Below are 57,510 nucleotides of genomic sequence, written 5' to 3'. Positions count from 1 at the left end.
CACCGAGTTGACGGTCGAATTCAAGGTCAGCGCCGTGCGGAAGATGTACACGCCGGGACCGTTCAGGGTCAAGGTACCCGTGATGCTGATGGCACCCGCATAGCAATACACGCCGGGGCCGAAGGTCTGGCCGCCCAGGTCGATGCCGCCGGCAAAGCTGACGTCGCAAGTGCGGCTATTGCCGTCCGTGATCGCCGCTTGCAAATCCGTCATGGCACCGGCCAGGATGGCGCCCGACTTGTAGTTGGTAAAACCTGCCGCCTGGGTCGGGTCGACCGTTTGCGAAGGCGCGCCGACGTCGCCCGTGATCAGGGTGGTGCCGCCCGAATTGTTCGTGATCGAGGTGCCGGCCAGCACGCCGAATGGCGCCGCGCGACCCAGGATGATCGGGTTCAGGACGGGCGGGATGGCGACGGCGGTGACGGTCAGCAGCGCGCTGCCCGACTGGCCGCCGGCCGTGGCCGTGATATTGCTGGTGCCGGCGGCGATGCCTGTGGCGACGCCCGTGTTCAATACCGTGGCATTGGCGACCGTAGCCGACGTCCAGACGGCGCTATTGGTGATGATGGCGTTCGAGCTGTCCGAATACGTTGCTGTGGCAACGAATTGCTGCGTGGCGCCGACAGCGATGCTGGCGGTGGCCGGCGTGACGGCGATGCTGGCCAGGGTGAGGGCAGGGACGGTGACGGTGGTGCTGGCCGTCTTGCCGTTGAAGCTGGCATTCATGACGCTGTTACCAAAGGCAACGCCGGTGACGAGGCCATTGCTGGCGACGCTGGCGAAAGCGGGCGTGGCGGCAACGAAGCTGCTGCCGGCCGTGACGTCGGCGGTGCTGCCATCCGAATACGTGGCAAGGACGGCCAGCTGGCGCGTTGCGGCGACGGGGATGATGGGGTTTTGCGGCGTGACGGCAATAGCCAGCAAGGTCGCTGGCGTGACGGTCAGCATGCTGCTGGCGCTCTTGCCGCCAAATGCGGCAGCGATAGCCGAGGTGCCGGCAGCGATGCCGGTGCTCAAGCCAGTGGCGGCATTGACCGTAGCGCTGGCCGGCGTGGCCGACGTCCAGGCCGCCTTGGCGCTGACGTCTTGCGCCGAGCCGTCGCTGTACGTGGCGATGGCCGTGAATTGCTGGCCCGCGCCGATGGCGACGGTGGCCGTGGCGGGCGTGACTGCCAGGCTGGACAGGGTGGCGCCCGGCAAGCCGAGGATGGGATCGCGCCCCTGGTCACCGCCGCCGCAGCCGGCGAGGGCGGTCATGGCCAACAAACCTGCCGAGACGAGCAGCGGGGTCAGATATCGCTTGAAGAGATTCATATAGTTCCTTTGTGCATGGCAGTCATTGCCGGGCATCCGCGGATGGGGTCATCCGGCAGAGCCATGCCGCCTTTCGCTACAGGGCGATGGCGTCACAGGCATGCACTATTTCATTTAGGAAACTTCAAGTATGTTCGGTGGCGCGCATAGCTTGCCCGCACGTGGAAATACGCGGGAATGCGAGCAATTCGGCCTGGAAAACAACAGGTTTGCCGCAGGAAGGACGAAAAAAAGCCGGCGCATGGCCGGCTTCATCAGGGCAGGGCGTGCGTTGTTTATTCTTCGCGCACCCATGTCTGCGAGCGGCCGAACATCGGCACGCCGACATAGCCGCGCACTTGCAGCTTGGTGCCGCCTTCGATCAGCTCGGCCTTGCTCTTGTAGACCTTGCCGCTGGCCGGGTCCGTGATTTCGCCGCCCGTCCATTCCTTGCCGTCATATTTCAGGCCGGACAGGATCACCAGGCCGATGATGGGCTGGTCCTTGTTGGCGCCCGTGCACTTGTCGCACTTGGGATTTTGCTCTTCATTCGGGCCGCGGAACAGCTTTTCGATCTTGCCTTGCAAGACGCCGTTGCTTTCCGTGATGACGACGAGGGATTTCGGCTTGCCGCTGGCGTCGTCGATGGTTTTCCACGTGCCGACGGGGGTGTAGTTGCCGTCGCGCGCGGCGGCGCTGCCGGCGATGGCCAGGGCGGCCATCATGATGCTTGCTGTGACGCTTGCTTTGAAAATTTTATGCATTGCTAGTCTCCAATGGTTTTTTTGATCGGGTCACGAACAGTGTATATACCAAGGCAAGACCAGCCATCCTGCGCGGCGTCACGGATGACGCCGCGCAATCTTTCCAAACTTGCCTTATGCGCTGGCTAGTTTAGCAAACTGTTCGCGCAGTTTTTCAATTGTCGCCGAAAAACTGAGCAAACGCTCGTTTTCTTGTGCAACGATGGCGGCAGGGGCGCGCGCGACGAAACTTTCATTGCCCAACTTGCTGTTGACCTTGGCAATTTCCGCTTCGATGCGGGCGATTTCCTTGCCCAGGCGCTCGCGTTCGGCGGCCACGTCGATTTCCACTTTCAGCATCAGCTTGGTGGTGCCGACGATGGCGACGGCCGCAGGCGAGTCCGGCAATGCATCGACGATCTGCACGTCGGCCAGCTTGCCCAGCGACTGGATGTACGGTGCGTACGACGCCAGCGCTTCTTTCTCGCTGGCATTGCCTGCCTCGACGATCAGCGGCACGCGCACGGATGGCGAGATCTGCATTTCGCCGCGCAGGTTGCGCGTCGCGTCCGTCAAGGCTTTCAGCTGCTGCATCCACGCTTCGGCCGATTCATCGATCTTGTCGGTGTTGGCGATCGGATACGGCTGCATCATGATCGAATCGCCCTCTGGCTTGAGCGTCTTGCCGGCCAGTGGTGCCACTGTCTGCCACAGGGCTTCCGTGACGAAGGGGATGATCGGATGGGCCAGGCGCAGCACCACTTCCAGCACGCGCAGCAGGGTGTGGCGGGTGGCGCGCTGCTGGCCTTCCGTACCTTGCTGTACTTGCACCTTGGCGACTTCCAGGTACCAGTCGCAATACTCGTCCCACACGAATTTGTAGATCGATGCGGCGATATTGTCGAAACGGAAGTCTTCGAAGCCCTTGGCCACGTCCAGTTCCGCTTTTTGCAGCAGGGAAATAATCCACTTGTCCGCTTGCGACAGATCAACATCATTTGCCGTGCAATCCTTGCCTTCCGTGTTCATCATGACGAAACGGGTGGCGTTCCACATCTTGTTGCAGAAGTTGCGGTAGCCTTCGCAGCGGCCCAGGTCGAAATTGATGTTGCGGCCCAGCGATGCATAGCTGGCCATGGTGAAGCGCACGGCGTCCGTGCCGTAGGCAGAAATGCCTTCCGGGAATTCCTTGCGCGTCGCCTTGGTGATCTTTTCCGCGTCGCGCGGGTTCATCAGGCCCGTGGTGCGCTTGACGATCAAGCCTTCCAGGTCGATGCCGTCGATCAAGTCGATCGGGTCCAGCGTGTTGCCCTTCGACTTGGACATCTTCTGCCCCGTCGAATCGCGCACGAGGCCGTGCACGTAGACGGTTTCAAACGGCACCTTGCCCGTGAAGTGCGCCGTCATCATGACCATGCGCGCGACCCAGAAGAAGATGATGTCGAAACCCGTCACCAGCACGGACGACGGCAGGAAGGCCTTCATGTCCGGGGTTTCTTCAGGCCAACCCATGGTCGAGAACGGCACCAGGGCCGACGAGAACCACGTGTCGAGCACGTCGTCGTCGCGTTTCAGCGGGCCCGTGCTGCCGGCGGCCAGCGCCTTGGCTTCCGCTTCGGCTTGCGTTTTCGCAACAAAGATATTGCCGGCGTCGTCGTACCACGCCGGGATTTGATGGCCCCACCACAGCTGGCGCGAGATGCACCAGTCCTGGATGTTGTTGAGCCACTGGTTGTAGGTGGTGCTCCAGTTTTCCGGCACGAACTTGATTTCGCCATTGGCGACCTTGTCCAGCGCCGTTTCCGCGATCGACTTGCCTGGGAAGAAAGTGCCTTCCGGGGCCGGCTTGCTCATGGCGACAAACCACTGGTCCGTCAGCATCGGCTCGATGACGACGCCCGTGCGGTCGCCGCGCGGCACCATCAGCTTGTGGGGCTTGACCTGTTCCAGCAAGCCTTGCGCATCGAGGTCGGCGACGATCTGCTTGCGCGCGGCGAAGCGGTCCATGCCGCGGTAGGCCTCGGGCGCATCGTCCGTGATCTTCGCATCCAGGGTCAGGATGACGATTTGCGCCAGCTTGTGGCGTTGGCCCACGGCGTAATCGTTCATGTCGTGCGCAGGCGTAATCTTCACGCAGCCCGTGCCGAATTCCTTGTCGACGTATTCGTCGGCGATGATGGGGATTTCGCGCTCCGTCAGCGGCAGTTTCAGCATCTTGCCCACCAGCGCCGTGTAGCGCTCGTCCGTCGGATCGACGGCCACGGCCACGTCGCCCAGCATGGTTTCAGGACGGGTCGTGGCCACCGTCAGGAAGCCGCTGCCATCGGCCAGCGGGTACTTGATGTACCACATGGAACCGTCTTCTTCCTCGGACACCACTTCCAGGTCGGACACAGCCGTGCCCAGCACGGGGTCCCAGTTGACGAGGCGCTTGCCGCGGTAGATCAGGCCTTGTTCGAACAGGCGCACGAAGACGTCGGTGACGACTTTCGAGCGCGGTTCATCCATCGTGAAGTATTCGCGCTGCCAGTCGGCCGACGCGCCCAGGCGGCGCATCTGGCCGGTGATGATGGAACCGGATTTTTCTTTCCATTCCCACACTTTTTCCACGAATTTCTCGCGGCCCAGGTCATGGCGCGAAATCTTTTGCGCGTCCAGTTGGCGTTGCACGACGATTTGCGTGGCGATGCCCGCGTGGTCGGTGCCGGGAATCCAGGCCGTGTTGTGGCCCAGCATGCGGTGGTAGCGGGTCAGGCCATCCATGATGGTCTGGTTGAACGCATGGCCCATGTGCAGGGTGCCGGTGACGTTCGGCGGCGGCAACTGGATGCTGAAGGAAGGTTTTCCGGCATCGAGGGTGGCGGTGAAGTAACCGCGCTGTTCCCACTCGGTGCGCCAGAATTGTTCAATGTCGGCGGGCTCGAAAGACTTGGCTAATTCCATGATTTGGCGTGTGATTGGCAAAAGGAACCATTATAAGGGGTGCATAAAGCATGCGCAGCAAATAGCGGCCCTGGATGCGCCGAAAAGCCGCGCACGATTGAGCAATATTGCTTCATTGTATTTTTTCTAAGCTATCATCTTTGCAACATTATTTGAAAGTCCAGAATATCATGAAGAAATTGTGGCAATTGGCCGTGCTCGGCGCCGGGTTGGCTGCCGGGGAAGCATGCGCCGGCGTACCTGAGGGAATGGCGGCTTTCCAGCGCGGGCGTTGCATCGATGCCGTGGCGCAATTGCGGGGACCGGCACTGGGCGGCAATATCAAGGCGCAAAAGGTTCTCGGCGATATCTACCTGGGCGAGGAGCGATGTGCGGACGTGGCGCGCAGCGATGCCGAAGCCGGGCGCTGGTATCTGCTGGCTGCGAAGGGCGGCGATCGCGTTGCGCAGGAGGCACTGGTTTCCCTGTATACGAGCTGGTCGGGCAGCCTGCGCAATCCGGCGCGCGCGCTGCCCTGGCTGCGCAGTCTGGCATCGCAGGGCGCCGGCGAACCGATGGCGCAGCTGGCGCAAATGTATGAACGGGGCGAAGGCGTGCCGGCCGACAAGGTGGTGTCGTATGCGCTCAGACTGCTGGCGCTGCAAGACAAGAAATGGAAGGGCGCGGCCGAGCTGGAGACGTATCTGCCGGCGCGCCGCCGCGCGATGTCGCCGGACCAGGTCGACGAGGCCGTGCGCCTGGCCGGCCGCTGGAAGCGCGGCGCGTCCCTGCCGGCGACGTCGCAGACGGGACGGCGCTCGCCGCAGGACTGGTACCGCCGCGCCGCCGAGGGCGGCGACATGGACGCCGCCTACCAGCTGGGCATGCTGTGCTGCAACGGGGCAGACGGCCTGGATGAAAAGGAGGCCGCCCGCTGGCTGCGCAAGGCGGCCGAAAGCGGCAACGCCAAGGCCCAGCTGCAGCTGGCCACGGTGTACGGCCTGGATCGGGGCGTGCCGCAGGACTATGTGCTCGCTTCCATGCTGAGCCAGCTGGCGGCGGCGGGCGGGGAAGCGGGGGCCGCCGCCGTCGTGGCCGGCTGGGCAAAGGCGATGAACGCGGCGCAAAACGCCGAGGCGGACCAGCTGGCGCGGGTGTGGAAGGTGGGCATGCCGCTGCCGCAGCTTACCGTGCACGGCATGGAACGGGTGATCCATTATGTGCGCGAGGCGCGCGACAAGCTGCCGCCGACGCCCGAGGTGCGAGCGCTGTTCGACGCCGCCAGCGAGGGCGATGAAGCCGCTTTCGGCAAGCTGCTGGCCGGCGTCGCCTCGCCGGGTGCCTACCGGAGCGGCGAGAATACCTTGCTGCACGTCTTGATCTTGCCCGCGTACAGCCTGGTCGAAGCGGAACAGGCGTGGCAGAAGGCGCAACCGCGTCTGGACGATGAGTTGCTGCAACAGATGCAGCGGCGGGCGCACCGCGAGGCGCAACGCGAGCGGCACGCCGCGCTGCTGCCGGCCAGACTGCGCATGATGACGCTGCTGTTGCAGCGCGGCGTGCCGGTCGATGAAGGCACCGGGGGCAGGAGCGTCGCGCCCCTGCACCTGGCGGCCATGTATGGCAACGCCGCGATGGTGCGGCTGTTGCTGGCCCATGGCGCCGACGTCCGGCACTATGGCGCCGGAAACGACACCTTGGCGCCGCTGGAATACGCGCTGCAGCAGGAAGCTGCGGACACTCTGCCGGAATTGCTCGACGCGGATGAGCGTACGGCGAACATGGTCGCCTTGCTGGACGCGGGTTCCGGCCTGCCGTATCTGGTGGGCGACCAGCGCATGGCAGAGCTGCGCCAGGCACAGAAGACGAAAGACGGCGCGGCGCGGCCGGCCGAACGGCCGCAGGCCGATGACGTGCTGTGGAGCCGCTTGCTGGGCCTGACGCGCGGCACCGAAGTGCTCGATAAAATGCTGGCCACCGGCACCACGCCCGAGATCGACGACAAGGGCAAGTCGCTGTACGCCTACGCCGCCGAAGCGGGCAACGCCGGCGCGCTGGACTGGCTCAAGCAGCGCGTGCCCCGGCATGATGCAAAAGGCAATGACCGCTGGCTCGATGCCGCGATGCGCGCCATGTACCAGCACCAGCCGGCGTCCGAGGACGTGCTGCGCCAGTTGGTGATGCCCGGCATGCCGTGGGCGCAAGTCGGCCCCGCAGCCGAAGGGTTGCACATGAGAAAACTGACGACGCTCGATACGCTGCACCTGGAAACGGAGACGCTGCTGTGGCATGCCGTGCGCAGCCAGCGGCCCGCCTGGGTCGCCCGCCTGGCCGCGATGGGCGCGCCCGTCGTCAGCGACGGCTATCGCCCCCCCTTGCTGGCGGCCGTCGAAAATGGCGATGCGGCAATGGTCAAGCTGCTGCTGGACTTGGGCGCCGATCCGCTGGGCGGGGAATTCCCCGTCTTGAGGACGGCGCTGAAACTGAAGCCGACGCCGGAAAGCAATTCGGTGCTGACCTTGTTGCTGGCCGCTGTCGCGGCGCGCCAGCCGCCAGCAGACCTCAAGTGGTCGCCGCTGGACGAGGCGCTGCGTTCCGTGCGCGATGCGGCCGGCGTCGAACGGGTACGCCTGATGCTGGCGGCAGGCTTGCCGGCCAGCCAGTTGAGCAATAACGCCGCCATGCTCGCCGTGGCCTCGCCGCAGCGCGCACTGGCGCCACTGTTGCTGGAGCACGGCATGTTGCGGCGCGCCGACGGCGTGCGGCGCGCGCCGGGCGATGCGGCGGTGCTGCGCCAGGCGCTGCGGGCGCGGCGCGGCGATCTGCTGCCGCGTCTGCTGGACCTGGGACTGGACCCGAACTGGCGCGGCGCCAATCAGAAGAGTGCGCTGGAGCAAGCCATCGTCAGCGGCGAGACCGAGGCCGTGCGCCTGTTCATCGCGCGCGGCGCGCGGATCGATGACAGCACGGGGCACGCATGGGGCGGCGCGCTGGACCTGGCTGCCGCCAGCCTCGACGCCGATATGCTGGCCCTCGTCACGCGCGGCTCGACGCTGCCGCTGGACAAGGTATGCCTGCCGGACACGTCGAACCTGGTCAATATCGTCATGAACGCATCCGACGCGTACTGGAACTTGCTGCTCAAGCAGGGTTTTGCCGCCGCGCCGCAGCAGTGCGAGCACGCCATGGCGCCGCGCCTGATCACCGCCTTTGCCGACGAACCGGGGGGCATACTTGCCGGCTGGCTGGGCCAGCGCTTTGCCGCGCGCCTGCCGCGCCTGGCTGGCGGCCTGCGGCAACTCGCGCCGCAGGACTGGAGCGCGCTGCGCACCGCGGGGCGCGACGACATGCTGGCCATCCTGGCGGCCGGTGGCTGGCGGGTACCGCCGGCCGCGGTTGCGGCCGCGCCCGTACACAAGGACAAGGCTGCCGACCTGGCGCTGCAACGGCGTTTGCCGGGGCGCTATGCGCTGGGGCGCAAGACCGAGGTCGCGTCGCAGATCGTCCTGCGCGCCGACGGGCGTTTCAGCTACGGGATGGTGTATGGCGTCGATGAGCAAGCGGCGCAGGGACGCTGGTCGGTGCTGGACGGCGAGTTGCTGCTGCAGGGCGATGGGGCATCGCCCGATGCGCCATTTGCGTTGTTGCCGCCGCGCCCGGGCGACGCCACCACCGGCCCGGCCCGCATCATCGTCGAGTATCGCGACGAGGCCGTAGCCGATATCGGCCTGGCGGCGCTGGGCGACGCGCCCGCGTTTGCCAAAGGCGTCAGCGGCAAGCAGCCGTGGCAGGTGCCGTTTGCCGGGCAGCTACGGCATCTGGTGCTGTCCCATCCGGAAGCGGGCATCGCCACGGTGGCGCTGCCGGCCCGGCAAGGCCTGTTACGTTTTGCGCTGTATCCGCCGCGCTCGGGCATGCGCGATTTCCACGCCGTCATCGGCATCGAGGAGGGCCAACTGGCCTGGAATCGCGATGGGCAAATGCTGTCGTACGACAAGGTGAAGTAAGCGCGGCCGTCGCCTGGGCAGGGCGACCGTCCCGGCATCGGGAGGGGGCCGTAAGCCCGTGTTTTGGCGGTCTGGCGAGTCGTTTTACTGCAACAGAACGGGGATCAAGGCGCTGCCGATGCTATAATGCCGGCCTCGGCGCCTCCTGCCTCATCCTCGCGGACGGCGCCTGCAGACGCGGTTGTATCAACGTTTCATATCCAACACGCGCCCGCGTCTCAAGGCCAGCGCATCCGCGATGCCAGCCACCTTCAGCGCGTCCCCTTCGGGCCGGGCGCCTGAGCCACGCGCACCGCCAGCGGTGCACCATTCACGGCGGAATACCGCGCGCCATCGTCTTTATCGGCCGCGCCGCCACAGCTTAGCCAGGAATGTTGTTATCTGGCCCGTCGTCTTTCGATACGGCATGTAACTACGGCGCGCCTTGACGCCTGTGGCCGCGCCATGGCCGCGCGCTTTCCCGGTTTTGCCTTTACAAGGAAACCAGCATGAAAAAACTCTCGATCAGTGTCGGCCTCGTTTCGACCATCGCCACCCTGGGCGCCTTGCCTGCCGCCCACGCCCAGTCGTCAGTCACCCTATATGGCTTGATGGATGCGGGCCTGGTGCAGGAAGGCGGCGTCAGCAAGCTCACCAGCGGCGTATCGGCCGGCTCGCGCCTGGGCGTGCGCGGCACGGAATCCCTGGGCAATGGCTTGCACGCCGTGTTCACGCTGGAAGCGGGCGTCCTGAGCGACTCGGGCCGCTCCGACCAGGCGGGGCAATTGTTCGGCCGCCAGGCGTTTGTCGGCATCGACAGCCCGCTGGGCATGCTGACCGTGGGCCGCCAGTACAACCTGCAAAGCCAGGCGCTGACCGACGTGGCCGATCCGTTCGAGGGCGGCCTGGCCGGCGCGGCGACCAACCTGGCCGGCTATTCGGCCACGCGCATCGACAATACCGTGCGCTACACCTCGCCGGAATGGCGCGGCGTGACGGGCACCGTCATGTATGGTGCCGGCGAGCACACGGGGATTGCGGCAGATCAACGTTCGCTGGGCCTGGCATTGGGTTATGTCAACGGTCCCCTGACCTTGCGCCTGGCGCGCCAGAGCCGTGCCGGCGAGCCGGGCAAGGCCGACGTGAATAACACCATTCTGGCCGGTAATTACAACTTTGGCGTGGCCACGGCGTTTGCCGGCTATGGCCGCAACACGGGCGATGGCAGCAGCATGTTCTTTGCGGAAAATCCGTACGGCGCGGCGCAGGCGCCGGCCCAGTCCACCGACAGCCGCGACGCCATCGTCGGCGTCTCCGTGCCGCTCGGCGCGACGACCCTGCTGGCCTCGTATGTGCGCAAGGATGACCGCGATGCGGCCAACCGCGACGCGCAACAGCTGGCCATCGGCGCCACGTATGCCTTGTCCAAGCGCAGCAAGGTGTATGTTGCCTACGCGCATATCCGCAACCGCAACGACGCCGCCTACATGGTGGGCAATGCAACGGAAGTGGGCAGCGGCAACCGCGCCTTCAACATCGGCCTGCGCCACGCGTTTTAAGCGGGCAGCATGTTGCCTTCGAGCAGCAATGTCTCGAAAGCGGCGGCGGCCAGGGGGCGGCTGAACAAATAGCCCTGCATCTGGTCGCAGCCGTGCTGGCGCAGGAAGTCCAGCTGCTGCGCCGTTTCCACGCCTTCGGCGATCACTTTCAGGCGCAGGCTGTGCGCCAGCGAAATGATGGCGCGCACGATGGCCGCGTCGTCCATGCTGTGCGTGATGTCGCTGACGAAGGTTTTGTCGATTTTCAATACGTCGATGGGAAAGTGGCGCAGGTAGGCCAGGCTGGAATAGCCGGTGCCGAAGTCATCGATGGACAGTTGCACGCCCAGTCCCTTCAGCTTGGCCATGATGACCGTGGCTTGTTCCACGTCATGCATGACCATGCTTTCCGTCAATTCCAGTTCCAGATGGGCCGCGGCGAGTCCCGTGTCCGCCAGCGCCTGCGCCACCGCGTGCAGCAGGTTCTTTTGCTTGAATTGCCTCGCCGACAGGTTGACGGCCAGGCGCAGCGGGCCATGGCCGGCCAGCTGCCAGGCGCGCGCCTGGGCGCATGCCGTGCGCAGCACCCAGTCGCCGATGGGCGTGATCAAGCCCATTTCCTCGGCCAGGCCGATGAAGCTGGCCGGCGGAATCCGCCCCAGCTGCGGGTGGGTCCAGCGCAGCAGCGCTTCCATGCCCACCACCGTGCCGCTGGCCAGGTCCAGCTGGGGCTGGTACTCGAGGTGAAATTGCCCCCGCTCCAGGGCGTGGCGCAACTCGCTCTCCAGTCCCAGCCGTTCCAGGGTGCCCGTATTCATGCTCGCGGCATAGAATTGCCAGTGGCCCCGTCCCTGTTCCTTCGCGCGGTACATGGCGATGTCGGCGTGCTTGATCAAGGTGTCGGCATCGTCGCCATCGTCGGGATACACGGCCACGCCCATGCAGCAGCTGAGGAAAAATTCATATTCGCCCAGTTGCAGCGGTTGCGTCACGGCGTCCTGGATGCGCTGCAGGATGGCCACGCCCGGTTCGCCATTGCCATGCTGGGGCAACAACAGCACGAATTCGTCGCCGCCCAGGCGCGCCACGGTGTCGACTTCGCGCGTCGCGTCGCGCAGGCGTTCGGCCACGCTTTTCAGCACCAGGTCGCCCGCATCGTGGCCCAGGGTATCGTTGACGAATTTAAAGCGGTCGAGGTCGATGAAAACCACCCACAGGGGCAGGCCGCTGCGCCGCGTCACGGCCATCGCCTGCTCCAGCCGTTCGCGCAGCAGGGCCCGGTTGGCCAGGCCCGTCAGGATATCGTGCCTGGCCTGGAATTCCAGTTCCTGTTCGAAACGCATGACGGTGCTGATGTCGTATTGCGCTACGACAAAGTGGCTGACGGGGCCATCGCCATCGTCGCGCACGGGAGCGACGAACAGCTCGCTCCAGTAGCAGCTGCCATCCTTGCGGAAATTGCGCACGATGGCCTTGCCTTCGCGCTGTTCGCGCAGGGCCGCCGTAATGGCGTGCATGTCTTGCCGCCCTTGCTCGGGACCTTGCAAGTCTTCCAGGCGCTGGCCGATGACTTCGCCGGCCGCATAGCCGGTGATGCGTTCGAAGGCGGGGTTGACGTATTCGATCAGGTAGCCGGGCGCGTCGGCGCTGCACAGGATGATGGCATTGGCCGATACTTCGATGATGCGTTCGCGCAGCCGCAGCGACTTTTCATTGTGCATGCGCGCGGCGATGTCTTCGGACAGGCGCAAATTGGCAAACTGCAGCGCCGCCGTGCGTTCGCCCGTGATGCGGGCAATCACGGAATTGCGCGACACCAGCTGATACACATACGCGGCCGCCAGCAGGCTCGACAGCAAACCGCCCAGCAGCACATACAGCGAGCCGCGGTGGTTGGCGTCCAGGCCCATGCCTTTGGCCGGCAGCAGGGCGGCGCCCAGGGTATGCGCGCTGGCGTGGTACTGCAGCAGCAGCCGGGTGCTTTCCGACTCGATCTGGCGCGCCGAGGCGTAGCACAGGGCCGTCAGACACAGTCCGAACGCCAGGGTGAGCAGGGCCGAAGTGGAAACGGAAATGGAGATGCGCTTGAAGAATGATTGCATGGTGACGTCCCGTGGCAGCGCCGGTGCCGATCCATGATCAGGCAGGCCGGGCAGTGACTGACTGTAGGGCGGGCGGCGAAATACCGTCCGTTCGCTACCGAACGGACGGCCATGCCGGCAAGAAATATAGTCGGGGCACCGTGCCAGCGCTGTGTTACGCTGCACCACATGGCGGCCCTCGTTCGGACGCCTTTCATCGATCCCCTAGCTGACGACTGGAAACCAGGAAACCTGCCCGTGTCGAGTCCGCATGCCCAGTTGCACAACCCGAATCAAAACCATTTGCTTGCCGCCATGCTCGACGCCGATTTCGCGCGCCTGGCCCCGTACCTGGAGCAAGTGTCGATGCTGCTCGGCGACGTGATCTACGATTCGGGCGACAAGCTGCAGCATGTGTATTTCCCCACCACGGCCATCGTTTCCATTCATTACCTGTTGGAAAATGGCGGTTCGTCGGAAATTGCCGGTGTCGGCAATGAAGGCGTCGTGGGCGTGTCGCTGTTTATGGGCGGCAACTCGACACCGAGCCGCGCCGTCGTGCAGACGGGCGGCGTCGGCTACCGGCTGAAGGCGCATTTGCTGATGGAAGAGTTCGACCGCGCGGGGCCCGTCATGCGTTTGCTGCTGCGCTATACGCAGGCGCTGATCACGCAAATGTCGCAGACGGCCGTGTGCAACCGCCACCATACGGTGGAGCAGCAGCTGTGCCGCTGGCTGCTGCTGACCATGGACCGCTTGCCGAACCGCGAGCTGACGATGACGCAGGAGTTGATCGCCAACATGCTGGGCGTGCGCCGCGAAGGCGTGACGGAAGCGGCCGGGCGCCTGCAGCAGCGCGGCTTCATCAGCTACCGGCGCGGCCATATTTCCGTGCTGGACCGCGCCGGCCTCGAAGGCCATGTGTGCGAATGCTATGGCGTGGTCAAAAAGGAATTTGCGCGCCTGCTGTCGGACGTGCGCCAGCGCCAGTCTTCCTGAAGACCGCACTGCCTCGTATTCTTATCGTTGTCATAGCCCGGGCTACCTCATGCAATCTGTCGAAAACATTCCCCCGCGCGCACCGTCGCGCTGGCCCATGGCGCTGGCGTTTTCCTTCAGCGCCGTCGCGCTGCTGGCCGTCGGCGTGCTGGCCTGGCGCGCGCCGTTCGAGACGGCTTGCGTCATCGACGCGCTGGTCTTCTTGCTGCTGATGCTGCTCGTGGCGCTGTACCGGCGCACGGTGGCGGCCAGCCTGCCGCGCCAGCTGCTCAAGGCGGGCGCCTTGCAGGATGCGATCTTCAACAGCGCCAATTTCTCGTGCATCGCCACCGATGCGCAGGGCGTGATCCAGATTTTCAATGTGGGCGCCGAACGCATGCTCGGTTATGCGGCGAGCGACGTGGTGGACAAGCTGACGCCGGCTGGCATTTCCGATGCGCAAGAAATTGTCGCGCGCGCGGCCGCCCTCAGCGCCGAACTCGACACCGTCATCACGCCGGGTGTGGAAGCGCTCGTCTTCAAGGCCACGCGCGGCATCGAAGATATCTATGAACTGACCTACATCCGAAACGATGGCAGCCGCTTCCCCGCCATCGTTTCCGTGACGGCCTTGCGCGATGCGCAGAGCAAGGTCATCGGCTACTTGCTGATCGGCACCGACAATACGGCACGCAAGCAGGTCGAGGCGGAACAGGCGCTGCTGGACCAGCGCCTGCGCGAACAGCAGGCGTACACGCGCTCGCTCGTCGAAACCAACAATGCCGAGCTGAAGAAGGCGCGCCTGGTGGCGGAAAAGGCCAACCGCGCCAAGTCCGAATTCCTGTCGAGCATGAGCCACGAATTGCGCACGCCCTTGAATGCCGTGCTGGGCTTTGCGCAGCTGATGGCGTCCGACGTGCCGCCGCCCACCGTGCCGCAGCAGCGCTCGATCGAACAAATCCTCAAGGGCGGCTGGTATCTCTTGCGCTTGATCAATGAAATCCTCGACCTGGCCATGATCGAATCGGGCAAGGTGACGTTGTCGCAGGAAGCGATGTCCCTGCTCGACGTGCTGCAGGATTGCCAGGCGATGATCGCGCCGCAGGCGGAAAAGCGCGGCATCAGCCTGCATTTCCCCCGCTGCGGCGAAGCCTACTTCGTGCATGCGGACCGCACGCGCGTGAAACAGGTGATGATCAACCTGTTGTCGAACGCCATCAAATACAACCAGGGCGGCGGTTCCGTCACCGTCGACTGCAGCCAGCGCGGCGCCAAGGTGCGCGTCAGCGTGCGCGACAGCGGCGCCGGCCTCGATGCGGGGCAGGTGGCGCAGCTGTTCCAGCCTTTCAACCGCCTGGGACAGGAAAACAGCACGGAAGAGGGCACGGGCATCGGCCTCGTCGTCACCAAGCAGCTGGTCGAGCTGATGGGCGGCGCCATCGGCGTCGACAGCACGGTGGGCGTGGGCACCACCTTCTGGTTCGAACTGGCCGCCAGCAGCGCGCCGGCACTGATGCTGGGCGACGGCGATGCGCTGCCGCAGGCGCAGGAAGCGCAGGAAAGCCAGCGCACCTTGCTGTACGTGGAAGACAATCCCGCCAACCTGGCGCTGGTCGAGCAATTGATCGCCCGCCGCAGCGATTTGAAGCTGCTCACGGCCATCGATGCGCACCTGGGCATCGACCTGGCGCGCACGTATCAGCCGGACGTGATCTTGATGGATATCAACCTGCCCGGCATCAGCGGCTATGGCGCCCTGTATATCCTGCACGACGATCCGCTCACGAAACATATTCCCGTGATGGCCCTGTCGGCCAACGCCGTGCCGCGCGACATCGAAAAGGGCCTGGAAGCGGGCTTCTTCCGCTACCTGACCAAGCCGATCAAGGTCGTCGAATTCATGGATGCGCTCGACGTGGCCCTGCATTATGCGGCCGCGCACGGCCTGGCCGACGACACTCATGCAGTACGCTAATTCAGCATTTATTTTTAGGAATACCGCCATGCTTCAAGCCACCGAGATCCTGAACGCCAGCATCCTCATCGTCGATGACCAGGAGGCCAACGTCATGCTGCTGGAACAGGTGCTGCGCAATGCCGGCTATACGCGCATCACCTCCACCATGGACCCGCAAGCCGTGCGCGCGCTGCACCAGCAGCACCGCTACGACCTGATCCTGCTCGACTTGCAGATGCCGGAAATGGATGGTTTTGAAGTCATGGAAGGCTTGCGCGACCTCGAGGCGGGCAGCTATCTGCCCGTGCTGGTGATCACGGCCCAGCCCGGCCACAAGCTGCGCGCGCTGCAGGCGGGCGCCAAGGATTTCGTCAGCAAGCCCTTCGACCTGGTGGAAGTCAAGACGCGCATCCACAACATGCTGGAAGTGCGCTTGCTGTACCAGAAGCTGGCCGAATACAACAAGTCGCTGGAACAGATGGTGGAAGTGCGCACGGCGGAGCTGCGCGAAAGCGAAGCGCGCTTCCAGCGTTTCACGGAACTGTCGTCCGACTGGTACTGGGAACAGGATGCGCAGGGCAACTTGACGCGCTTTTCCGGCCCCGTGGCTGAAATGCTGGGTATCGGCAGCGAGGAAGAGCCGCAGCGCTGGAACGCGGCCGAACGCGCCTTGCTCGACGCCAAGATTGCCGCAAGGGAACCGTTTCTCGACTTTATCTACAGCCGCGCCAACCTCGACGGCAGCACGCAATACCTGCAGGTCAGCGGCGAACCGATGTTCGACACGGGCAGCCGCTTCATCGGCTACCGCGGCATCGGCCTCGATGTCACGGAGCGCCATCGCAGTGCCTGATTTATACTGGGCGCCATCGATACAGACCAGGAAAAATCATGACCGACAAATCTCCCTCCTACTGGTTCCCCGCCAAGACCTATGGCTGGGGCTGGGGCTTGCCCATCACCTGGCAAGGCTGGCTGGTGTTCCTGGCCGCGCTGGCGCTGTTCGCCTGCGGCGCCTTCCTGTTCCCTCCGCAAACCATGCTGGTCGGCTACATCGTCTATGAAGTGGCCATCGTTGCCGTGCTCATTTTCATCTGCCAGCTGAAGGGCGAACCGACCAGCTGGCGCTGGGGCAAGAAGAAATAAGCGCGATGCAGTCTGTTGCAATGCAGCAGATGCGCAAAGACGACACCTGCAAGAAATCATCTGGCCACGCGGCGTGAACCGCGTATAATTGGCTCGCTGCCGCAAGGCGGCAAACGCTAGGGGTCCTGCCTTTCGCTGTGGAAACACGGTGCAAGCGCGGGTGAGAAATACCCTCCGAACCTGATCTGGATAATGCCAGCGAAGGGAAGCTTTAGGATGACTGCACCCCGCTTTTCCGCGTGCGCAATTCCGAACCTCCTTAGCTGGCTCCAGGCTTAAAAATAGTCTAGCCAAGGAGCCAAAATGAACGCCAACCCGAAATTCCTCTCCGCCACCGCCACGGTCGACGAAGCCGCCATCGCGCCGCTGCCCAATTCGCGCAAGATTTACGTGCAAGGCAGCCGCCCCGACATCCGCGTGCCCATGCGCGAGATCAGCCAGTCCGACACGGAAGCGTCGTTCGGCGGCGAAAAGAATCCGCCGATCTACGTCTACGACACGTCCGGCCCGTACACGGATCCGGACGTGAATATCGATATCCGCTCCGGCCTCGATACGCCGCGCCTGCCATGGATCATGGAGCGTGCCGACACGGAAGAATTGCCTGGCCCCACCTCCGACTACGGCATCGCCCGCCTGGCGGACCCGAAGCTCGCCGAGCTGCGTTTCAATTTGCACCGCAAGCCGCGCCGCGCCATCGCCGGCAAGAACGTGACGCAGATGCATTACGCGCGCCAAGGCATCATCACGCCGGAAATGGAATTCGTTGCCATCCGCGAAAACATGCGCCGCCAGGAGTATTTGCGCGAACTCAAGGCTTCCGGCCCCATGGGCGAGCGCCTGGCCGACCTGATGGGCCGCCAGCATCCGGGCCAGTCCTTCGGCGCCAGCATCCCGGTCGAAATCACGCCGGAATTCGTGCGCGAGGAAATCGCCCGCGGCCGCGCCATCATTCCCGCCAACATCAACCACCCGGAAGTGGAACCGATGATTATCGGCCGCAATTTCCTGGTGAAAATCAATGCGAATATCGGCAATTCCGCCGTGACGTCTTCCATCGGCGAGGAAGTGGAAAAGATGACCTGGGCCATCCGCTGGGGCGGCGACAATGTGATGGACCTGTCCACAGGTAAACATATCCACGAGACGCGCGAATGGATCGTGCGCAACAGTCCCGTGCCCATCGGCACCGTGCCCATCTACCAGGCGCTGGAAAAGGTCAACGGCAAGGCGGAAGATCTGACTTGGGAAATCTTCCGCGACACCCTGATCGAGCAGGCCGAGCAGGGCGTCGATTATTTCACCATCCACGCGGGCGTGCTGCTGCGCTATGTGCCGATGACAGCCAAGCGCCTGACGGGCATCGTTTCGCGCGGCGGCTCCATCATGGCGAAATGGTGTCTGGCGCACCACCAGGAATCGTTCCTCTACACGCATTTCGAAGAGATTTGCGAAATCATGAAGGCGTATGACGTGTCGTTCTCGCTGGGCGACGGCTTGCGCCCCGGTTCCATCTACGACGCCAACGACGAGGCGCAGCTGGGCGAATTGAAAACCCTGGGCGAGCTGACGCAAGTTGCCTGGAAGCACGACGTGCAAGTGATGATCGAAGGTCCGGGCCACGTGCCCATGCAATTGATCAAGGAAAACATGGATTTGCAGCTGGAACAGTGCGGCGAGGCGCCGTTCTACACCTTGGGGCCGCTGACGACGGATATCGCGCCCGGCTATGACCACATCACCTCGGGCATCGGCGCGGCCATGATCGGCTGGTATGGCACTGCCATGCTGTGCTACGTGACGCCGAAGGAACACCTGGGCCTGCCCAACAAGGCGGACGTCAAGGACGGCATCATCACGTACAAGATCGCCGCGCACGCGGCTGACCTGGCGAAAGGCCATCCGGGCGCGCAAATCCGCGACAACGCGCTGTCGAAAGCCCGCTTCGAATTCCGCTGGGACGACCAGTTCAACATCGGCCTGGACCCGGACAAGGCGCGCGAATTCCACGATGAAACCTTGCCCAAGGATTCGGCCAAGGTGGCGCATTTCTGCTCCATGTGCGGCCCGCATTTCTGCTCGATGAAGATCACGCAGGAAGTGCGCGAATACGCGGCCGGCATGGGCATCGCGGAAGACAAGGCGCTCCAGCAGGGGATGGAGGTGAAAGCCATCGAATTCATCAAGAACGGCGCCGAGCTGTACCGCAAGGTCTGAAGGAGGGCGTGATGACTGCATTGATCGACATCACGCTCAACGGCGCGCCGCACCAGGTGCCGCCGGGGCAAACCCTGGACCAATTGATCGCCGCGCTGTCGCTGGAAAACCAGGCGCTGGCGCTGGCCGTCAACCGCAGCGTCGTGCCGCGCAAGGCGTGGCAGGACCGGGTCCTGGAAATTCAAGACCAGGTGGAAATCGTACGCGCGATTGGCGGCGGTTAAGTTGAGAATAGACAAGGAAACGCACATGAATACCGCAACAAACAACGACCTGCTGACCATCGCAGGCAAACAGTATCGATCGCGCCTGCTGGTGGGCAGCGGCAAGTACAAGGATTTGCCGCAGACGCGCGAAGCGACGGACGCGGCCGAGGCGCAGATCATCACGGTGGCGATCCGCAGGGTGAATATCGGGCAAGATCCGAACGCGCCCAGCCTGCTCGATTTCGTGCCGCCCGACCAGTACACGATTTTGCCGAACACGGCCGGCTGCTACAACGCCAAGGATGCCGTGTACACCCTGCAACTGGCGCGTGAACTCCTGGGCGGGCGCAATCTGGTGAAACTGGAAGTACTGGGCGATGAAAAGACGCTGTTTCCGCACATGCCGGAAACCCTGGTCGCGGCCGAAGCGCTGGTCAAGGATGGCTTCGACGTGATGGTGTATTGCAGCGACGATCCGATCCAGGCGAAGATTCTGGAAGACATCGGCTGCGTGGCCGTCATGCCGCTGGCGTCACTGATCGGTTCGGGCATGGGCATCTTGAACCCGTGGAACTTGTCCTTGATCATCGACCAGGCGAAAGTGCCCGTACTCGTCGATGCGGGCGTGGGTACGGCGTCGGACGCGGCCATCGCCATGGAACTCGGTTGCGATGGCGTGCTGATGAATACGGCCATTGCCGGCGCGCGCGACCCCGTGCGCATGGCGCATGCGATGAAGCTGGCTGTGCGGGCCGGGCGCGAAGCGTTTTTGGCGGGGCGCATGCCGCGCAAGTTCGCCGCCTCGCCTTCGTCGCCGATGGCGGGCCGGCTGGCGTGATGGCGCTGCAACGTCGCACCGTGCTCGTGTTTGCCGGCGCCGACCCGTCGGGCGGCGCCGGCATCGCCGCCGATATTCTAGCGATTGCGGCGCAGGGCGCGCATGCCTTGCCCGTGATCACGGCGCTGACGGTGCAGGACAACGATCGCGTGTTTGCTGTCGAGCCTGTGGCGCCGGAATTGCTGCGCCGCCAGGCGCAGGCGTTGATCGCCAAGGTCGCCATCGATGCCGTGAAAATCGGCATTCCCGGCAGCGCGGCGAATGCGGCCGTCATTGCGCAACTGATCGCCCAATTGCGGCTGGCCCGGCCGAACTTGCCCGTCGTGCTCGATCCCGTGCTGGCCAGCGGCCATGGCGACGTGCTCAGCCGGGACGACGCCGTGCTGGCGCTGGCGCCCTTGCTGCCGGTGACGACCGTCATCGTACCGAACGGGCCGGAAGCGCTGGCCCTCGGTGGCGCAGAAAACCTGCGCGCGCAAGGCTGTGGACACGTGCTGGTGACGGGCGGCCACGGCGACGGCGAGGAGATCGTCAACCGCTGGCTGGACGGTGACGGGGGCGCGCGCGAGTGGCGCTGGCCGCGTCTGCCCGGCGAATTCCACGGCAGCGGCTGCACGTTGGCGTCCGCCATCGCGGCCCGCCTGGCGCTGGGCCAGGCATTGCCCGAAGCGCTTGATGGCGCGCAAAGCTATTGCCATGCGGCCTTGGCCGGCGCGTATGCGATTGCGCCAGGTCAACTCATGCCGCAACGATTCATTGAATAAGGAAAACATCATGCGTGGACTGTATCTGGTCACCCCGAACTGGGATGACACCGACCGCCTGCTCGATATCACGGAGCAGGCTTTGCATGGCGGCGTGGCGCTGCTGCAATACCGCCACAAGAGCGCCGACGCGGAGCAGCGGCGCGAACAGGCGGGCGCCTTGCTGGCCCTGGCCCGCAAGTATGGCGTGCCTTTCATCGTCAACGATTTTCTCGAGCTGTGCGAAGAGCTGGACGCGGACGGCGTGCACGTGGGCGGCACGGACGCGTCCATGGCGCAGGTGCGCGCGCGCCTGGGCAAGGACAAGATCGTCGGCGCCTCCTGCTATGGCGACATGGCCCTGGCGCGCACGGCAGCAGAGGGCGGCGCCAGCTACGTGGCCTTCGGCGGCTTTTATCCGTCGCTGGTGAAAAAGTATCCGGTGACGACGCCCCTGGATATCGTGCTGCAGGCGAAACGCGAAATCGCCTTGCCCTGCGTGGTGATCGGCGGCATGACGCCGGAGAACGCGGCGCCGCTGGTGGCGCGCGGGGCCGATATGGTGGCGGCGATCAGCAGCGTATTTGCCAAGGGATCTCAGGCGGACGATGTGGATATTGCAGTGCAGCAATTCAATCAATTGTTTGCGGCATGAGCATGGGAATCCAAGGCTGGTTTGAGGGAATAATCGGCATATAATAAGGGCATCATTCATTACCGAGGTCCCTTTACCCATGAGTCAGCCAGCCGCCGCGAAACGCCTTATCCTGATCGTTGACGATGACCAGCTCCTGTTGGAATTCCTTGGCGAAGTCCTGCGCCATGCCGGCTACGAGACGGCCCTGGCCCATTCGGCCGAAGTGGCGCTGCAGCTGATCGCCCAGCGCGAGCCTGACCTGGCCTTGCTCGACATCCACATGCCGGGCATGTCCGGCCTGGAACTGGCCAAGCGCCTGCACGGCGAAACGGCCGTGCCATTCATGTTCCTGTCCGGCAGCGGCGACAGCGAATCGGGCAAGCAGGCGGCCGCCTACGGCGCCGTCGGCTATGTCGTCAAACCCGTCGACGAAGGCCGCTTGATGCCGGCGTTCGAAGCGGGCTTGGCGCGCGCCGATGAAATCCGCCAGCTGCGCCGCACCGAGCTGAACCTGAACGCGGCCCTGGCCGCCGGCCGCGAAACGAGCCTGGCCGTCGGTTTGCTGATGGGCAAGTTCCAGACGGACCGCAACACGGCGTTCGAAGTGCTGCGCGACCACGCCCGCTCCAGCCGCCGCAAGATCAATGAAATCGCCAGCCAGCTGCTGCTGGCCGAGGAAACCCTGAACGGCTTGCACGGCGCGTTTTTGAACCGGGCGAAAACCAAGTAAGTGTTTCAAGTAAGCGTTGCACCGGCGCCGGCGTGGCATGTCGGCGCCTGCCTTGTTATGATGTGACGATACGGCGCGCTGGCGCGCCTGGTTCAACCATACACAGGACACACATGAAAACCAAAGCAGCGATTGCATGGAAGGCGGGCGCGCCTTTGACCATCGAGGAAGTCGATCTGGCCGGCCCGCGCGAGGGCGAGGTACTGGTCGAGATCAAGGCCACCGGCATTTGCCACACCGATTACTACACCCTGTCGGGCGCCGATCCGGAAGGCATCTTTCCATCCATCCTCGGCCATGAAGGCGCGGGCATCGTCGTCGACGTGGGTCCTGGCGTGAAAAGCCTGAAGAAGGATGACCACGTCATCCCCCTGTACACGCCGGAATGCCGCCAGTGCAAATTCTGCCTGTCGCAAAAGACCAACCTGTGCCAGTCGATCCGCTCGACCCAGGGCCGCGGCCTGATGCCGGACGCGACGTCGCGCTTTTCCATCGACGGCAAGCCCATCTTCCACTACATGGGCACGTCCACCTTCTCGAACTACATCGTCGTGCCGGAAATCGCCCTGGCGAAGATCCGCGAAGACGCGCCCTTCGACAAAGTCTGCTACATCGGTTGCGGCGTGACGACGGGCGTGGGCGCCGTGCTGTTTACTGCCAAGGTGGAAGCGGGCGCCAACGTGGTCGTGTTCGGCCTGGGCGGCATCGGCCTGAACGTGATCCAGGCGGCCAAGATGGTCGGCGCCGACAAAATCATCGGCGTGGACATCAATCCGGCGCGTCAGGCCATCGCGCGCAAGTTCGGCATGACGCATTTCGTCAACGCCAACGAGGTGGAAAACGTTGTCGATACCATCGTGCAGCTGACGGACGGCGGCGCCGACTATTCGTTCGAATGCATCGGCAACACCACCACCATGCGCCAGTCGCTCGAGTGCTGCCACAAGGGCTGGGGCCAGTCCATCATCATCGGCGTGGCGGCGGCCGGCCAGGAAATTTCCACGCGTCCCTTCCAGCTGGTGACGGGGCGCGTGTGGAAAGGTTCTGCCTTCGGCGGCGCGCGCGGTCGCACGGACGTGCCGAAGATCGTCGACTGGTACATGGAAGGCAAGCTCAATATCGATGATTTGATCACACACAGGCTGAAGCTCGATGATATCAATCAAGGTTTCGACTTGATGAAGAGCGGTGAATCGATCCGCTCCGTCGTGCTGTATTAATTAATTGAAATTTAATTGAAATACGCCGTACCACGGCGTTTTTGCGGAGGCTGCGGCCTCCGTTTTTTTTGCCCGGCATGCCATCCATCGCCGGTGTTTGCCATCCAGGCAGGTCTTTTTGCAGCCTGTCGCACGGCGCTGGAGGCCAGGTCCGCTTGCCGCTACAGTCAACGCTCCACTACTTTTGCGACGAGGCAGCCATGACCACTTCCCATCGTTTGATCCTCAGCCTGGCCGGTATCCTGCTTGGCGGCAGCGCGCTGGCCGTGCAGCCGCCGCAACCGCCCGCGCCCCCGGCCCCGCCGGCCGCGCCCAGCGTGCAGGTCAGCCGTTCGCTCGACAAGGGCGAAAGCTATGCGCTGGTCGATGGCACCAGGGATAGCGAGGGCGTCATCGTCGTCGACAGCGATATTCACTCGGAGCAGGTGGAAAAACTCAAGCGCTCGATCAAGGGGCCGTTCCTGTGGTTCCGCGACCAGGGGCAGGCCTATGTGCTGCAGGATGCGGCCTTGCTGGGCAAGGTGCGCACGGCATGGGAACCCTCGAAACAGCTGGGCAAGGAGATGAGCGCGCTTGGCGATCAAATGGGCGCGCATGGCAAGGCCATGGGTGAAATGGGCCGCAAGATGGGCGCCCGCAGCCTGGAAAAGGGCAGCGCGCGCGAATCGGAACAGCTGCGCTTGCTGGGCCGCCAGCAGCAGGAGCTGGGCCGCAAGCTCGGCGACGCTTCGCGCCGCCAGGCGTTGGCGACGAGCGACACGGCGCGCCGCGCGGCCGAGCGCGACGTGGAAGGCCTGCAGCAGCAGATGGAAGATGCGCAGGACAAAATGGAAGAGATCAACGACCGCATCGCCGACGTACACGAGCGCGAGGCCGAGAAAATGGAGCAGATGTCGCGCCAGATGGAGCAGCGCGGCAAGCCGATGGAAGCGCTGGGCAAGCAAATGGGCGACCTGGGCCGCCAGCAGGAAAAAGTCGTCAAGATCGCGGACAAGACCACGCGCCAGGTGATCGCCCAGGCGCTCAGCGAGGGCAAGGCCAAGCTGGTGCGCTGAAGGATGTGCTCAATTAGCAGGCCAGTGGCTTGCGCATCAGGCAGCGCAGCGCCGGATCGTGTCCGTCCTGCGCTTCGTGCGCCAGCTTGAGCGCGTGGCCTGCGCCCAGCGCCGCAGCCCCGATTTCGCTGAAACCATGGCGCGCATAGTAGGGTGCGTTCCATGGCAGGTGGCGATACGTGCTGAGCGTCAGGCAGGCGCAGCCCAGCGCCCGGGCATGGGCCGCTGCCGCGTCGAGCAAGCGGGCGCCCACGCCCTGCCGTTGATGCGGCAGGGCAACGGACAATTCCACGATGAACAGTTGCCCGTCGAGCGGTTCGGCGGCCAGGAAGCCTGCTGGCGCGGCGTGCCCATCGGCGGCCACCCATACGCCGCCCTCGCGCTGCAGCGCCTGTAAGGTGCTCAATGGTAAGGGTTCTCCCTGCGCCAACCACGCCAGTCCGGGGCCGGCCTGCGCAAACAGGGCCGCGGCGCTGCGCTCGACCTGGGCCAGCAGGGGCAGGTCGGCGCTGCTGGCTGCGCGGATGGCGTAGCTCACGGCGAATGCCACAAGGCGGCCACGGCGCGGTATTGCGCCGGCAACTGCCTGGCGTCGTCCTCGCTGGCATATGCGTCATCCTGCACCGTGTCCCAGCGCGCGTCGCAGCTGAAACGGTAGACTTGCGCTTCGTCCCCGTAGCGGCACACGGCCAGGCCGTGGATGGCGATGGGGGCGGCGCCATCTTCAGCGGCGACATGGCCGAAAGGCAAGTCGGACCAGGCCCAGGCCAGTACGCGGGCGCCGTCGAGGTGGCAGGGAGGTGTCATGGGCATGTTTTTATCAGCTGTGCAGTGATGCCGATTGTAGCGCGCACGCGGCGAATCCGGCGCGACCGCTGGACAAATGCACAGTATTTTTAGCCATGCCGGTATAATCACGGCATGCAAAATCTTCTTCACAACCTTAATCCCGAACAATTGGCTGCCGTCACCTTGCCGGCGCAGCATGCGTTGATCCTGGCGGGCGCCGGTTCGGGCAAGACCCGCGTGCTGACCACCCGCATCGCGTGGCTGATCCAGACCCAGCAGGTATCGCCGCCCGGCATCCTGGCCGTGACGTTTACCAACAAAGCCGCCAAGGAAATGCTCACGCGCCTGTCGGCCATGCTGCCGATCAACACGCGCGGCATGTGGATCGGCACCTTTCACGGCCTGTGCAACCGCTTGCTGCGCACGCACTACCGCGACGCGGCCTTGCCGCAGACCTTCCAGATCCTCGATTCCCAGGATCAATTGTCCGTGATCAAGCGTTTGTTGAAGGCAAACAATATCGATGATGAAAAATTCCCGCCGAAGACGGTGATGTATTTCATCAACAACGCCAAGGACCAGGGCTTGCGCGCCACGGACGTGGAAGCGTACGACGCGCACGAGCGCAAGATGGTCGAGCTGTACCAGCTGTACGACGACCAGTGCCAGCGCGAAGGCGTCGTCGATTTTGCCGAATTGCTGCTGCGCACGTATGAATTGCTCAGCCGCAACCAGCCCTTGCGCGAGCACTACCAGGCGCGCTTCCGCCATATTTTGGTGGACGAGTTCCAGGATACGAATAACCTGCAATACAACTGGCTCAAATTGCTGGCCGGCCACGGCAGCCGCGATGGCGGCGCCCTGTTTGCCGTCGGCGACGATGACCAGAGCATCTATGCGTTCCGCGGTGCCAACGTGGGCAACATGAGTGCCTTCGAGCACGAGTTCCAGGTGAAGAACTTGATCAAGCTGGAGCAGAACTACCGCTCGCACGGCCACATCCTCGACAGCGCCAACGTATTGATCGCGAACAATAGCAAGCGCCTGGGCAAGAATCTGCGCACGGACGCGGGCCATGGCGAGCAGGTGCGCGTGTACGAAGCCAGTTCCGACTTGCAGGAAGCGCAATGGATCATCGAAGAGGCGAAAAGCCTGATCGCCGATGGCGCCTCGCGCAGTGAGATCGCGATTTTGTACCGCTCGAACGCGCAGTCGCGCGTGATCGAACACGCGCTGTTCTCGGCCGCCATTCCCTACCACGTGTACGGCGGCCAGCGCTATTTCCAGCGCGCCGAGGTCAAGCACGCAATTGCCTATTTGCAATTGATGGACAATCCGCACAACGATTCGGCCTTCTTGCGCGTGGTCAATTTCCCCACGCGGGGCATCGGCATGCGCTCGATCGAGCAATTGCAGGCCGCGTCGGAACAGTACGGCATCTCGCTGTATGCGGCGGTGCCGTATGTGGCCGGCAAGGCGGGCAGCGTGCTGGCCGGCTTCGTCAAGCTGATCGAAGGCGTGCGTTTCGAAACGCAGCAATTGTCGCTGCCGGAAATGGTCAGAGTGGTGCTGGAAGCGAGTACCTTGCTGCAACATTATCAGAATGAAAAGGAAGGCGCCGACCGCATCGAGAACTTGGAGCAGATGGTCAGCGCGGCCAGCCAGTTCATTTCCGAAGAAGGTTTTGGCCAGGGCGCGCCCGCGCATTTGGGGCCAGCCGCCCAGGCGCAGTCGGGCGCGCCCGTCGTGAACCAGGATGGCATCGAAATCCTGGACGCGGACGCGCCGCTGCCGGCCGTGATGTCGCCGCTCTCCGCCTTCCTGTCGCACGCGTCGCTGGAAGCGGGCGACAACCAGGCGCAGGCGGGCCAGGATGCGCTGCAGATGATGACGGTGCACTCGGCCAAGGGCCTGGAATTCGACAACGTGTTCATTACCGGCCTGGAAGAGGGCTTGTTCCCGCACGAAAGCAGCTCGAAGGAAGACAACGGCGTGGAAGAGGAACGCCGGCTGATGTACGTGGCCATCACGCGCGCGCGCAAACGCTTATATATGAGCTTTTCGCAGACGCGCATGCTGCACGGCCAGACGCGCTACAACATGAAGTCGCGCTTCTTCGACGAATTGCCGGAAGAATCGCTGAAATGGCTGTCGCCGAAGGTGCAGGCGAACTGGTTCGGCAACCGCAAGTCGGCCTGGGACGAGGCGCCGAAGCTGGCCAGCCTGGGTTCGGACAATGCGATTGCGCAAAAGATCGCGCAAAAGGCCACGGGCGGCGGCTGGCGCATCGGCGAATCCGTGGCGCACGCCAAGTTTGGCGAGGGCGTGATCGTCAATATCGAAGGCGGCGGCGGCAATGCGCGCGCGCAAATCAACTTCGGCCAGCACGGCATGAAGGTGCTCGACCTGGGCATCGCCAAATTGGAACGCCTGGGCCGCTAGTTTGCTGAGTAGCAATAAAAAAGGGCAGCCTGCGCAGGCTGCCCTTTTTTCATGCGGCGTGAAAATCAGTCGTTCGGCTTGTCCAGCGACACCGTCTTGCTTTCATCGACGGGCAAGCCGAAGATCTGGCGGTAGGCGGCGTAGAACGAGCAATGCATGATGATGGTCAAGATCATCGACAGCGGCATCATCAGTTGCATCATCAGCGGCGTGCGGCCAAAGATGACGGCCAGCAACTGGCTGGTGACGACGCTGATGGCGAACCAGGTGGCGGCGAAGACGATGAAGGCCGACAGCGAACGCCAGACGGCGAAAAAGCTGAAGAACAGCGCCTTGCCCAGCCCGGTTTGTTTCCAGTAGATCAGCGGTGCGGCAAAGCAGAAGGCCATGGCGGCCGGCACGTACAGCACGATGGCCAGCAGGATGCCGAGGCCCAGGCGCGATTCGGGGATGGCGGTACGCGCCGCTTCTTCCGTCAATTGCCCCGTGACCAGTTGCCACAGCAAGCCGTCGTCCACCAAAGTCGAGGCGCCGATGGCCACGATGGCCATCAGGATGTACAGCACGCCCAGGCCGAACAGGGAAGGAAAGGCCGGCTTGCGGAAGCCCGAGATCAACAGGCTGGGCAAGACGCGCTTGCCCTGGTCGATGTTCAGGCAGCCTTGCACGAAGGCGACGGAAAAGACGGGGACGAGGATGACGGGCAGCATCTGGCCGAGCACGGGCACGATGCTGACGGCCAGCATGCAGAACATATAGCCGAGAAACAGCATCGACATGCCGCCAGGTTGCTTGCGAAACAGGGCGAAGCCTTGTTTCACCCATTGCCAACCTGTACTTGCAGGTAATTTTTCCATGTTTAAAACAGTTCCGGAGCAGGTGTGGCGATACGTTCGCGCAGAATGCGTTCGAAATGCGTGGGATCGTGCGGGGTCAGCATTTCCGCTTCGCGCGGCTGGTAATAATCGTACAGGCGCGACAGCCAGAAGCGCAGCGCGGCGGCGCGCAGCATCGGTTGCCATGCCGTCTGTTCTTCATCCGTAAACGGACGCACGGCCCGGTAGGCGTCGAGCAGGGCGCGCACGCGCACCGTGTCGAGCACGCCCGTGGCCAGGTCCACGCACCAGTCGTTGACGGTGACGGCCACGTCGAACAGCCAGGTGTCGCAGCCGGCAAAGTAAAAGTCGAAAAAGCCCGTCAGTTGTTCGCCGTCAAACATGACGTTGTTGCGGAACAAGTCGGCATGCACGGGACCGCGCGGGATGGCTTTATACGTATCGCAGGCAGCAAAGGCGTCCTGGAAGTGGATTTCCGCGCGCAGCAAATGCGCCCTGGCATCGTCGAGGTGGTGCAGGACGAGGGGCGTGGTGGTGTTCCACCAGTCCAGGCCACGCAGATTCGGCTGTTGCAGAGGGAAATCCTGCGCCGCCAGGTGCATCTTCGCCAGCATGGTGCCCACGGCCGCGCAATGCACGGCTTGCGGCGCCATCTGCGAGCTGCCGTCGAGTTTGCTGACGATGGCGGCCGGCTTGCCTTGCAAGGCCGTCACCAGTTCGCCGTCCGCATTGGCGATCGGCGCCGGCACCAGTACGCCCCGGTCCGCCAAATGGCGCATCAGTTGCAGATAAAACGGCAATTGTTCGAAGCTGAGGTTTTCAAAGATCGTCAGCACATACTCGCCGCGCTCCGTGCTCAGGAAGAAATTGCTGTTCTCGATGCCGGACGCGATGCCCTTGAGCGCCAGAGGTTTGCCGAGTGGAAATTGCGTGATCCACTGGCCGATATCGTCCAGGTGTAGCGCGGTAAAAACTGCCATGGGAAAGAGAGGAATGGTCTAAAAGGTCAAAAAAAGCCGGCTGCCCCGCAGGTGGCCGGGGCAGGGCAGAAGAGAGTGGCTGCTTACTTCGCTGGTGCGGGCGGCGCTGGCGCGTCCGCGGCCTCTTCGTCGCGTTGTTTCTGTTTCTTCTTGCCCAGATCAAATTCCAGTACTTTCCATTGCGGGCCGCGCAGGGCGCCGCTGTGGGCCTGGTCGCCGCCGGCGGCCGGCTTCATGTAATAGGTGCTGCCGCCGCTCGTCACTTTCACTTCGGACGTCACGCCCGCTTCGCGTTTTTCGGTAATCTGCTGCTTGGCCGCGGCCGGCGCCACGGTGATGGGCGCTTCGCCCATTTCCTCGATGCGTTCCAGTTGTGGCGGCGCGTCGCTCGGTTTGGCCGGCGTCTGGGCGCTGGCGATGGCCGAACATGCCAGCAGGGGCAGGGCGAGGAATGTCCAGAGTGTCGATGTACGCATCATGATGGGTTCGCTTCCATGTGAGGGACTGCAGCGCGTGCAGTAGTGTAATGCCGTCAATTTATCTATAAGGCATTGTAACAAACTGGTAGGCAATGCTGTTTAATACGGCTGATTAATGTGCCGAAATGGCCGGCAGTGGCGGCCCGCGCGCCCGCACGGGGCCGCCAGGGTGGCAAAAACGCCGGAAACGGCAGGCGTTGCGGCCGGTGGCGCGGCCCTAAACTCTGCGATAATTGGGCGATATTCCGCCCGCCCGCCGCTGTTTCTTCCCGGCTGGCGCGGCTCACCTTATTTTATTGGCATTATGCAAAACACCCTGCTGTTAGTCGACGGTTCCAGTTACCTCTATCGTGCCTTCCATGCGCTGCCCGACCTGCGCAGCCCGGACGGCTATCCCACGGGCGCCATGCACGGCATGGTCAACATGCTGCGCCGCCTGCGCGCCGACTACCCGGCCGCCTATATCGCCTGCGTCTTCGATGCCAAAGGCAAAACTTTCCGTGATGACATGTATCCGGAATACAAGGCCACGCGCGCCTCGATGCCGGACGACCTGCGCCTGCAGATCGAACCGATCCACGAAGCCGTGCGCGCCATGGGCTGGCCGATATTGATGGTCGACGGCGTGGAAGCGGACGACGTGATCGGCACTCTGGCCGTGCAGGCGGCCGCCGCCGGCATGGACGTGGTGGTGTCGACGGGCGACAAGGATCTGGCGCAGCTGGTCAACAGCCAGGTGACCCTGATCAATACCATGAGCAATGAAAAGCTCGATGAAGCGGCCGTGCTGGTCAAGTTCGGCGTGCCGCCGAACCGCATCATCGATTATCTGTCGCTGATCGGCGATACGGTCGACAACGTGCCGGGCGTCTCGAAGTGCGGCCCGAAGACGGCCGTCAAATGGCTGACCTTGTACGACAGCCTGGAAGGCGTGATGGAAAACGCGGCCAAGGTGGGCGGCGCCGTGGGCGAAAACCTGCGCACGGCCCTGCCATGGCTGCCGCAGGCGCGCGCCTTGATCACCGTCAAGACCGATTGCGACTTGTCCGAACACATGACGACCATCGCCGACTCGCTGGTGGCGAAACACGAAGACAAGGAAGCGCTGCTGGCCTTCTTCCAGCGCTACGGCTTCAAGGCCCTGCTGCGCGAACTGGGCGCCACGCCGCCGCCGATGTCGCCCGTTGGCGCACCGGCAACTGGCGGCGCTGCGGCCAACACGACGGGCGACATGTTTGCCGATGCCGCTCCGGCCGTGGAAGCCGTGTATGAAACCGTGCTGACGGACGAGCAGCTGGACAAATGGATCGCCCTGATCGATGCGGCGGCTTTGACGGCCGTCGATACGGAAACCACGTCGCTGGAACCGATGACGGCGCAAATGGTCGGCATTTCCCTCTCCGTGGCAGAGCACGCCGCCTGCTACATCCCGCTGGCCCACGATTACGCGGGCGCGCCGGAACAGTTGACGCGCGAACACGTGCTGGCGAAGCTGCGTCCATGGCTGGAAGATGCGAACAAGCCCAAGCTGGGCCAGAACCTCAAGTATGACAGCCACATCTTCGCCAACCACGGCGTGACGTTGCGCGGCATCGCCCACGATACCTTGCTCGAATCGTATGTGTTCGAATCGCACAAGAAGCACGACATGGACAGCCTGGCCCTGCGCCACCTGAATTACACGACGATCCCGTTCGAGGACGTGTGCGGCAAGGGCGCCAAGCAGATCACGTTCAACCAGGTGGAAGTGGAGCAGGCGGCGAAATACGCGGCCGAGGATGCGGACGTCACCTTGCGCTTGCACAATGCCATGTGGGGCAATGTGGCGAATGATGAGAAGCTGACCTTCATCTATGAAAAGATCGAGATGCCGACGGCCGTGGTCTTGCAAAAGATCGAGCGCAACGGCGTGCTGATCGATGACGAGCTGCTCAACATCCAGTCGGCCGAGCTGGCCGTCAAGATTCTCGAACTGGAAAAGAAGGCGTATGAGCTGGCCGAGCAGCCATTCAACCTGGGTTCGCCCAAGCAGATCGGTGAAATTTTCTTTGAAAAATTGAAACTGCCGGTGGTCAAGAAGACGCCAACGGGCGCGCCGTCGACGGATGAAGAAGTGCTGCAAAAGCTGGCCGAGGATTATCCGCTGCCCAAAGTGCTGCTCGAATACCGGGGCATGGCCAAGCTGAAGTCGACCTACACGGACAAATTGCCGAAGATGATCAACGTCACGACGGGGCGCGTGCACACGAACTATGCACAAGCCGTGGCCGTGACGGGCCGCCTGGCGTCGAACGACCCGAACTTGCAGAATATTCCCATCCGCAGCGCGGAAGGGCGCCGCATCCGCGAAGCCTTTATTGCGCCGCCCGGCAGCCACATCGTTTCGGCCGACTATTCGCAGATCGAATTGCGCATCATGGCGCACATCTCGGGCGATGAAGCCATGTTGCGCGCGTTTGCCGACGGCATCGACATTCACCGCGCCACGGCTGCCGAAATCTTTGGCGTGCCGGCCGCGGAAGTGCAGAGCGAACAGCGCCGCTACGCCAAGGTCATCAACTTTGGTTTGATCTACGGCATGAGCGCATTCGGCCTGGCCGGTAACCTGGGTGTGGACCGCACGGCCGCGCAAAGCTATATCGACCGCTACTTTGCCCGTTTTTCCGGCGTGAAACAGTACATGGAAGACACGCGCCAGCAAGCGAAGGCGCGCGGCTACGTGGAAACCGTGTTCGGCCGTCGTTTGTGGCTGCCGGAAATCAATTCGCCGAACGGCCCGCGCCGTCAGGGCGCGGAACGGGCGGCGATCAACGCGCCCATGCAGGGCACGGCCGCCGACTTGATCAAGCTGGCCATGATCGCCGTGCAAGGCTGGCTGGAAACGGACGGCTTGCAAACGAAGATGATCATGCAGGTGCACGATGAACTGGTGCTGGAAGTGCCGGACGCCGAGCTGGAACTGGTCAAGCGCAAGCTGCCGGAACTGATGGCGGGCGTGGCCGCGCTGAAAGTGCCGCTGACGGCCGAAGTGGGCGTAGGACGCAATTGGGACGAAGCGCACTAGGACACCAGACCAAATCTACTGCGCGGCGCAATTTCCGGCCTGCGATGCTCACTGCCTCGGCGGCCCCGTGCCTGGCACAGTTGCGCTTCTCGGCCAGAACTCGGGGCCGCTCGCTACGATTTTGTCTGGGTCCAGAGATTTGACTTCACTTAACGCAACATTTTCAGGAGAAACGCATGAGCGACATGATCACCGATTGTGAAAGTTTGCTGGGCCAGAGCAGCTTGTCCGGGCCGGATGGCCGGCGTGGTTTCCTGAAGGTGGCGCTGGGCACGGGTTTTGCCGTGGCCGTGCTGCCCGTGGCGGCGCAAAACGTCGTCAAGACGGATTCTGCCGGACTCGTCACTGGCAGCATGTCGGTGATGGTCGATGGCCAGGCCGTGCCCGTGTATGCGGCCCAGCCGGAAGGCAAGACGGGTTTGCCCGTGGTATTGGTCATTTCGGAAATCTTTGGCGTGCATGAACATATCGCCGACATGGCGCGCCGCTTCGCCAAGCAGGGCTATCTGGCGCTGGCGCCCGACCTGTTCGTGCGCCAGGGCGATGCCACCAAGGTGGCCAGCATTGCCGATTTAATGAAAGGCATCATCGCCAAGACGCCGGACGCGCAGGTGATGGCGGACCTCGATGCTGTTGTTGCATGGGCGAAACAGAATGGCGGCGACACGAGCCGTTTGGGCATCACGGGCTTTTGCTGGGGCGGGCGCATCACGTGGCTGTACGCGGCGCACAATCCGGCCGTCAAGGCGGGCGTAGCCTGGTATGGCCGCCTCGTCGGCGAACCGACTGCCTTGCAGCCGAGCAACCCCATCGATATCGCCGCCAGCCTGAAAGTCCCCGTGCTGGGCTTGTATGGCGGCAAGGATACGGGCATCAGCCAGGAATCGATCGGCAAGATGAAGGATGCGCTGGCCAAGGGCGGCAACCAATCCGAGTTTGTCGTGTATCCCGATGCGGGCCACGCCTTCAACGCCGATTACCGTCCCAGCTATGTGGCGGCCGATGCAAAAGACGGTTATGCGCGTTGCCTGGCCTGGTTCAAAAAGCATGGCGTGGCGTAATGCTGCAACAGAAAAATACCGCATTTCCCAGAAATTGACGCGAAAGCCGCACCGGGCTGTAAAATGCCCGGTGCGCGCCAATGCAGTACAATTGCATCTTCATCGCGCGACGCTGCCGCCAGACGCGCAAAAAATTAAACAATAGATAACAACGCATTCATCAGGCCAGACGCCAGCATCGCGGGCGCCAGTGACCCGGCGCCATTTTGAGGTAAGAAAATCATCGATCCCGTCCTTATATCCATTTTGCTCGCGACCACGATCGCGGGCGTGTTCAGCATTACCGCGGCGGCGATCTTTTCGTTTGCATTCCTTTCCAAAGTGGTCGAGCGCATGGTCAGCTTGTCCGTCGGCATCATGTTGTCGACGTCCCTGCTGCACGCCTTGCCCGAAGCGTTCGAATCGCAGGCGGACCCGCGCAGCCTGTTCGCCACCCTGCTGGCGGGCTTGCTGGCCTTTTTCATGTTGGAAAAATTCGCGATTTTGCGCCATTCGCACCACCACGAAGGCGACGGCCACCACCATGCGCACGGCCACGACAAGCACGAAGCGGGCAAGTCCGGCTGGATGATTTTAGTGGGCGACGGCATGCACAACTTTACGGACGGCATCTTGATCGCGGCCGCCTTCCTGGCCGACCCGAAGCTGGGCCTGGTGACGGGCCTGGCCATCATCGCGCATGAAATTCCGCAGGAAATCGGCGACTTCATCGTGCTGCTCAACGCGGGTTTCTCGCGCCTGCGCGCCTACATCTTCAATCTGCTGTGCAGCCTGATGGCGGTGGCGGGCGGCTTGCTCGGCTATTTCACCCTGGACCGCGCCAGCAATCTGATTCCTTACGTGCTCGTGTTCGCCTCGTCCGGCTTCATCTACATCGCCTTGAGCGACCTGATGCCGCAGATGCAGCGCCGCGCCACCTTGCGCGAAACCATCCCGCAAGTGCTGCTGATCGCGCTGGGCGTGTGCATCGTGCTGTTTTTGACGCATAAGCGCCACGGCGGTTGATGTCCGGCACTGCCGGCGCAGTGCTACCTATGCTATATTGCCTTTCTGACTAACTTGCACAGAAAGGAGGAAAATATCATGGAAGAAAACTTGTTGCTCGCCGTATGGCGCGCACGCTCTTTAAGCGCATTTGCCAGCTCTTGCCCACGTTCTATCGCGCTGCGATAACCTGGCCAGAGCAAAGTCACCCTCCCAGACGAGTCCTTTCCTGGTACTCCGTTGTCGTTAGCGCTCCTGTTAACGCGGATGCTTGCATCCCGAACAAAGACAAGAGCCATGACTACCCTGATCTCGACACAAGCTTTACAACTGGATACCCACGACGGTTTCCTCTTCCATGAACTCGCCTTTACCTTGCGCCAGGGCGACCGCATCGGCCTGATCGGCCACAATGGCTGCGGCAAATCCACCTTGCTGGGATTGCTCAGCGGCACCCGCGAAGCGACATCCGGTACCATCCATTATTCCCGTGCCTGCCGCTTGCAGCACGTGGAGCAGCACTTGCCGCCGGAACTTGCCAAGCTGAGCCTGTACGACGCCTTGCTGGCGCCTGTGCTGGAACAGCCGGAACTGCATTGGCGGGTCGACAGCCTGCTGGCCGAACTGGGTTTTGATGTTGATACGGCGCAAGTGCCCGTGCATTCCCTGTCCGGCGGCCAGCACACGCGATTGCTGCTGGGGCGTGCCCTGCTGCAGGAACCGAACGTGCTGCTGCTCGATGAGCCGAGCAATCACCTGGACTTGCCGTCGCTGCTGTGGCTGGAGCAATTCCTGCTGGCCTGGCGCGGCGCCTTCATCCTCGTCTCGCACGACCAGCGATTGCTCGACAACGTGGCCACGCGCAGCTGGATCTTGCGCGACAGCCGGCTCTACGATTTCGACTTGGCGTGCGGCCCCGCGCTGGCGGCGCTGGCGGCGCTGGCCGAGGCGGACGTGGCCGCCGCCGCCCGGCATGCGGCCGAACAGAAGGAAATCGACCGCCTGTCTGCCAGCAGCGCCCGCCTGGCCCTGTGGGGCCGCACCTATGACAATGAAGACCTGGCGCGCAAGGCCAAGACCATGCAGCGGCGCATCGACAAGTTGAAGGATGAGCAATCGTTCGTCAGCGATGGCGCGCCGTGGCGCTTGAGTCTGCGTGGCAAGGCGCTGGCGGCTGACCAGCTGCTGGCGCTGGACGGCCTGGACGTGCGCGCCGTGCCCGCGTCTCCCGTGCTGTTCCAGGTCGGCCAGCTGTGGCTGAAACCGGGCGACCGTATCGCCTTGCTGGGCGCCAACGGCAGCGGCAAGTCGTCGCTGCTGCGCCTGTGCTGGCAAGCGATCCAGGCACAGGAGGAACGTGCGGACTTGCGCTACCACAAGGCGGCCAACATCGGCTATTACGACCAGTCGCTCAAGCAACTGGCCGATACGGCCGACCTGTCCGACGCCCTGTACCCGTTCGCCGTGCAAAACGAGGCTGCGCGCAGCCAGGTGGCGCGCAAGCAGGCGCTGATAGCGGCCGGTTTTCCGTATGCGCGCCATGGCCAGACGGTGGCGACCCTGAGCGGCGGCGAGCGGGCGCGGCTGCTGTTCCTGGGCCTCTCCTTGGCCAGCTATCATTTATTGCTGCTCGACGAGCCGAGCAATCACCTGGACATGCAGGGCAAGGGGGAGCTGGGGCAAGCGCTGCGCGGCTTTGCGGGCGGCTGCCTGCTGGTGTCGCACGACCGCGACCTGATCGAGACGGCGTGCAACCGCTACTGGGTGGTGGCCGACGGCGGGCTGGAAGAGTGGCCCGACGCGGCCAGCGCGTATGCACGGCTGAGTCTTGAGGATGGGCAAGCGCCGGCGTCCGCGCCGCGCGTGGAAACGGCTGCGCTTGCGCCAGCGCAAACCGACGTCGACGTCCAGCTGGAACGCTTGTGCGAACTGGAGCAATTGCTGGCGGAAGACCTGGCGAGAAAACCGCGCCACCAGAAGCCGGCCAGCCAGCAGGCGTGGCAGGCGGAACTGGAGCAGTTGAGTCAAGCACTGGGGATAACGTCGTAGTTACCCACAGCGCATAAAAAAGCGGACCGAGGTCCGCTTTTTTTAGTTACCCGTCGCCACGGGCCGCGCCGGATCGGCGCACCATTCGCTCCACGAGCCCGGATACAGTGCTGCGCCAGGCAAGCCGGCCACTTCCAGGGCCAGCAAGTTGTGGCAAGCCGTCACGCCGGAGCCGCATTGCAGGATGGCCGCTTGCGGTGCATCAAACAATGCGCTGAAATCGCGCCGTAGTTCCTCTGCGCCTTTGAAACGGCCATCCGCTTGTAAATTATCCTTGAAGAAACGGTTTTTCGCGCCGGGGATGTGGCTGCCCACGGGATCGATGGTTTCATTTTCGCCGCGATAACGGTCGGGGGCGCGCGCGTCGATGACCGTCAAGGCCCGGGTTTCCAGGTTGGCGATGACGTCTTGCACGGTCACGGTGCGCGTCAGGCTGGCTTTTTCCGTCAGCTTGCCGGCAGGGCGGGGCGCCACGGGCGTGACCAGCGGCAAGCCCTGTGCCTGCCAGGCGGCCAGGCCGCCGTCGAGCACGGCCACGGCTGGATGGCCGACCCAGCGCAGCAGCCACCACAAACGGGCGGCGAACATGCCGCCTTGCCCGTCATAGGCGACCACTTGCGTGTCGTCATTGATGCCCCAGCCGCGCAGGGTGGCCAGCAAGGTATTGCGGTCAGGCAAGGGATGGCGGCCCGTGAAGGCGGGGCCGCGCGCCGTCTTGGGGCCGGACAGGGCCGTGTCGATATCGGCGAACTGGGCGTTCTGGATGTGGCCGGCGGCAAACGCGTCGCTGCCGGCCGTCGGGTTGAGCAAGTCGTGGCGGCAATCGAGGATGACCCAGTTGCTGTCATTCACGTGGCTGGACAAATCATTGCTGTTGATCAAGGTCGTATACAAGGTCATGACTCCTTACACTTCGCTGGCGATGGGATCCGTGCGCGCGATCGCCGCGCCACGGGCCGTGTTGCGGGTATTGTAATAGGTTGCCGCGATGCCGGAAGCGAGAATGATGCCGATGCCGGCCCAGCCATGCCAGTCGAACAGGTCGCCAAAGATCACCACGCCCCAGAAGCTGGAAAAGACGATGCCTGTGTATTGCAGATTCGCAACCACGAGGGTCTTGCCCAGGCGATAGGCGCGCGTCATGGCCATCTGCGCCATGGTGGCGCACAGGCCGATGGCGGTCAGCAAGCCGATGCCGTAGCCGCTCGTGTGCGCATGCCAGACGACGGGGCCGCCGCCGGCGCTGGCCACGTGGCCGATCACGCCGGCGAGGAAATTGACGACCGAGAAATAGAATACGACCCGGTATTCGGGTTCGCCCAGCAAGCCCAGCTTGCGCACTTGCAGGTAGGCGAGGGCTGACAACATGCCGGAAATCAAGGCCGTGATGGCGCCAGCAGCCTGGTCCGTTTCGAACACGGGTTGCAGCAGCAGGGTCACGCCGACAAAGCTCATGGCGATCGCCGCCACCAGCGGCCACTCGACTTGCTGCGTCGCCTTCCACCAGCCGCCGGCCAGCAAGATCACGGCGATCCAGATGGGCGCCATGTAATTGAGCGTCATGGCCGTGGCCAGCGGCAGGATGGCGATGGCATAAAACCACAGCCACAGGGCGATCACGCCCACCACGCCGCGCCACAGATGCTGGCCCGGCATCGTGGTCTTAAAACTGCCGCCCTGGTACAAAATCGTGCAGCTCATGACGGTCATGCCGATGATGCCGCGATACATGACGATTTCGGACGTCGAATACATCTCCGACGCCAATTTGACGCACACGCCCATGATGGCAAACATGAAACTTGCAAACAGCATCCAAAGAGATTGCATCTGATTCCTGAAAAACGCGGGGATAAAAAAAGGCCGCACGAGGCGGCCCTTGAGGGATTACAGTTCGATATTGTTGCGGTACCACTCGTGGAAATGCTGCATGCCATCTTCCATCGGCGACTGGTAAGGACCCACTTCGCTCACGCCGCGCGCCATCAGGGCCTTGCGGCCCGCATCCATGCGTTGGGCGATTTCATCGTCCTCGACGCAGGTTTCCATGTAGGCAGCCCGTTCCGCTTCGACGAAGTCGCGCTCGAACAACACAATTTCTTCTGGGTAATAAAACTCCACCACGTTGCGCGTCTTTTGCGGGCCGTCGGGCCACAGGGTAGAGACGACCAGCACGTGCGGATACCATTCGACCATGATGTTCGGATACAGGGTCAGCCAGATGGCGCCATACGGCGGCACTTCGCCGCCGCGGAATTGCAGCACCTGCTCTTGCCATTTCTTGTAGGCAGGCGAACCGGCTTGCTGCAGGCCGCGGTGCACGCCCACCGTCTGCACGCTGTAATCCTTGCCGAATTCCCAGCGCAGGTCGTCGCAGCTGACGAAGCTGCCCAGGCCCGGGTGGAACGGTTCCACGTGATAGTCTTCCAGATAGACTTCGATGAAAGTCTTCCAGTTGTAGTCGCACTCGTGGATTTCCACGTGGTCGAACATGTAGCCGGAAAAGTCGAGGTCTTTCGAGACGGACAAATCTTTCAATTTTTCCATCACGTTGTAGCCATTTTGCTCGAACAGCAAGCCATTCCAGCTTTGCAGCGGCGTTTTCGACAGGTTCAGGCACGGCGTCTCGGGGAAATGCGGCGCGCCGATCAGTTCACCCTTGAGGTCGTAGGTCCAGCGGTGCAGCGGGCAGACGATATGGTTCGCATTGCCGCGGCCATTGAACATCAGCGCCTGCCGGTGGCGGCACACGTTGGACAGCACTTCGATGCCATTGGCGTTGCGCACGAGCATGCGCCCTTCGTTCTCAGACGCCAGGGTCGCAAAATCGCCGGTTTCCGGCACCATCAGCTCGTGCCCGACATAGCGCGGGCCGGCTTGGAACAATTGCTGCATTTCACGCTGCAACAGCGTTTCGTCAAAATAGACGTGGACCGGAAGTTGCGCGTTTGAGCGCGCCAGCTTGGCGTGAGTAGCCAGATCGGACATCCCAACCCCCCATAAATGTACAACGGTCAGCAGTGCCCCAGGCCATTCCCTGGGCAACCGCTACAGAGAGAAAGAATCCGCAAAGACCTGAATTCAAATTTGTTGAAACGGTATTTCGGACAGAACCGGCGATTATAGCGCGGATCGGCCTCGGCATTATCAAAACCCCCCGGCAAATAGGCTTTTAATGAGAAACATTGTCATTTGGCGCGCAATTTCTGGCGCAGAGGGGCGATTCGGCTAAAATCTACTGACAAGCTGGCAACGCTATTGACTTTGAGCGCGTCGATTGCGCTTTAGTTTTCACTTAATAGTGTGGTTTGTTCTAAAATAACGCTTCTATGCTGGCCGGGAATCCCCGGCGTCTCCCTACAAGCCCCTCGTGCCACGAAGAGATCTGAGTCTATGTCGAAGAAATTAACTGCCGCTGCCGCAGTGCCGGCCTCGTTTGAAGAGGCAATGGCGGAACTGGCGCAGCTGGTAACGCAAATGGAAGCGGGCCAGTTGCCGCTGGAAGCATCGGTCGCGGCGTATCAGCGCGGCTCGGAACTGGTCAAGTATTGCGCGACCCAGCTCGACAGTGTCGAAGCGCAGGTGAAAGTACTCGAAGGCGACATGTTGAAACCGTTCACGGATGCCGGCGAGGCCGCCCAATGATGGCCAGCATGCAACAAGACGGCGTTACCTTCGGCGACTGGATGCAAAGCACCCAGTCCGGCGTGGAAGGCCGGCTCGACCAGTTCCTGCCGGCGGCGGACGCCGTGCCGCACAAGCTGCACTCTGCCATGCGCTATGCGCTCTTGGGCGGCGGCAAGCGCGTGCGCCCGCTGCTGGTGATGGCGGCTGGCGAACTGTTTGATGCCGATCAAGATACCCTCGCGCGCGCTGCTTGCGCGCTGGAAATGATTCACGTGTATTCGCTCGTGCATGACGACATGCCCTGCATGGATGACGATGCCTTGCGCCGTGGCAAACCCACCGTGCACATCGCCTACGACGAGGCGACGGCCCTGCTGGTGGGTGACGCGCTGCAATCGCAGGCGTTCATGCTGCTGGCCGACGGCGCGGCGATTCCTCCCGCGCGGCAAATGGCCATGATCAAGCTGCTGGCGCACGCCTCCGGTTCTGCCGGCATGTGCGGCGGCCAGGCGATCGACCTCGACAGTGTCGGCCTGGCCTTGACCTTGCCGCAGCTGGAACAGATGCATCAACTCAAAACGGGCGCCTTGCTGCGCGCGGCCGTGATTCTCGGCGCGCTGGCCGGCAAGGACTTGACGGCGGACGACATGACGGCGCTGAACGCGTATGCGCGCGCCGTGGGCCTGGCGTTCCAGGTGGTCGACGACGTGCTCGACGCGACGGCCGATTCGGCCACCCTGGGCAAGACGGCAGGCAAGGATGCGGCCGCCAACAAGCCCACCTACGTATCGATACTGGGGCTGGCACCATCGAAAGCCCTGGCAGAACAATTGCGGTGCGACGCCCATGCGGCGCTGGCGCCATTCGGGGACAAGGCACGCCGTTTGCGCGAGCTGGCGGACCTGGTCGTGCAGCGGAAGGCATAAATGAAACTGTTAGAAACCATCAATGAACCAGCGCAAGTGCGCAAGCTGGCCCGCTCGCAACTGGTGCCGCTGGCCCAGGAATTGCGCAGCTTCCTGCTCGATTCCGTTTCCAAGACGGGCGGCCACTTGTCGTCCAACCTGGGCACGGTCGAGCTGACCGTCGCGCTGCATTACGTCTTCAACACGCCGCACGACCGCATCGTCTGGGACGTGGGCCACCAGACCTATTCGCACAAGATCCTCACGGGCCGCCGCGAGCGCATGCACACCCTGCGCCAGAAAGACGGCATTTCCGGCTTCCCGAAGCGCGACGAGAGCGAATACGACACCTTCGGCACGGCGCACTCGTCGACGTCCATTTCCGCCGCGCTGGGCATGGCGCAGGCGGCCAAGATCAAGGGCGACCCGCTGCACGCGATCGCCGTGATCGGCGACGGTTCGATGACGGCCGGCATGGCTTTCGAGGCGATGAACAATGCGGGCGTGCAGGAAGATGTCAACTTGCTGGTGATTTTGAACGACAACGACATGTCGATCTCGCCGCCCGTGGGCGCGCTGAACCGCCACCTGGCGCGATTGATGTCGGGCCAGTTCTATGCGGCCGCGAAAAATGTCGGCAAGTCCGTCTTGCCCGGCCCCGTGCTGGAACTGGCGAAGCGCTTTGAAGAGCACGCCAAGGGCATGGTCGTGCCCGCCACCATGTTCGAGGAATTCGGTTTCAATTACATCGGCCCCATCGACGGCCACGACCTCGATTCGCTGATCCCGACCTTGCAAAATATCAAGCAATTGAAGGGTCCGCAATTCCTGCACGTGGTGACCAAGAAGGGGCAGGGCTACAAGCTGGCCGAAGCGGAACCGATTCTGTACCACGGCACGGGCAAGTTCAACCCGGCCGAAGGCATCAAGCCGGCCACGGCGCCCGCCAAGATGACGTATACGGAAGTGTTCGGCAACTGGCTGTGCGACATGGCCGCCCACGACAAGCGCCTGGTGGGCATCACGCCGGCCATGCGCGAAGGCTCGGGCATGGTCAAGTTCGAACAGAAGTTTCCGACCCGCTACTTCGACGTCGGCATTGCCGAGCAGCATTCCGTGACGTTCGGCGCGGGCCTGGCTTGCGAAGGCTTGAAACCCGTCGTCGCCATCTATTCCACCTTCCTGCAGCGCGCCTACGACCAGCTGATCCACGACGTGGCCCTGCAAAACCTGGACGTGACGTTCGCGCTGGACCGCGCCGGCCTGGTGGGCGCCGACGGCGCCACGCACGCGGGCAACTACGACATGGCGTTCCTGCGCTGCATCCCGAACATGGTCATCATGGCCGCGTCGGATGAAAACGAATGCCGCCAAATGCTGACCACGGGCTACCACTACCCTGGCCCGGCCGCCATCCGCTATCCGCGCGGCGCCGGCGCGGGCGTGGCCATCGTGCCGGAACTGACCAGCATCGAGATCGGCAAGGGCGAGATCAAGCGCCAGGGCCAGCGCATCGCCATCCTGGCCTTCGGCTCGATGGTGGCGACTAGCGTGGCAGCGGGCGAGAAGCTTGACGCGACGGTGGCCAATATGCGCTTCGTCAAGCCGCTCGACGTGGCACTGGTGAAACAGCTGGCTGCCGAGCACGATTACCTGGTGACGGTGGAAGAGGGCTGCATCATGGGCGGCGCCGGCTCGGCCGTGGCCGAGGCCCTGGCGGCGGAGGGCATCGTCAAGCCTATCCTGATGCTGGGCTTGCCCGACACCTTCATCGACCATGGCGACCCCGTGCAATTGCTGAAAAGCGTCGGCCTGGACGCCAGCGGCATCGCTGCGTCGATCGAACAGCGCTTTGGCGGCACGCAGCCGCCGCGCCTGGCAGCCGTCAGCTAAGCTGGCTTGCCTACAGAAAAGCGACACCGCGGTGTCGCTTTTTTTTCGCTCTCGGGGATTTTACGCTGCACTGCAACATTTTTCGCCCGGGAATGCTACGATGACGCTTTGATACCCTTTCAAAGTCCAACTTGTATCTCAGGAAACTTCACCGCCGTTCGCGCGCACTGGCCGGCCGCTGGCTGACGGGCGTGCACGCCTATACCGACACCCTGGCGCAGCGCCGTCCCCTGTGGATGGTCAGCCTGGCCATCGATGAAACGAACCTGTCCGAAGGCTTGCGGGCCGCGTGCGCCTCGAGCGCCATGCTGCTGCTGGGCCTGCTGTTCGACCATCCCGATTTTTCCTGGGCCGCCATCGGCGCCTTCTGGACGTGCCTGGCCGACGCGGCCGGCACGCGGCGCATGCGCTTCGTCTCGATGGTGGGCTTCGGCTTGCTGTCGACGGTGGCCGGCGGCCTGACGGCGCTGGCGGCCGGCCATGGCGTGGCGACGGCCGCCATCGCCGTGCTGCTGTTTTCCTGGGCCGGCGCGCTGGCGCGCATCTGGGGCGCGGCCACGGCGCAAGTGGCCATCCTGGCCGCCACGGCCTGCGTGGTGATGGTTACGCATCCGCTGGCATCGATGACGCAGACGGCGCCTTTCCTGGGCCTGTACATGTTCGGCTGCCTGTTCGCCACCGTGCTCAGTTTTACCGTCTGGCGCATCCACCCATTCGGCCCGAGCCGGCGCGCCATCCGCGCCGCGTATTCGCGCCTGGCCGGCATCGCGCGCGACAATGCGCGCTTCCTCGCACATGATGCGGCGCAGGCGGACGTTGCCGCGCATGGCGCCAGCTACCGTTCGCAGGCGCGCGCCGCGCTGGAAGCGGCGCGCGTGGCGCTGGCCGCCGTGCCGCCAGCGCGCGCCGGCCGCAGCGCCCTGTACGACAACCTGCTGCTGGCGCTCAGCGACGCCGAGCGCATCTTCGCCTATCTGATCGCCGTCACGCATACGTGCGAGCGCGAGCAGCAGCGCCTGCGCCAGGACCCGCGCGCGCGGCGCAGCCTGGAAGTGATGGCCGTGCTGCTGCGCCGCCTGGGGCAAGCCGTGCAGCGCCAGCCGGAAACGCCGCCCCTGGAATTGCAGCGCCGCCTGGCTGGCTGCGGACGGCGCCTGGAAGCGGCGCTGGGCGCCTTGCTGCCGCTGCGCCTGAACGTGGACTTCATGGAGCTGGGCTTGCCGCGCGCGGCGCAGCTGCCGTGGCGCGAAGCGGCTTTCCTGGCGCTGGGGCAGGCGTGGCAGACGGCGAAAGTCAATGCCACGCCGCAGTCGCTGAGCTGGCGCCATGCGGCGCGCGTGTCGCTGGCGACGACGGCCGGCTTCCTGCTGGTCGAGGCCTTGCATATTCCCTTCGGCTACTGGGCCACCATGGCCACCTTGCTGATACTGCAGCCGTCCGTGTCGACCACCTGGCCGCGCGGCATCGAGCGGGTGGCGGGCAGCGTGCTGGGCGCCGTGCTGGCCGTGCTGATCGGCCTGGCGGTTCACACTCCGCTGGGCATCTCGCTGGTGGTGTTTCCCCTGATCGTCGCCACCATGGCCTTGCGCCGCGTCAGCTACAGCCTGCACGTGCTGTTCATGACGCCCGCCTTCGTGCTGGTGGCCGACTATGCGGCGCCGGCCAGCGAGATGGTGTATGCGATGAGTCGTCTGGGCAACAATGTGCTGGGCTGCGTGCTGGCCTTGCTGGCCACGTTTTTCCTGTGGCCCGACCGCGAGGCGGACGACCTGGACCAGCGCCTGGCGAAGGCAGTGTCGGCCAACCTGAAATACCTGCTGGCCGTGCTGGCGGCGGGCGGAAAGTGGGACAGCGCCATCGCGCGCCTGCGCCGCGAGGCGGGCCTGGCCAGCAATAACGCGGAACAGGTCTTGCAGCGCTTGCGCATCGAGCGCCGCCTGGACCGCAGCAGCGGCGTGGGCCTGGCGGCGCTGCGCACCTTGCCGCTGTTGCGCCGCGTGGCGGGCAGCACGGCGCGCATCAGCCTGAGTCCCCAGGCCGAGCCGGCGCCGCCCGCACTGCAGCAGTGGATCGCCGGCGTCAGCGGGGAAATCGACGCCTTGCTGCGCGGCGCCGCCGACGCCAGCGCGCCTGGTCCCTGCGTTGCCGACAGCCTGACGCCGCTGCAGGCCGATGCCGTGGCGCAAGTGCAGTTGCTGCGCGGCTTGCTGCGCGAACATGTGCAGGCGCAGGCGGAGGAAACGCCGGTAAAATTGACGCAGATCGCCGAATAGACAAGCCCTGTCCCCTTTCGCTGTGCTGTTGCCATGTTGCTGGTTATCATTGGTCGAAGCCAGCGTACAAAAGAGGAATGAGCGACGTGTATAGATTTACAGCAGGAAAGACCGGATGGGTGGCCGCAGCGCTGCTGGCCATGACAGTGGGATTGCCTGGAGGAGGGGATGCGGCGGCGCGCGAAGCCACTACCACCGTTTGCGCCATGCCGGCGGGCTGGAATTCAGCCTGTCTGCGCCAGGCGTACGCGCGTCCCATTGCCGACTGGCCCCGTCCGCACCTGCCCGTCGGCGTGGCCGCCGCGGAAATGGCGCCCGTCTCGGCCATACCTGTGCCGCCCGTGGCACCGGCCGTCGCGGCGCTGGGGCAGCGTCTGTTCAACGATCCCCGTTTGTCGCGCTCGAACGCGGTGGCCTGCATCAGCTGCCACAGTCCCGACCACAGCTTTGCCGACAGCAAGCGCGTTTCCGTGGGACACGAGGGGCGGCTGGGACAGCGCAATACGCCGGGCTTGCTGGGCGTGGCGCAGGTCAGGATGCTGTTCTGGGATGGCCGCGCCAGCACCCTGGAAGAGCAGGCGCTGGGCCCCTTGCAGCATCCGGATGAAATGGCGGCCGTGGCTGCGCAATTGCCCGCCAAGCTGGCCGCACAGGGCGACTACCCGGCGCAGTTCGACGCGGCTTTTGGCCAGGGCGCCGGCGTGACCTTGCCGCGCATCTTGACGGCGCTGGCCGACTACCAGCGCACCCTGCTGCCGCCCGTCACCCGTTTCGATACCTTCCTGGAGGGCGAACGCACGGCCTTGAACGACCGCGAGCTGCTGGGCCTGCACCTGTTCCGCACCAAGGCGCGCTGCATGACGTGCCACAGCGGCGCCTTGCTGACGGACCAGCAATTCCACAACCTCGGGCTGAGCAATTACGGCAGCCGCAAGTATGAAGACCTGGGGCGCTATCTGGTGACGGGCAAGAATGAGGATGTGGGCAAGTTCCGCACGCCGGGCTTGCGCGGCGTGGCGCAATCGGGGCCGTGGATGCACAATGGCGCGTTCGCGCAGATGGTGGGCATGTTGAACATGTATAACGCGGGCATGTCGCGCCCCGTGCCGCAGAACGCGCAGCAGGCGGCCGATCCGAAGTTTCCCGTCACGTCGCCCCTGCTGCAGCGCTTGCAGCTGACGTCCGATGAAATCATCGCGTTGAAGAGTTTTCTGGAAGTGCTATAGCCTGCTATGGCCGCTCGGCCGGCTGCGCCCGCAGCCGGCCTTTACCTGCTTGCGGCGCCGATATTGTATAGACGTTTGGCGCCTCCCAATCTCTCCAAATTCCACATTCATGGGGCTTTCCCGATATATTTTCCAAATTGGAAATTTATCGGAAGGAAACGTTGACTCTAAAATAAGTGCGGTCTATATTCGATTTTGTACGATATAAATTCTATAAGGTAATAAGCAGTTAAGCGCAAGTGGCATTGTTTTTCCACGTCAATCGAAAGGTAGAAAATGTTTCAGAAGATCGCACTTTTCCTGTTCGCCGTCGGTGTCAGCGCGTCCTATTCGGCGGGGGCGGCAGGCAATGGCTTGAGCGACTGCCAGCGCGAGTGCTATGGCGGCTTTACCGATTGCCTCGATTCTGGCCATTCCAGCAACACGTGCAAGGATTTGTTAAATGCATGCAAGGCCGATTGCGCCTTGAATTAAGAAAACCAGGTGTGCCGGGGCGCAAGCATTGCTCCGGCTTGGAAGTAACGACGTCAAGGTGGCTTCATGATGCAAAAGAAAATTAAAACCATCGCCATGGATGGCGTGATATTGGCCGCCGGCCTGGGCAGCGGTTATGGCCTGTCTTTATTGCCTGGTTTATTCAAATCGACTTACACGGAAGGCAATTACGCCGCGTATTTCCCGAATGCCCAGGCGAAGGTGGTGTTGTACGGCACGGACTGGTGCGGCTATTGCGCCAAGACGCGCGCGTACTTCAAGGAAAACAAGATCGACTTTGTCGATCTCGATATCGAAAAATCGCCGGAAGCGAAAAAAGCCCATGAAGAACTCGGCGGCGGCGGCGTGCCCGTGGTGTTGATCGGCAACCGCAAGATCCAGGGTTTCAATACGGGCGCGCTGGAAGCGGCGCTGAAGAAAATCTGATTGCCGGATGGCGCGTAAGAGACGGCGCGCCATGGATGTTGCCCCTCGTCTGACATTTCTGCAAAGGAGTACCGATGTTTAAAAAACTGGGTTTCTTTTTGTTTGCCATGGGCCTCAGCGCCTCGTACGCGATCGCCGGCGGCGAACCGGAATGCTATTCGCAATGCGATGAAGGGCTGGACCAGTGCATGACCGACCATCCAAGGTCGCCAGGCGCCTGCACCAAGATTCATCAGATGTGCTACAACCGCTGCGCGCAAGAGTAGCATTCAATAAAGTTTGCCGGCTGGCCAGTACGCTGGCCAGGCCGGCTGCATCACTTCATCCATCCTGCCGTCCCTTATTGCCGCAAAGGAGTGCTTATGTTCAAAAAGCTGGGTTTCTTTCTGTTCGCCACGGGCGTCAGCGCCTCGTATGCCATGGCCAGCAGTACCGCCGATATATCGGAATGCCAATCCGAGTGCTATATGGCGCTCGATGCCTGCGTCATGGAGTTCAGTGTTCCCTCATGCGTCCGTGCCAATAAAGCGTGTCTTCAGGCCTGCGGCTGAGTAACACCCGGTCAGCCGGATAAAGCATGGCGATGCGGTTTGACAGGCATCGCCGTTTTTTATTTCATCCCCGCGTGCGGTCATGCCGCCACAGCACGTCGCTGCCGCCGGCAAAGCGGTTCAGCACGCGCGACAGCACGAACAGCAGGTCCGACAGGCGGTTCACGTACTGGCGCGGATGTTCGTGCAGCGGTTCCGCATTGGCCAGCGCGACGATGCTGCGCTCGGCGCGGCGGCACACGGTGCGGCACACATGCGCCAGCGAGGCGGCGCGCGAACCGGCCGGCAGGATGAATTCGCTCAAGGCAGGCAAGTCCGCATTGTATTTCGCCAGCAGGTCGTCGAGGCGCAGCACGTGCTCTTCCTTGATCAACTGGTAGCCGGGGATGCAGATTTCGCCGCCCAGGTCGAACAGATCGTGCTGGATGGCCACCAGTTCGTCGCGCAAGGCGTCGGGCATGGCTTCGCACAGCAGCAATCCCAGATTCGAATTGAGTTCGTCCACGTCGCCCATGGCGTGGATGCGCGCGCTGTCCTTGCTGGTGCGGCTGCCGTCGCCCAGGCCGGTGCTGCCATTGTCGCCCGTGCGCGTGGCGATTTTCGAAAGTCGGTTGCCCATGATATCGATCCTGTAAAGAAGAATGGGGGCAGCATACGACACCGCGCGCCGCCTGGCCCCGGATTTGCCCGCAAATAGGACAAAAAATGCGCTGCGCGCCACTTTTGTGCTTACAATCGTTGCACGCCCATGCACTTTTGCTCACATCCTATGCTCAATGCCGCCCCTGAATCCGGATTGACCGTCGCGCGCAAGCAAGCCGTCGTCGCGGCCCTGCTGGCCGTGCTGCCGGCCCGCTGCGTGTTGTCCGACGCCGAAGATACGCGCCCGTACGAATGCGATGGCCTGGCCGCCTACCGCCAGCTGCCGATGGTGGTGACGTTGCCGGATACGGAAGAACAGGTCATCGCCATCCTCGGCGTCTGCCGCGCGTTGAAGGTGCCGATCGTGCCGCGCGGCGCGGGCACGGGCCTGTCGGGCGGCGCCTTGCCCATCGCCGACGGCGTGGTGCTGTCGACGGCGCGTTTGAACCGCATCGTGCGCCTTGATGCGTATGCGCGCACGGCCGTGGTGCAGCCGGGCGTGCGCAACCTGGCCATTTCCGAAGCGGCGGCGCAACATGCCTTGTACTACGCGCCCGACCCGTCCTCGCAAATCGCCTGCAGCATCGGCGGCAACGTGGCGGAAAACTCGGGCGGCGTGCATTGCCTGAAATACGGCTTGACCGTGCACAATGTGCTGCGCGTGCGGGTTGTTACCATTGATGGTGACGTGCTGGAACTGGGCGGCGAATGCCTGGACTCGCCCGGCCTCGATTTGCTGGCCGTCTTCATCGGCTCCGAAGGCATGCTGGGCATCGTCACGGAAGTGACGGTCAAGCTGATCCCGAAGCCGGCCACGGCGAGGGTCATCATGGCGTCCTTTGACGACGTCGTCACGGGCGGCAATGCCGTGGCCAACGTGATCGCGGCCGGCATCATCCCGGCCGGCCTGGAAATGATGGACCGGACCTCGTCGCGCATGGTCGAACCGTTCGTCAAGGCCGGCTACGACATCGACGCGGCCGCCATCTTGCTGTGCGAAGCGGATGGCACGCACGAGGAAGTGGAAGAGGAAATCGCCCGCATGACGGCCGTGCTGGAAGGGGCGGGCGCCAGCGCCATCGCCGTGTCGCAGTCGGAAGCGGAGCGCATGAAATTCTGGTCCGGCCGCAAGAACGCCTTTCCCGCGGCGGGACGCATCTCGCCCGACTACTACTGCATGGACGGCACCATCCCGCGCAAGCGCCTGGCCGAAGTCCTGACGGGCATCGCCGGCATGGAAACGACGCATGGCTTGCGCTGCGCCAACGTGTTCCACGCGGGCGACGGCAATTTGCACCCCCTGATCCTGTTCGACGCCAACATGCCTGGCGAATTCGAACGCGCCGAAGCGTTTGGCGCGGACATCCTGGCCCTGTGCGTGGCCGTGGGCGGCACCATCACGGGCGAACATGGCGTGGGCATGGAAAAGATCAATTCCATGTGCGTGCAATTTACGCGCGCCGAACTCGATGCCTTCTTTGCCGTCAAGCGCGCCTTCGATCCCCATGCCTTGCTGAACCCGGACAAGGCGATTCCCACCTTGAACCGCTGCGCCGAATTCGGCAAGATGCATGTGACGGCGGGACGCCTGCCGTTCGCCAACCTGCCCCGTTTTTAATTTTCCGGAGACTCTTTTGCAAGCGATAGCGGAACAATTCAGGCAGCAGATCCTGGCGGCCAGCGCGGCAGGCAGCCCCTTGCGCCTGCGCGGCGGCGGCACGAAAGACTGGTATGGCCAGCAGCTGGCAGGCGAGGTGCTCGATACGCGCGCGTATGCGGGCATCATCGACTATGAACCGACGGAACTGGTGATCACGGCCCGCTGCGGCACGCCGCTTGCCGAGATCGAGGCGGCGCTGGCCGCGCGCAACCAGATGCTGGCCTTCGAGCCGCCCCATTTCGGGCCGGGTGCCACGGTGGGCGGCGTCGTCGCCAGCGCCCTGTCCGGCCCGCGCCGCGCCAGCGCGGGAGCCTTGCGCGACTTTGTGCTGGGCGCCGTGCTGATGGATGGCCACGGCCAGCGCCTGGCCTTCGGCGGACAAGTGATGAAGAACGTGGCCGGCTACGATGTCTCGCGCCTGCTGGCAGGCTCGCTGGGCACCCTGGGCCTGATCCTGGAAGTGTCGCTGAAGGTGTTGCCGTTGCCGCTGCGCGAAGCGACCTTGCGCCTGGAATGCGCGGAAATTGTCGCCTTGCGCCTGCTCAATGAATGGGCGGGCAAGCCGCTGCCGATTTCCGCCAGCTGCTGGCATGATGGCGTCTTGAGCGTGCGCCTGTCCGGCGCCGAGGCGGCCGTGTCGGCAGCCCTGCAATCCTTGAATGGCGAGCTGCTGGCAGCCGAAGACGCGGCCACCTTCTGGCTGTCCGTGCGCGAACAGACGCACGATTTCTTCGCGGGCGCGGGCAGCCTGTGGCGCCTGTCGCTGCCGCCGCACGCCAGCGCCGTGATTTTAAAGGGGCGCCAGCTGATCGAATGGGGCGGGGCGCAGCGCTGGCTCAAGCTCGACGGCGACGCCGATGCGGCAGGCAGCCAGCACATCCGCCAGGCCGTGGCCGCGCTTGGGGGCCACGCCACCCTGTTCCGCGGCGGCGACAAGGCCGTGGGCGTGTTTCATCCGCTGGCGCCGGCCATTGAAAAAATCCACCAGCGCCTGCGGCACGCTTTCGACCCGGCCGGCATCTTCAACCCGCACAGAATGACTTGAGCGCATGCAAACCAATCTCGCCGATTTCATCAAGAATACGCCGGCAGGCGACGAAGCCGAAGCCATCCTGCGCGCCTGCGTGCATTGCGGCTTTTGCACGGCCACCTGTCCCACCTACCAGTTGCTGGGCGATGAACTCGATGGCCCGCGTGGACGCATCTACCTGATCAAGCAAGTGCTCGAAGGCGCACCCGTCACGGCCAAGACGCAGACGCACCTGGACCGCTGTCTGACCTGCCGCAACTGCGAGTCGACCTGTCCCTCGGGGGTGCAGTACGGGCGCCTGGTCGACATCGGCCGCAACGTCGTCGAACAGCGCGTGCAGCGCCCCTTGCGCGAACGGGCGCTGCGCTTCGCCCTGAAGGAAGCCTTGCCGCGCCGCTGGCTGTTTACGCCCGTGTACAAGGCGGGGCAGGCGCTGCGGCCCTTGCTGTCGAAAGGTTTGCAGGACAAGCTGCGTCCCGGAGAAAAGGCCGGCGCATGGCCCGCGCGCCGGCATGCGCGCACCATGCTGCTGCTCGACGGCTGCGTGCAGCCGGCCATGTCGCCGAACATCAACGCGGCCACGGCGCGCGTGCTCGACGCCCTGGGCGTGCAATTGATCGTCGCGACTAAGGCGGGCTGCTGCGGCGCGCTGCGCCATCACTTGAACGACCAGGAAGCGGCGCTGGACGACATGCGCCGCAATATCGACGCCTGGTGGCCCTACGTAGATTGCGTGGACAGCGCGGAAGCCATCGTCATGACGGCCTCCGGCTGCGGCGCCACGGTGAAGGAATATGGCCATCTGCTGGCGCACGACGCCCTCTATGCGGACAAGGCGCGGCGCATCGCGGCATTGACGCGCGACTTGTCCGAGATCATGCCCGCGTTTGAAGCGGAACTGGCGGCGCTGCTGCAAGGGCGCATCGGCAAGCGAGTGGCGTACCACCCGCCGTGCACCCTGCAGCACGGCCAGCAGGTGCGCGGCAAGGTGGAGCAGGTGCTGCGCGCCGTCGGCGTCGACGTGCGCCTGTGCGCGGACAGCCATCTGTGCTGCGGTTCGGCGGGCACGTATTCGATCCTGCAGCCGGCACTGTCGCAACAGTTGCGCGACAACAAGGTGGCGAACCTGGAAGCGTGCGAGCCGGAGATGATCGTGTCGGCGAATATCGGCTGCCTGAGCCACCTGCAGTCGGGCACGGAGACGCCCGTGCGGCACTGGATCGAATTGATCGACTCGGCCTTGACCCCGGTCAAATAGGCACTTCGTTGTACTGCGCGATGCGCCATTGCGGCGCCGGGATGAAATTGTTCGCCCACTCCAGCACGGCGTCGGCCGGCATGGGGCGGGCGATGCCGTAGCCTTGCGCCAGGTCGCAGCCCAGCTGGATCAATCGCGCGCCATGCTCGACGCTTTCCACGCCTTCGGCGATCACCGTCAAGCTGAAGGAGCGGGCCAGGCCGATGACGGCGCGCACCAGGTGCAGGTCGTCGCGGTCGTTGAGCATGTTGCGCACGAAGCTCTGGTCGATCTTGACGATATTCGCCGGCAGGCGTTTCAGGTATGACATCGACGAGTAGCCGGTGCCGAAATCGTCGAGCGCAAACGTGATGCCCAGCGCCTGGCAGGCGCGGATGATGCGGCGCACGTCTTCGATGTCGTGCAGGGCCGACGATTCGAGGATTTCCAGTTCCAACATGCTGGCGCGCACGCCGGGAAATTCGCCGAGGATGGTTTCCAGGCGCGAGACGAAGTCCGGTTGCTGGAAGTGGCGCGCCGCGATATTCACGCTGACGACCCAGTGCTTGCCGCAAGCGACCCAGCGCTGCATCTGCCACAGGGCCTGGCGCAGCACCCATTCGCCGATGTCGATGATCAGATCCGTCTGTTCCACCAGCGGCAGGAATTGCGCGGGCGCCAGCACGCCGCGGCGCGGGTGCTGCCAGCGCAGCAGCGCTTCCATGCCCACCACCGTGCCGGCGCGCATGTTCACCTTGGGCTGGTAGTACAGCCGCAGTTCGCCATTGATCAGGGCCTGGCGCACTTCCGTGCGCTGGTTGTGGTGGGTGCGCACTTCTTCATCGAGGTTGGTGTCGAAGAAGTGGTACTGGTTGCGCCCCGTCAGTTTCGCCTGGTAGACGGCGTGGTCGGCGTGGCGCAGCAGGCTTTCCGTATTCAAGTCCTTGCCCGCGTAGACGGCGATGCCGACGCTGGCCGTCACGTGCAGCGCCTGCTGGTCGCCCTGGTAGGGGCGGCTCAGTTCCTGCAGCAATTGCGTGATGTTCTGTTCGATGCTGGCGATGCTGGCCTGGCCGCACAGCAGCAGGACGAATTCATCGCCGCCCAGGCGCGCCGCGTAGTGGATCTGGCCCGTAAAGCCGTGCAGGCGGCCGGCCACCTGCTTGAGGATTTCATCGCCCGCTTCGGCGCCATAGCGGTCGTTGATGGCCTGGAAGTGGTCGAGGTCGAACAGGCAGACGGCCAGCAGGCGCTGGCGTTCGCGCGCCAGGAACAGCTCCTGTTCGAAGCGGGCGGCCAGCGCGGCGCGGTTGGGCAATCCCGTCAGCACGTCATTGTAGTTTTGCCATGACAGCTTTTGCAGCGCCTGCTGCATGTGCACGGTTTCGTTCAACTGTTCGCCCAGCTGGCGCTGGCTGGTCTTGAGCGAGGTCAGCAGTTCTTCGATATCGCCGGCCATGCCGTTGAACGACTGCGACACGGCTTGCGCTTCGGGCGTGGCGCCGGCCGCCAGGCGCACGGCGAAGTTGCCATCGCGGAAGCGGTCGGTCGCCTGCACGAGCCGCGCCAGCAGCTTGCGGTGCGACGCCAGGATCAAGCCCAGCAGGAGGAAGACGAGGACGATGTTGATGGTGCTGAGGACGGCCTGCCCGCGCACCCGTTGCCATACCTGCGCCAGGGGCAGGCCGGGCGTGTAATGCACGTCGAGGATGCCGTCGCCGCCATCCGGCAGCGCCACCGTCAGGCGGCTGCGGATGGCCGCCATGCCCGCCAGGCGTGCAAACCACGCCGGCACGCCGTCGGCCAGCGTGTCGGTCAGCTTGTTGTCGGCCAGCACTTCGACATGCGCGCCAGCCGTATCCCAGCGCATGGCGGCGAGGCTGCGGTTCAGCGGCAGGGCGCTGCGCAGCACTTGCCGCACGCTGTCGTGCATCGCATGCCGGTCCGTATGCACGGCCAGCGGCAGCACGCTATTGGCCAGGAACAGGTCGAGTTGCCGGGCTTCGCTCTGGTAGCGGGCATTGGCCAGCGCCGTTTCCGTCCCGAGCAGGGCGTGATAGCGAAAGGCGGAAACGGCGAGTATCAGGAAGGTAATAGGGATGAAGAGGCGGGAATAACTGCCCATCCGCATCCATGAAGATAATATTTTCCCAAAGACTGGCATCGTTTTATGATCGATATCTGCGAATAATTATGTAAACATTATCACCGATATTTGCTATTTGAAACACAATATTGATATCAAGCATGAAATAAATACAGTTTTATTGATTTCACATGATTGTTGTCTTAAGTCAAAGTATTGCGCTTCTACTCTTGTAGCAATTGCCGTATGTCGTCCGCCAGGCTGGCCGGCTTGCTGGCCGTCGCATAGCGGCGAAATACGCTGCCATCCTTGCGCACCAAAAACTTGGTGAAATTCCATTTGATCGATTGCGTGCCCAATATGCCGGGCGCCGCCTGTTTTAATTGCGCAAAGACGGGATGGGTATGCGGGCCATTCACGTCGACCTTGGCAAACAGGGGAAAGGTGACGCCGAAGTTTTTTTCGCAAAAGGCGCCAATTTCCTCGTTCGAGCCCGGTTCCTGCTGGCGGAATTGATTGCAGGGAAAACCCAGCACGACCAGGCCCTGGTCGTGGAATTCGCGGTACAGCGTTTCGAGCCCCTGGTATTGGGGCGTGAAGCCGCAGGCGCTGGCCGTATTGACGATCAGCAATACCTTGCCCTTGTAGCGCGCCAGGTCGATCGGCGTGCCGTCCAGCGCCTCGGCCTGGAAATCGTGGATGTTGGTCATGTCAGAGGAGTCCCAGTTTGGTGGCGCCCGCCTGCGGGGCCGGTTCCGGCGCCGTTGCGCCCTTGAGCTTGATCGTCAGGCGCAGGTCGTTGACGGAGTCCGCATTGCGCAGCGCGTCTTCATAGCTGATGGCGCCCGTCTCGTGCAGGTCGAACAGGGCCTGGTCGAAAGTCTGCATGCCATGCTCGCGCGATTTTTTCATCAATTCCTTGATCTCGTGCACCTGGCCCTTGAAGATCAGGTCGCTCATCAGCGGCGAATTGAGCAGGATTTCCAGCGCCGCCTGGCGCCCGCCGCCATCCTTGTTGGGGATCAGCCGCTGCGAAATCATGCCCTTCAAATTCAGCGACAGGTCCATCAGCAACTGCTGGCGCCGCTCTTCGGGGAAGAAATTGATGATGCGGTCCAGCGCCTGGTTGGCGTTGTTCGCGTGCAAGGTCGCCAGGCACAGATGGCCCGTCTCGGCAAACGCGATGGCGTGGTCCATGGTGTCGCGGTCGCGGATTTCGCCGATCTGTATCACGTCGGGCGCCTGGCGCAGGGTGTTTTTCAGGGCCGTGGCCCAGTCGTCCGTATCGACGCCCACTTCGCGCTGGGTGACGATACAGTTGCCGTGCGGATGGATGAATTCCACGGGGTCTTCGATGGTGATGATGTGGCCGTGGCTGTGGGCGTTGCGGTGGCCCACCATGGCCGCCAGGGTGGTCGACTTGCCGCAGCCCGTGGCGCCCACCATGATGACGAGGCCGCGCTTGCTCATCACGATGTCTTGCAGGATGGCGGGCAAGCCAAGGCCAGCGAGGCTGGGGATGGCGGTATTGATCAACCGCAAGACCATGCCTGCCTGGCCCATCTGCACGAAGGCGGATACGCGGAAACGTCCGAGCCCCTCCGGGCTGATGGCGAAATTGGCTTCGCGGCTGGACTCGAACTCGGCCGCCTGGCGCTCGTTCATGACGGCGCGCACGTAGCCGGCCGCCTGTGCCGCGTCAAGCGCGCCGCCAGCCAGCGGCGTCAGCTTGCCGTCGAGCTTGATGGCGGCGGGAAAGCCGGCCGTGATGAACAGGTCGGAGCCGCCCCGTGCGCGCATCTGCGCCAGCAGCGCGTGCATGGCGCCATAGTGTTCGTGCGTCGTCTGCATGGCTTATCCGGGGAAGTTTTCAGGGGACTTGGCGGCCGAGCGGGCCGTTTCCGCCGAGATCGTGCCGCGCCGCACCAGGTCGGTGAGGCACTGGTCCAGGGTTTGCATGCCCACGTTGCTGCCCGTCTGGATGGCCGAATACATTTGCGCCACTTTCGCTTCGCGGATCAGGTTGCGCACGGCCGGCGTGGCCAGCATGATTTCATGCGCGGCCACGCGGCCCGCGCCATCCTTGGTTTTCAGCAAGTTTTGCGAAATGACGGCTTGCAAGGATTCGGACAGCATGGCGCGCACCATTTCCTTTTCCTCGGCAGGGAAGACGTCGATGATGCGGTCGATCGATTTCGCCGCCGACGAGGTGTGCAGGGTGCCGAACACCAGGTGGCCCGTCTCGGCCGCCGTCAGCGCCAGGCGGATGGTTTCCAGGTCGCGCAATTCGCCCACCAAAATCACGTCCGGGTCTTCGCGCAGGGCCGAGCGCAGCGCATTGCTGAACGAATGCGTGTGGGAACCGACTTCGCGCTGGTTGATCAGGCATTTCTTCGGTTCATGCACAAATTCGATCGGGTCTTCGATGGTCAGGATATGGTGGTTCAGGCGCTCGTTGACGTGGTTCACCATGGCCGCCAGGGTG

Annotated in this window: 48 protein-coding genes, 2 pseudogenes and 1 riboswitch (2 of these 51 running past the window's edge); of the genes and pseudogenes, 32 read left to right on the top strand and 18 right to left on the bottom strand. The window is 63.5% G+C overall.

What is annotated here, in order from left to right; translation table 11 throughout:
- The 3 genes from OX460_RS26295 to OX460_RS26285 form a co-directional block, all read right to left on the bottom strand.
- Window positions 1-1,314 carry the 5' portion of an ice-binding family protein gene (locus tag OX460_RS26295; RefSeq protein ID WP_289900428.1) on the bottom strand. The gene continues 204 nt to the left of window position 1, outside the view, so 1,314 of the gene's 1,518 nt are visible here — the first part of the coding sequence; the start codon lies at window positions 1,312-1,314; the stop codon falls past the left edge of the window.
- A gap of 275 nt (window positions 1,315-1,589) precedes the next feature.
- Window positions 1,590-2,057, bottom strand: a complete 468-nt coding sequence (locus tag OX460_RS26290) for a DUF2147 domain-containing protein (RefSeq protein ID WP_099665508.1) — start codon at window positions 2,055-2,057, stop codon at window positions 1,590-1,592.
- A 114-nt stretch (window positions 2,058-2,171) separates the two neighbouring features.
- Window positions 2,172-4,979 carry a valine--tRNA ligase gene (locus tag OX460_RS26285; protein WP_289900427.1) on the bottom strand — a complete coding sequence of 936 codons (2,808 nt, stop codon included), beginning with the start codon at window positions 4,977-4,979 and terminating at the stop codon, window positions 2,172-2,174.
- A 170-nt stretch (window positions 4,980-5,149) separates the two neighbouring features.
- Between OX460_RS26285 and OX460_RS26280 the strand changes: the two genes are divergently transcribed.
- Complete coding sequence (locus OX460_RS26280; protein WP_289900426.1) at window positions 5,150-8,965, top strand: ankyrin repeat domain-containing protein; 3,816 nt, start codon at window positions 5,150-5,152, stop codon at window positions 8,963-8,965.
- A 488-nt stretch (window positions 8,966-9,453) separates the two neighbouring features.
- Window positions 9,454-10,503: a porin gene (locus OX460_RS26275; RefSeq protein WP_289900425.1), complete on the top strand. Its 1,050-nt coding sequence runs from the start codon at window positions 9,454-9,456 to the stop codon at window positions 10,501-10,503.
- Here OX460_RS26275 and OX460_RS26270 read toward each other — a convergent pair.
- Window positions 10,500-12,584, bottom strand: a complete 2,085-nt coding sequence (locus OX460_RS26270; protein WP_251351010.1) for an EAL domain-containing protein — start codon at window positions 12,582-12,584, stop codon at window positions 10,500-10,502. The genes OX460_RS26275 and OX460_RS26270 overlap by 4 nt on opposite strands.
- A gap of 294 nt (window positions 12,585-12,878) precedes the next feature.
- Between OX460_RS26270 and OX460_RS26265 the strand changes: the two genes are divergently transcribed.
- The 12 genes from OX460_RS26265 (at window position 12,879) to OX460_RS26210 (ending at window position 24,290) form a co-directional block, all read left to right on the top strand.
- A complete protein-coding gene (locus OX460_RS26265; protein ID WP_289900471.1) occupies window positions 12,879-13,562 on the top strand; it encodes a Crp/Fnr family transcriptional regulator in 684 nt (227 codons plus the stop codon).
- A gap of 49 nt (window positions 13,563-13,611) precedes the next feature.
- Entirely contained in the window at window positions 13,612-15,516 is a 1,905-nt protein-coding gene (locus tag OX460_RS26260) for an ATP-binding protein (RefSeq protein ID WP_289900424.1), read from the top strand.
- 28 nt (window positions 15,517-15,544) lie between these two features.
- Window positions 15,545-16,351, top strand: coding sequence for a response regulator (locus OX460_RS26255; RefSeq protein WP_099665502.1), 807 nt, complete (start codon window positions 15,545-15,547; stop codon window positions 16,349-16,351).
- 38 nt (window positions 16,352-16,389) lie between these two features.
- Window positions 16,390-16,644 carry a hypothetical protein gene (locus OX460_RS26250; RefSeq protein ID WP_077399591.1) on the top strand — a complete coding sequence of 85 codons (255 nt, stop codon included), beginning with the start codon at window positions 16,390-16,392 and terminating at the stop codon, window positions 16,642-16,644.
- Between the two features lie 108 nt (window positions 16,645-16,752).
- A riboswitch (TPP riboswitch) is annotated at window positions 16,753-16,868 on the top strand.
- Window positions 16,869-16,947: 79 nt separating this feature from the next.
- A complete protein-coding gene (thiC, locus tag OX460_RS26245; RefSeq protein WP_099665500.1) occupies window positions 16,948-18,861 on the top strand; it encodes a phosphomethylpyrimidine synthase ThiC in 1,914 nt (637 codons plus the stop codon).
- Between the two features lie 11 nt (window positions 18,862-18,872).
- Window positions 18,873-19,085, top strand: a complete 213-nt coding sequence (thiS, locus tag OX460_RS26240; RefSeq protein WP_289900423.1) for a sulfur carrier protein ThiS — start codon at window positions 18,873-18,875, stop codon at window positions 19,083-19,085.
- A gap of 25 nt (window positions 19,086-19,110) precedes the next feature.
- On the top strand, window positions 19,111-19,905 hold the full coding sequence (locus OX460_RS26235; RefSeq protein ID WP_099665499.1) for a thiazole synthase: 795 nt from the start codon (window positions 19,111-19,113) through the stop codon (window positions 19,903-19,905).
- The gene (locus OX460_RS26230) at window positions 19,905-20,669 is read left to right on the top strand and encodes a hydroxymethylpyrimidine/phosphomethylpyrimidine kinase (RefSeq protein ID WP_289900422.1); all 765 of its coding nucleotides are present in this window, start codon (window positions 19,905-19,907) and stop codon (window positions 20,667-20,669) included. The genes OX460_RS26235 and OX460_RS26230 overlap by 1 nt, the downstream gene beginning before the upstream one ends.
- Window positions 20,670-20,679: 10 nt before the next feature.
- Complete coding sequence (gene thiE, locus OX460_RS26225; protein ID WP_289900421.1) at window positions 20,680-21,303, top strand: thiamine phosphate synthase; 624 nt, start codon at window positions 20,680-20,682, stop codon at window positions 21,301-21,303.
- Window positions 21,304-21,382: 79 nt separating this feature from the next.
- Window positions 21,383-22,015 (top strand): response regulator, encoded by a 633-nt coding sequence (locus OX460_RS26220; protein ID WP_034749164.1) that lies wholly within the window; start codon window positions 21,383-21,385, stop codon window positions 22,013-22,015.
- A gap of 113 nt (window positions 22,016-22,128) precedes the next feature.
- Window positions 22,129-23,235 (top strand): S-(hydroxymethyl)glutathione dehydrogenase/class III alcohol dehydrogenase, encoded by a 1,107-nt coding sequence (locus tag OX460_RS26215; protein ID WP_034749160.1) that lies wholly within the window; start codon window positions 22,129-22,131, stop codon window positions 23,233-23,235.
- A gap of 200 nt (window positions 23,236-23,435) precedes the next feature.
- On the top strand, window positions 23,436-24,290 hold the full coding sequence (locus tag OX460_RS26210; RefSeq protein WP_289900420.1) for a hypothetical protein: 855 nt from the start codon (window positions 23,436-23,438) through the stop codon (window positions 24,288-24,290).
- A 13-nt stretch (window positions 24,291-24,303) separates the two neighbouring features.
- Here OX460_RS26210 and OX460_RS26205 read toward each other — a convergent pair whose 3' ends face one another.
- Both OX460_RS26205 and OX460_RS26200 read right to left on the bottom strand, forming a co-directional pair.
- Window positions 24,304-24,828 (bottom strand): GNAT family N-acetyltransferase, encoded by a 525-nt coding sequence (locus OX460_RS26205; RefSeq protein ID WP_289900419.1) that lies wholly within the window; start codon window positions 24,826-24,828, stop codon window positions 24,304-24,306.
- On the bottom strand, window positions 24,825-25,097 hold the full coding sequence (locus OX460_RS26200) for a hypothetical protein (protein WP_289900418.1): 273 nt from the start codon (window positions 25,095-25,097) through the stop codon (window positions 24,825-24,827). Before OX460_RS26200 ends, OX460_RS26205 begins: the two co-directional genes overlap by 4 nt.
- Window positions 25,098-25,211: 114 nt before the next feature.
- On the opposite strand from OX460_RS26200, the gene OX460_RS26195 reads away from it, so the two are divergent.
- Window positions 25,212-27,521 (top strand): UvrD-helicase domain-containing protein, encoded by a 2,310-nt coding sequence (locus OX460_RS26195; RefSeq protein WP_099665494.1) that lies wholly within the window; start codon window positions 25,212-25,214, stop codon window positions 27,519-27,521.
- A gap of 65 nt (window positions 27,522-27,586) precedes the next feature.
- On the opposite strand, the gene OX460_RS26190 is transcribed toward OX460_RS26195, so the two are convergent.
- The 3 genes from OX460_RS26190 to OX460_RS26180 form a co-directional block, all read right to left on the bottom strand.
- Window positions 27,587-28,378: a BPSS1780 family membrane protein gene (locus OX460_RS26190; protein WP_034784808.1), complete on the bottom strand. Its 792-nt coding sequence runs from the start codon at window positions 28,376-28,378 to the stop codon at window positions 27,587-27,589.
- 2 nt (window positions 28,379-28,380) lie between these two features.
- Window positions 28,381-29,337 (bottom strand): homoserine kinase, encoded by a 957-nt coding sequence (locus tag OX460_RS26185; RefSeq protein ID WP_289900417.1) that lies wholly within the window; start codon window positions 29,335-29,337, stop codon window positions 28,381-28,383.
- Between the two features lie 83 nt (window positions 29,338-29,420).
- The gene (locus OX460_RS26180; RefSeq protein WP_070278239.1) at window positions 29,421-29,816 is read right to left on the bottom strand and encodes a hypothetical protein; all 396 of its coding nucleotides are present in this window, start codon (window positions 29,814-29,816) and stop codon (window positions 29,421-29,423) included.
- Between the two features lie 304 nt (window positions 29,817-30,120).
- On the opposite strand from OX460_RS26180, the gene polA reads away from it, so the two are divergent.
- Both polA and OX460_RS26170 read left to right on the top strand, forming a co-directional pair.
- On the top strand, window positions 30,121-32,880 hold the full coding sequence (gene polA, locus OX460_RS26175) for a DNA polymerase I (RefSeq protein ID WP_289900416.1): 2,760 nt from the start codon (window positions 30,121-30,123) through the stop codon (window positions 32,878-32,880).
- Window positions 32,881-33,056: 176 nt separating this feature from the next.
- Entirely contained in the window at window positions 33,057-33,941 is an 885-nt protein-coding gene (locus tag OX460_RS26170) for a dienelactone hydrolase family protein (RefSeq protein ID WP_099665491.1), read from the top strand.
- Window positions 33,942-34,075: 134 nt separating this feature from the next.
- On the opposite strand, the gene OX460_RS26165 is transcribed toward OX460_RS26170, so the two are convergent.
- Window positions 34,076-34,276: a hypothetical protein gene (locus OX460_RS26165; protein ID WP_175539385.1), complete on the bottom strand. Its 201-nt coding sequence runs from the start codon at window positions 34,274-34,276 to the stop codon at window positions 34,076-34,078.
- Between OX460_RS26165 and OX460_RS26160 the strand changes: the two genes are divergently transcribed.
- Together OX460_RS26160 and OX460_RS26155 are read left to right on the top strand one after the other, a co-directional pair.
- Window positions 34,188-34,946 (top strand): ZIP family metal transporter, encoded by a 759-nt coding sequence (locus OX460_RS26160; protein WP_099665490.1) that lies wholly within the window; start codon window positions 34,188-34,190, stop codon window positions 34,944-34,946. The two genes, OX460_RS26165 and OX460_RS26160, sit on opposite strands and share 89 nt — an antisense overlap.
- A gap of 276 nt (window positions 34,947-35,222) precedes the next feature.
- Complete coding sequence (locus tag OX460_RS26155) at window positions 35,223-36,974, top strand: ATP-binding cassette domain-containing protein (RefSeq protein WP_289900415.1); 1,752 nt, start codon at window positions 35,223-35,225, stop codon at window positions 36,972-36,974.
- Window positions 36,975-37,016: 42 nt separating this feature from the next.
- Here the strand turns inward: OX460_RS26155 and OX460_RS26150 are convergent, their stop codons facing one another.
- Window positions 37,017-37,868, bottom strand: coding sequence for a sulfurtransferase (locus tag OX460_RS26150; protein ID WP_289900470.1), 852 nt, complete (start codon window positions 37,866-37,868; stop codon window positions 37,017-37,019).
- Between the two features lie 472 nt (window positions 37,869-38,340).
- Here OX460_RS26150 and OX460_RS28520 point away from each other — a divergent pair.
- Window positions 38,341-38,460: pseudogene (locus OX460_RS28520) on the top strand (hypothetical protein); the annotation flags it as partial.
- On the opposite strand, the pseudogene OX460_RS28515 reads toward OX460_RS28520, so the two are convergent.
- Together OX460_RS28515 and OX460_RS26140 are read right to left on the bottom strand one after the other, a co-directional pair.
- A pseudogene (locus OX460_RS28515) lies at window positions 38,412-38,789 on the bottom strand (EamA family transporter); the annotation flags it as partial. The pseudogenes OX460_RS28520 and OX460_RS28515 sit on opposite strands and share 49 nt — an antisense overlap.
- A 72-nt stretch (window positions 38,790-38,861) precedes the next feature.
- On the bottom strand, window positions 38,862-39,962 hold the full coding sequence (locus OX460_RS26140; protein WP_251351025.1) for an aromatic ring-hydroxylating dioxygenase subunit alpha: 1,101 nt from the start codon (window positions 39,960-39,962) through the stop codon (window positions 38,862-38,864).
- 405 nt (window positions 39,963-40,367) lie between these two features.
- On the opposite strand from OX460_RS26140, the gene OX460_RS26135 reads away from it, so the two are divergent.
- The 9 genes from OX460_RS26135 (at window position 40,368) to OX460_RS26095 (ending at window position 48,370) form a co-directional block, all read left to right on the top strand.
- Window positions 40,368-40,619, top strand: coding sequence for an exodeoxyribonuclease VII small subunit (locus OX460_RS26135; RefSeq protein ID WP_251351026.1), 252 nt, complete (start codon window positions 40,368-40,370; stop codon window positions 40,617-40,619).
- 8 nt (window positions 40,620-40,627) lie between these two features.
- Entirely contained in the window at window positions 40,628-41,527 is a 900-nt protein-coding gene (locus tag OX460_RS26130) for a polyprenyl synthetase family protein (protein WP_289900413.1), read from the top strand.
- On the top strand, window positions 41,528-43,399 hold the full coding sequence (dxs, locus tag OX460_RS26125) for a 1-deoxy-D-xylulose-5-phosphate synthase (RefSeq protein WP_289900412.1): 1,872 nt from the start codon (window positions 41,528-41,530) through the stop codon (window positions 43,397-43,399).
- A gap of 131 nt (window positions 43,400-43,530) precedes the next feature.
- Window positions 43,531-45,672, top strand: a complete 2,142-nt coding sequence (locus tag OX460_RS26120; protein WP_289900411.1) for an FUSC family protein — start codon at window positions 43,531-43,533, stop codon at window positions 45,670-45,672.
- 86 nt (window positions 45,673-45,758) lie between these two features.
- Window positions 45,759-46,898 carry a cytochrome c peroxidase gene (locus tag OX460_RS26115; protein ID WP_289900410.1) on the top strand — a complete coding sequence of 380 codons (1,140 nt, stop codon included), beginning with the start codon at window positions 45,759-45,761 and terminating at the stop codon, window positions 46,896-46,898.
- A 276-nt stretch (window positions 46,899-47,174) separates the two neighbouring features.
- Window positions 47,175-47,372: a hypothetical protein gene (locus OX460_RS26110; protein WP_289900409.1), complete on the top strand. Its 198-nt coding sequence runs from the start codon at window positions 47,175-47,177 to the stop codon at window positions 47,370-47,372.
- A 66-nt stretch (window positions 47,373-47,438) separates the two neighbouring features.
- Complete coding sequence (locus OX460_RS26105) at window positions 47,439-47,819, top strand: glutaredoxin family protein (protein ID WP_289900408.1); 381 nt, start codon at window positions 47,439-47,441, stop codon at window positions 47,817-47,819.
- 74 nt (window positions 47,820-47,893) lie between these two features.
- Window positions 47,894-48,085: a hypothetical protein gene (locus OX460_RS26100; protein WP_289900407.1), complete on the top strand. Its 192-nt coding sequence runs from the start codon at window positions 47,894-47,896 to the stop codon at window positions 48,083-48,085.
- Between the two features lie 96 nt (window positions 48,086-48,181).
- A complete protein-coding gene (locus OX460_RS26095) occupies window positions 48,182-48,370 on the top strand; it encodes a hypothetical protein (RefSeq protein WP_099665483.1) in 189 nt (62 codons plus the stop codon).
- A 64-nt stretch (window positions 48,371-48,434) separates the two neighbouring features.
- On the opposite strand, the gene OX460_RS26090 is transcribed toward OX460_RS26095, so the two are convergent.
- Entirely contained in the window at window positions 48,435-48,989 is a 555-nt protein-coding gene (locus OX460_RS26090) for a cob(I)yrinic acid a,c-diamide adenosyltransferase (RefSeq protein WP_034784827.1), read from the bottom strand.
- Between the two features lie 150 nt (window positions 48,990-49,139).
- Between OX460_RS26090 and OX460_RS26085 the strand changes: the two genes are divergently transcribed.
- The 3 genes from OX460_RS26085 to glcF are packed head-to-tail and all read left to right on the top strand — an operon-like array spanning window position 49,140 to window position 52,960.
- Entirely contained in the window at window positions 49,140-50,630 is a 1,491-nt protein-coding gene (locus tag OX460_RS26085) for an FAD-linked oxidase C-terminal domain-containing protein (RefSeq protein ID WP_289900406.1), read from the top strand.
- A 16-nt stretch (window positions 50,631-50,646) separates the two neighbouring features.
- Window positions 50,647-51,717 carry a glycolate oxidase subunit GlcE gene (gene glcE / locus OX460_RS26080; protein ID WP_289900405.1) on the top strand — a complete coding sequence of 357 codons (1,071 nt, stop codon included), beginning with the start codon at window positions 50,647-50,649 and terminating at the stop codon, window positions 51,715-51,717.
- Window positions 51,718-51,721: 4 nt separating this feature from the next.
- Window positions 51,722-52,960: a glycolate oxidase subunit GlcF gene (gene glcF / locus OX460_RS26075; protein ID WP_289900404.1), complete on the top strand. Its 1,239-nt coding sequence runs from the start codon at window positions 51,722-51,724 to the stop codon at window positions 52,958-52,960.
- Here the strand turns inward: glcF and OX460_RS26070 are convergent.
- The 4 genes from OX460_RS26070 to OX460_RS26055 all read right to left on the bottom strand — a co-directional run.
- Window positions 52,953-55,064, bottom strand: coding sequence for an EAL domain-containing protein (locus OX460_RS26070; RefSeq protein ID WP_289900403.1), 2,112 nt, complete (start codon window positions 55,062-55,064; stop codon window positions 52,953-52,955). The genes glcF and OX460_RS26070 overlap by 8 nt on opposite strands.
- Window positions 55,065-55,249: 185 nt before the next feature.
- Window positions 55,250-55,735, bottom strand: coding sequence for a glutathione peroxidase (locus OX460_RS26065; protein WP_289900402.1), 486 nt, complete (start codon window positions 55,733-55,735; stop codon window positions 55,250-55,252).
- Window position 55,736: 1 nt separating this feature from the next.
- Window positions 55,737-56,876, bottom strand: a complete 1,140-nt coding sequence (locus tag OX460_RS26060; protein ID WP_289900401.1) for a PilT/PilU family type 4a pilus ATPase — start codon at window positions 56,874-56,876, stop codon at window positions 55,737-55,739.
- Window positions 56,877-56,879: 3 nt separating this feature from the next.
- Window positions 56,880-57,510, bottom strand: partial view of a type IV pilus twitching motility protein PilT gene (locus OX460_RS26055; RefSeq protein WP_099665476.1) — the 3' portion only. 413 nt of this gene lie beyond the right edge of the window; only the last 631 of its 1,044 coding nucleotides appear in the window; its start codon lies off the right edge, out of view; its stop codon occupies window positions 56,880-56,882.

The sequence above is a fragment of the Janthinobacterium sp. SUN033 genome, assembly GCF_030397595.1.
Taxonomy (GTDB): Bacteria; Pseudomonadota; Gammaproteobacteria; order Burkholderiales; family Burkholderiaceae_D; genus Janthinobacterium; species Janthinobacterium kumbetense.
This window is presented reverse-complemented; position numbering and strand designations above follow the sequence as displayed.

What these genes read in the sequence shown, in the direction of transcription:
- OX460_RS26085 (WP_289900406.1), top strand. Translation starts at nt 49,140, where the DNA reads ATGCTCAATGCCGCCCCTGAATCCGGATTGACCGTCGCGCGCAAGCAA.
- OX460_RS26105 (WP_289900408.1), top strand. Translation starts at nt 47,439, where the DNA reads ATGATGCAAAAGAAAATTAAAACCATCGCCATGGATGGCGTGATATTG.
- OX460_RS26230 (WP_289900422.1), top strand. Translation starts at nt 19,905, where the DNA reads ATGGCGCTGCAACGTCGCACCGTGCTCGTGTTTGCCGGCGCCGACCCG.
- thiE (WP_289900421.1), top strand. Translation starts at nt 20,680, where the DNA reads ATGCGTGGACTGTATCTGGTCACCCCGAACTGGGATGACACCGACCGC.
- thiS (WP_289900423.1), top strand. Translation starts at nt 18,873, where the DNA reads ATGACTGCATTGATCGACATCACGCTCAACGGCGCGCCGCACCAGGTG.
- OX460_RS26250 (WP_077399591.1), top strand. Translation starts at nt 16,390, where the DNA reads ATGACCGACAAATCTCCCTCCTACTGGTTCCCCGCCAAGACCTATGGC.
- OX460_RS26065 (WP_289900402.1), bottom strand. Translation starts at nt 55,735, where the DNA reads ATGACCAACATCCACGATTTCCAGGCCGAGGCGCTGGACGGCACGCCG.
- OX460_RS26100 (WP_289900407.1), top strand. Translation starts at nt 47,894, where the DNA reads ATGTTTAAAAAACTGGGTTTCTTTTTGTTTGCCATGGGCCTCAGCGCC.
- OX460_RS26260 (WP_289900424.1), top strand. Translation starts at nt 13,612, where the DNA reads ATGCAATCTGTCGAAAACATTCCCCCGCGCGCACCGTCGCGCTGGCCC.
- OX460_RS26220 (WP_034749164.1), top strand. Translation starts at nt 21,383, where the DNA reads ATGAGTCAGCCAGCCGCCGCGAAACGCCTTATCCTGATCGTTGACGAT.
- thiC (WP_099665500.1), top strand. Translation starts at nt 16,948, where the DNA reads ATGAACGCCAACCCGAAATTCCTCTCCGCCACCGCCACGGTCGACGAA.
- OX460_RS26180 (WP_070278239.1), bottom strand. Translation starts at nt 29,816, where the DNA reads ATGATGCGTACATCGACACTCTGGACATTCCTCGCCCTGCCCCTGCTG.
- OX460_RS26170 (WP_099665491.1), top strand. Translation starts at nt 33,057, where the DNA reads ATGAGCGACATGATCACCGATTGTGAAAGTTTGCTGGGCCAGAGCAGC.
- OX460_RS26090 (WP_034784827.1), bottom strand. Translation starts at nt 48,989, where the DNA reads ATGGGCAACCGACTTTCGAAAATCGCCACGCGCACGGGCGACAATGGC.
- OX460_RS26195 (WP_099665494.1), top strand. Translation starts at nt 25,212, where the DNA reads ATGCAAAATCTTCTTCACAACCTTAATCCCGAACAATTGGCTGCCGTC.
- OX460_RS26165 (WP_175539385.1), bottom strand. Translation starts at nt 34,276, where the DNA reads ATGCGCTCGACCACTTTGGAAAGGAATGCAAACGAAAAGATCGCCGCC.
- dxs (WP_289900412.1), top strand. Translation starts at nt 41,528, where the DNA reads ATGAAACTGTTAGAAACCATCAATGAACCAGCGCAAGTGCGCAAGCTG.
- glcF (WP_289900404.1), top strand. Translation starts at nt 51,722, where the DNA reads ATGCAAACCAATCTCGCCGATTTCATCAAGAATACGCCGGCAGGCGAC.
- OX460_RS26095 (WP_099665483.1), top strand. Translation starts at nt 48,182, where the DNA reads ATGTTCAAAAAGCTGGGTTTCTTTCTGTTCGCCACGGGCGTCAGCGCC.
- OX460_RS26215 (WP_034749160.1), top strand. Translation starts at nt 22,129, where the DNA reads ATGAAAACCAAAGCAGCGATTGCATGGAAGGCGGGCGCGCCTTTGACC.
- polA (WP_289900416.1), top strand. Translation starts at nt 30,121, where the DNA reads ATGCAAAACACCCTGCTGTTAGTCGACGGTTCCAGTTACCTCTATCGT.
- OX460_RS26185 (WP_289900417.1), bottom strand. Translation starts at nt 29,337, where the DNA reads ATGGCAGTTTTTACCGCGCTACACCTGGACGATATCGGCCAGTGGATC.
- OX460_RS26070 (WP_289900403.1), bottom strand. Translation starts at nt 55,064, where the DNA reads ATGGGCAGTTATTCCCGCCTCTTCATCCCTATTACCTTCCTGATACTC.
- OX460_RS26265 (WP_289900471.1), top strand. Translation starts at nt 12,879, where the DNA reads ATGCTCGACGCCGATTTCGCGCGCCTGGCCCCGTACCTGGAGCAAGTG.
- OX460_RS26135 (WP_251351026.1), top strand. Translation starts at nt 40,368, where the DNA reads ATGTCGAAGAAATTAACTGCCGCTGCCGCAGTGCCGGCCTCGTTTGAA.
- OX460_RS26275 (WP_289900425.1), top strand. Translation starts at nt 9,454, where the DNA reads ATGAAAAAACTCTCGATCAGTGTCGGCCTCGTTTCGACCATCGCCACC.
- OX460_RS26210 (WP_289900420.1), top strand. Translation starts at nt 23,436, where the DNA reads ATGACCACTTCCCATCGTTTGATCCTCAGCCTGGCCGGTATCCTGCTT.
- OX460_RS26130 (WP_289900413.1), top strand. Translation starts at nt 40,628, where the DNA reads ATGCAACAAGACGGCGTTACCTTCGGCGACTGGATGCAAAGCACCCAG.
- OX460_RS26190 (WP_034784808.1), bottom strand. Translation starts at nt 28,378, where the DNA reads ATGGAAAAATTACCTGCAAGTACAGGTTGGCAATGGGTGAAACAAGGC.
- OX460_RS26060 (WP_289900401.1), bottom strand. Translation starts at nt 56,876, where the DNA reads ATGCAGACGACGCACGAACACTATGGCGCCATGCACGCGCTGCTGGCG.
- OX460_RS26285 (WP_289900427.1), bottom strand. Translation starts at nt 4,979, where the DNA reads ATGGAATTAGCCAAGTCTTTCGAGCCCGCCGACATTGAACAATTCTGG.
- OX460_RS26255 (WP_099665502.1), top strand. Translation starts at nt 15,545, where the DNA reads ATGCTTCAAGCCACCGAGATCCTGAACGCCAGCATCCTCATCGTCGAT.
- OX460_RS26235 (WP_099665499.1), top strand. Translation starts at nt 19,111, where the DNA reads ATGAATACCGCAACAAACAACGACCTGCTGACCATCGCAGGCAAACAG.
- OX460_RS26270 (WP_251351010.1), bottom strand. Translation starts at nt 12,584, where the DNA reads ATGCAATCATTCTTCAAGCGCATCTCCATTTCCGTTTCCACTTCGGCC.
- OX460_RS26110 (WP_289900409.1), top strand. Translation starts at nt 47,175, where the DNA reads ATGTTTCAGAAGATCGCACTTTTCCTGTTCGCCGTCGGTGTCAGCGCG.
- OX460_RS26140 (WP_251351025.1), bottom strand. Translation starts at nt 39,962, where the DNA reads ATGTCCGATCTGGCTACTCACGCCAAGCTGGCGCGCTCAAACGCGCAA.
- OX460_RS26200 (WP_289900418.1), bottom strand. Translation starts at nt 25,097, where the DNA reads ATGACACCTCCCTGCCACCTCGACGGCGCCCGCGTACTGGCCTGGGCC.
- OX460_RS26280 (WP_289900426.1), top strand. Translation starts at nt 5,150, where the DNA reads ATGAAGAAATTGTGGCAATTGGCCGTGCTCGGCGCCGGGTTGGCTGCC.
- OX460_RS26155 (WP_289900415.1), top strand. Translation starts at nt 35,223, where the DNA reads ATGACTACCCTGATCTCGACACAAGCTTTACAACTGGATACCCACGAC.
- OX460_RS26290 (WP_099665508.1), bottom strand. Translation starts at nt 2,057, where the DNA reads ATGCATAAAATTTTCAAAGCAAGCGTCACAGCAAGCATCATGATGGCC.